The sequence below is a fragment of the Spirosoma daeguense genome, assembly GCF_054776875.1.
The window spans coordinates 1-54,788 of sequence record NZ_BAAHBF010000011.1; the positions used below are offsets into that span (position 1 = coordinate 1).

The following is a 54,788-nucleotide window of genomic DNA, read 5'->3' on the forward strand; positions in this document are numbered from 1 at the left end:
ATCGTACCAATCGTAAACCGACTAAGTAGCTTTGTGACGGCCACCATATTACCGATGGTACGGCGTTTAAACTTGTAGTATTTAGGGGTTTGCTCCATTAGTATGGTGTTGTTGGTTGTTTATCCATTGCCGCCCGTTCGACGTGATTGGGCGTTGGATCAATCCAGTTAATTAGATTCGCCAACCCTCTGCCCGTATCGGTAAGGCTGCCAGATGCTTTGTTTTTGCCTAATACTCGACTAATTGTTTCGCTGTACCGTCCAAAGCTGTGCCGCTTCGGGCCTTTAATCAGTAGCCAGTTGAATAGATCGCTTCCAACCACATTGCCTAATAAATCAACCACTAGTGTAAGCTGTAAGGCATTATCGGAATGATAGGCTAGAAAGTCTTTAATGTTTCGAAAGCGCAGACTATACAGCACCTTTAGCAATAGTGCAAAGGGTAGCAGCACGACCAATAACGCCAATCCAGTCGGCAGAAGCAGGAAGTTGATTAGTCTCATAGCAGCCCGACTCGATGTAATATTTGCTGCATACCCAGCATCGTGAACTTGTAAACAAGCTGTAATGGCCGCGTTTCACTTCCTGCGCCTGCTACCCCCATAGCGGCCAGATCGCTACGTGTCATCTGCTGATAAGTGAGCAGTTCAGGCACATAGGTATGTCCCGGCAGTGGATCGCCAACGAGTACCTTTTTTGTAGCCACATCGACCAGACTCCCCCGCGTTGATTTTGGCCCTACAATGAAGCTGGCAAAACGACGCTTCATAAACTCTTTCCCCTCCACCGAAAGAGTAGAATCAGCTTCAATGGCGGTTGACATCAGCACACCGTCGGGCGTATAGTAGTTAATCTGCTGGGTAATCAGGATGTGTAAATCATTTTCAAACGTCATACTCACCAATTGCGATCTGCGAAGGTGAGGCACGTTGATGGTCGAGTCAGGCGCAATTGGTATTTCGATAGCTACCTGTAAGCCCGATGGCTCAGCAACCAGACCCGACGTATTGGTTTGGGCTAGTGCCAGTGTTGAGGAAATCAGTAAGAGGATGATCGTTTTCATAGTCCTTCCGTTTTGCAGTTTAAGGTTAGTCCAGAGGGTGGCGTAGTTAGTGGAGCAATAGCCAGATTGACCAGTCCGAGAAGCGAAACCGTTGTGGGGTTATTCTTAAACCCCTTGTGCACGGTCACTTTCTTGTCGGCCGACACCGATTTTGGGTAAAACGTAACGACTTCGGAGGTAGAGGTAACCCCTGTTGTCATCACACATGAGTTGGTGTAGATCGTTGTAAATAGAGCCGTTCCGGTCGACGTGTTGTCGGTAGTCAGGTTAATGGTTGCTTCGCCGTTTGAATCCGTTACGCGGGTCGTGAAATACTCTTTTTTGCCCCCATTCGTGAACAGCATTCCGCCCGGAAGTGACTGGGTTTTTACGTTCAGTCTTCGCCAGCATCCCGCGCTGGTTACTGAACTTTTAATGGCGTTCAGGTTCACCATATCCTCAGCGTCCGTACACAACGAATCGTAGGTGTAGATTGCACCGAATCCATCCGTGATCGAAGACTTCCCTAATACGAACACAGGCGTATTTGGGCTGATTGGTTTTTCTTTCAGTCCCGACATGGTCGTGACAACCTGCAAATGCATGTTATCGACAAAGTAGTTTTTTCCCGCAACCAGTAGAGCGACACAAAAACCAAATCCGATAAAGAGTAGCTTTTTCATACGTTTATAAAGAGGTAGTTGTGAGTACGCCTGCATTGGAAACGGTTACCCGCCAGCGTGTACCGTTAGGGCTTTTCAGGATTATACCCTTTGTGGCGTCGGTAACTTCTACGTCGCCTGAGTCTGTATAGCCCCCGTAGTTTTTTATCAACAGTGGTGTAGCGGATTTGCCGAAAACGGCTGTATTGCTTAGGTTACTTTCGCCATTCCCCGCATCGTAACCAATCAGTACCACATTGTTCATCGTGGTGCCGCTAATGTTCATACCTGCACCAAAACCGATAAATGTATTGTTTGTGGAGGTTGTCGTGAAGCCGGTTTTAAACCCTGCATCTTTGCCCACGAAGGTATTGCCTGACGAAGTGGTCAGGTTGAAGCCTGCATTCGTACCAATCAATGTGTTGTCATTGCCCCCTGTTACGCCAATACCTGAATTCGTACCCGCAAACGTATTGCGCTGGCCAGAGGTGAGGGCTGTTCCTGCTGACTCCCCTAATGCCGAATTGAACTGTCCGGTTGTGGTTGTATTGCCTGCGCTGCGCCCCACAAAAACCGATTGTGTGCCCGTTGCGTGAAGCATTCGCGTACCGCCGAAATCAATACGCGGATTTGATGCGCTAATATTTAAACCAGCCGAGCTCACTGTAGCGACACCTGTACCACCAATACTAAATACGTGCGATAATCCCGGACCAATGACATAGTTAAACTGTCCAACGCTGACTCCAAAACCAGACTTTGCCGTTCCGTCATCATACACAACAAACTTTAAACCAGACGTCGGGGATGTCGAATACGTACCCCCCATATTCAGTGACCAGGGCGCGGTTGTCGACGTAGGTGTAGTATTGCCCACGACAATATTACCCGATACTACAGAGAGATTGCCCGACATCGTTACGTTACTCATGCTCGTTGTAGCGGTCGTGGTCAGACTATTAGCGTTTTGCAAAGCCAGATCACCCAAACCCATTACCCCCCGCGCCTGACTTGCTGACAAGTCCTCTACATTACCCGCTCCTGCTGTGGTTCTGCCTTTAATCGTGGCCGTTGCTACTGTGGCGAGCTTCGCATTGCTCACTACGTTGTTTCCAATCGTAAGCGTTGGCGCCAGCGATGTAGCACCCGACGCACTGCCCGTTACGTCACCCGTTGGCGCAAACGAAATACTTTGATTGCCTGTCAGGTACGCAATGTTACTACCGCCTGTAGCCAGCCCTTTGGCATTGATAGTAATGTTATTGAACGTGCCAACGTTACTATTTACCGTAGCTAGTGTGGTCGCAAAACTACCTGTACCGCTACCCGTTACATCGCCCGTTAGGGTTATGGTCTGATCGCCTGTATTAGTGCCGACAAGGTTTAAATCATTCTTCACCTGCGTAAGAGTTCGGAATGTCCATGCACCTGCCTTGCGTTGTAAAAAGTCGTCATTGCTCGGTGCTAATCCACCGATTGTGGTCAGGTTGCTGTTAAGTGGCTGCTTACCGTCAATGGCAGATGCTGCGGTAGTTGTATAGGAGTTGTATACGCTGGTTTCCACTTTACTACTGAGCGCTGATGCTATCGACGTAGTGTATGAATTATACGTACTACTCGTTACCCGGTCAGCAATCAACGAAGCCGTAGCAGATGAGTAGCTGTTGAAGGTTGACACGTCCAGCTTGTTGCCCAGATTGGTGGCATTGGCAGCCGTGAAGCTGGTAAACGTACTGTTGTCGAGTTTGCTGGATAATACGCCTGCTGTAGTGACTGTATAGCTGGAAAATAAAGACGTCTCTAACTTGTTACCCAGATACGTAGCGTTCGTGGAACTATAGCTAACAAAGTCAGAAGTAGCCAGTTTTGCGCCAATCGCACTAGCTGTTGCGGTTGTATAACTGTTAAAATTGCTCACATCCACCTTACTAGCTAAAGCAGATGTATTGGCAACGGTGAAACTATTGAAGTCCGTAGTGTTCACCTTACCATTTAATCCCGTAGCGGACGTAGAGGTATAGGAATTGAATACGGACGTGTCTAACTTCCCGGCAATGGCAGAGGTATTGGCTGCAATAGCGGTCGCATTATTACTAGCCGACAACGTCGCACTATTCGCGGTCGATAGGGCCGTGTTTGCTGTATTTTGCGCTGTAGTGGTAGCGGCCTGATCGGTTGATCGGTTACTACTATACGTTGATAGTGAAACAGCCCCTACCTCACTAGCTGACGCAGGAATAGTAGGCTTGTCTATTACGTCCAACGTATAAGAAATTGGAGTAGATAATTGACGATACCGAGCATCTCCTAATTGTTGTACGTCCGATTGTGTTTGATATCCGCTCGGATTTGTGCTATTGTAAGGTGTATAGCCTAATGCATCCTGTTTAGCATTCCAGTTTGCCGTTTGACTATCCGTAACGAAGCGATGCGTAGCATCTTCGGTTATTGTTATTGCTGGTTGTAAGCCGGTGTGATTAGCCCGACCCAAAAGAAACGCATCGGTACTATTGGCGGTTGCGCCTGCCGAAATTCCAGCAAGTTTAGATCTCTCAATGGATGTGAATGCCTTATTCGTTACCCCATCTGGCACTACATCCTGATTGAGACTTTGCCAGCTTTTATCGCCACGCCAGTACTGACTAGTTAATCCCGCGCCAATAGTTGGCTCTTTCCCATTAATTACTCCTGCTACGTTTGCCGTATACGTAGTGTATGTTGCAATATCCAACTTGTTCGATAAACCAGACGCAACAGACGATGTGTAGGAATTGAATGAACTAGTCGTTAATCGATCCGCTATTAGAGCTGACGTAGCGGCTGAATAGCTGGCAAAATCAGATGTGTTCAGCTTACTTGCTAAGGTAGTATTAGCAACAGCAGTAAAGTTGTTGAATATTGTATTATCCACCTTACCTGTCAATACATTTCCAGTTGCTGATGTGTAGGAAGCGAATTCGGACAAATTAAGTTTACCAAGTAGCGCTGACATATTCGTCGTAGTGAAACTAACAAAGTCAGTTATAGCCAGTCTTGATGCGATTACATCTGCAGTCACAGATGTATAGTTAATAAAACTGCTTGTAGCCAACTTGCTGGAGATATTTGCCGCATTAGCCGTTGTGAAGCTATTTAAATCAGATACGTTCACTTTTGAGCCTAGCGTGCTGGCTACATTTCCCGTGTAGGAGTTGAATGTGCTGACTTCGAGTCTACTCGCAATAGCTGTAGCACTGTTAAATGCCGAAGTGGTTGCGCTGTTAGCGACACTCAAAGCAGTGTTTGCTGTAGCCTGAGCGGACGACGTGGCGGACTGGTCGTTGGTACGGTTGGTATTATACGTTTCTATCGAAACAGCTCCTACCTGATTAGCTTGCGTCGGAATAGTCGGCCGATCTGTCAGTGCTGTATACGACGTAACCCCGCCGTTCACCCCTGTAAGCGAACTCACCGTTGCCGATAGGCTCGCCACTCGGTTGGCAAGGGTGGTATGACTAGCCGACAGGCTGGACATTTTGGTAGTCAGTACTCCCGATTGCGTTGAAAGCGAGTTTAACAGCGATCCATCCGCACCAGCAATCACGATGCCCGTTTTTGTTACGCGTACCTCACCGTAAAAGCGAACTGTACCGTCAATACGCAGTTCGTACCAGAACGGATCAACAGGCAGGCTAACCGAACTGTCAAAGCGTACCACTACGTTCAGTCCAGTCCGGACTAGTCTCGGCTGTATCGCTACCGTTTGCGAAGAGGGTGGCGAAGTAAACGTAGCTTTGACTGACATAGCTTTCGAAGTATCCGAAGCCAACAAAGAAATTGGCTTGGATTCAACCGCATTGCCCCGGTAACCATTTGGTATATCGACACGTATTGGCACCAGTTGCGCTAATGCGGAGGTAGCTGTAAGTAGAAATAGAATTAATGTTTGTTTCACGATTTATCTTGATTGAAATCGTTGATTGTGTTATCTTTAAGTGTACATTTTAGGTTGTTTAAAGAGAGGGTCGCCACTGTGAAGAGTGGCGATTCTTTTTTTTAGCGTGTCGAACTCTGTGGAGTTGTAGCAGTTGAACTAGGTGACTGCGTAATGGCTGTTCCATTGTTAGGTACGCTTGCGGTTGTGCCGCTGGATGGCCCACTTACCACCGTACTACTATTAACCGTCGAAGAGGTTGGCCCGCTGGTTGAAATACCAATGTCTGTTACCGTTGTTCCATCTGGCACATTCAGTTTTATTGTAATCGTTGTCATGGCCAGAATAGCAATGAACAGGAGCTTTGCCGCGTAATCGACTCGAAAGGATTGAGTTACTGTTTTCATGGGTATTGATTTAAAATGTGAAGATTAAATACTTTTACAGCTTTCGAAATCGATATAGCCGGTATGCTGTGTAACGCCCCCGTTTACACCTTGTAAGCCGAATGTTGAAATGATACCCGCATCGGCTGACCATGGCACGTCGAAATCATAGTCCTGCATCGTGCCGTTACCTGATACGTTGACAATGACACGATGCTCGTGCGATGGCGGAATACCCGGCGTGTCCCATCGGAAATACAATTGCGTAACACCCGATATAGCCATGCGATAACGTAGCTTTCGAATCTGCGACGCGGGATAACAGCGAACCGGAGCCGTGAAAGAGCCCATTGTCGAGGTGCTACCGTTGGCCTGATCGGTATGTACGTAGCCGAACTGAACACGCCATTTTCCGTCGACCAGATAGGCGGGTAGATCGCTATTGCCCCACTTGTGGTTTACGTCAGAGAATTTAAAATCAACTATCGTATTAGCCGCTGGCAGATTTGGTAGTGCCGCCTGTAGCTGAGAATACGTACCGACGTGAAGGAGAAAGTAGTTTGTATAGACACCCGGTGAATCATAATTCACGAAAGGGGCTGCGTTGATATAAGAGCTTGCTCCGTCTGACCAGACACCTTCGTACGAAAGCTTCTGCATGTTGTTAAAAGCCGCATTGTCTGGTGTAATGAGCGTGATACCTACACCACTACCGTTGTTTTTATGCGCCCCCAACCAGTGAACATCTGTGTACCAGATTGGCCCCATAACGCCGTTAGCGGATGGAGTCCGTAAATCCTTTAACTCGCCAGCTACTCGCGTCAGGTGGGTGGATAAAGGAGCGATTACATAGCAACACGGGCTTTCCTGTGCCAATGCTCGATACCATGGGGCTGTCCAGTTTGAGCCACGTGGTTCAACGGTTGTTCTGACTTTGCAAAGAATCGTATCATTATTAAAAAATGAGACTTCTTGATCAACCAGTACGTTCCCTTGTCGGTTATTTAGCCCCCAGATTAGCGGACGAATGCGAGCGCAGAATACCTGCCCTCGCGAATCATTAATAATAGCCGACTGTATAACCGGACTGCCATTCAGGAAATAATCTCCGCCTTGAACGGGATTGAGCTTGGTATTTTTTGCGCCAGTACCCGGATCGTCTTGCGCTGTACTTTCTGAACCAATAGCGAAATTTGAGTTATTGGGTTCACTAGAGAGGTATAAACTAGCTGGCTGAATCTGAACGCCTTTGTCTGGCATTGGAACGCCATTATGAACGACCTGTTGATCGTTGGCCAGATTCTCCCCGTCTTTTATAACAGAACAAATTACTGCACCAACCGACTGACGAAAGCCAACGGTTAGGTTGCCATTGGTTATGTATTTCTGATCTTCTCCGCCCCAGGGTACTGGTGTGTATTCGGTCATACCATCACCTCCTGTACCGGGATTAGTTCCACCGCCTGTCGTGGTCGGAATCTTCTCAACGATACGTTGGGCAATGACAGCCATAGCCGCATCGTTGGGATGACCTTCATAGCCATCTCGCGCACCAGCAATGCCAGCCATATCAACGTAGATGTAATTTCGTTCGCTTGCTACGCTTTGAAGTTTAGCCGTAACAGAGGCTTGATTGCCATCTGCGTACCACGTTGAGCCGGTAATGATTACAGTTGCAGATGGATTCTGCGAGGTCACTTTATCAATCAGCATTTTGACTGCCTCGGCAAATCCTTTCGTATCATCTTTTACGTTCTCGGCCAGCCGCCAAATAATAAGATCGGCACCCCATGCTGCCACATTATCTAAATAGCCATAACCTCCCGGCCACGCGATCTCATAATAGTGTTCCTCCCAATATGGCCCATCGGCAGTTGTCAGATTGCCTGATGCCCACGTAAAATCAGCTAATTCGCGTGCCTGAAGATTAGCGTTTCGTGCTTTAAGGAAATCGGTAACGATGTGCTTATAATCTTTAGCCGCTTCGCTGGCATCCATACCCCAATTGGCCATTCCACCGCGCCATCCGGGATGTTCAGGAGAAATAGTACCGGGAGGTATAGGCGCATGGTGTGTAATGGAATTGCCTAAAAACAAAGCCTTATTGAACGTCAACGGCGTTGGATCAGGCCCCGGCCCCGGATTACCCGAACAGTCCAGTGTTTCAAAATGCGTTCCGGCTGGCTTGGTCGAGGCTGGTTGTAGCTGATTAGCCGCATAAGCCGCCTGCATAGCTGCTGTAGTGGGCTTAGCTGTGCTACAATCAGCCCCCGATGCGGCTTCGTAATACACCACCGTGCCGTTCGACAGCGTGACGGGAAAATATCGTTTGTTCTTCTCCATTAGTTTGCTGTGCTTTTGAATTCCCCAATATTCCCCACACTCACTACTTTAGGTGCATCTTCACTGGTAGCGGTAAGCTGAAGCGTTTGTTCCGGCGCGCCTGATATATCCAACTGAGCCGTATACGTTACCCCGTCCAGTTTAGCGGATATGCTAGTCGACTTACCTTGTTGAAACCGACTGTACCAGTTGAGCACCTGACCGAGCATTTTTTCAGGGCCCACCTTAACCGAAATATCCTGACTACCTACAGTTAACGATGGCGTAGTATTCGAATTAGGAAGGCGTAACACGAACCAGCCGCCCGGCTGTCGCTGTAAAACCGCCGTAATCGGCTGTCTATTCACAGGCTCCACTGGCTTAGTTGGTGGTTTTTCGTCGGGTCTGGGCACTTCCGGCACCGGCCCGGCAGGTTTTACCTCCAGCAGTTTTATTACTTCCCGTACCAGCGCTTCCCGCTCAGCAGGTACGACGTAGGTGGTATTATGTAGGGTTAGTTCCATAGCATTAAGAGATAACGTGTCTTATATCGATATCAGCAATCCGGGCTTTACTGTCCTGTGAGCCATCCACCAGTACCCGCACGACTTGCGCCGTTGCGATTTCAAAAGTTAGCTCGACCTGACAGTGATTATTGCCTGTCACGGTGGCAATGGTAACCCAGCCTCCGCCATCATCAGGCACCTGAATCCGGAAAGCAGTCAATAGAAATCCGGTTGATATTTCAAGGGGAGTCACAGGCTCGGTACGCGTGGCGAAGTTGTCAGGCACCATCGTAATGATCGCCCGGTTAAAGTCCCGATCCTGCCCTAAATCGACCTGTAGCCACGAACCGACTGCATCAGTGCCGTCGTTGTTTTGCCAGAACGTTCGCCCGACTTTGTTACCCTGCACTGCTTTACTGGCAGGTAGGGCTGAATAGGAAGAACTAGCCGTAGCAATGACCCCTTCGAAAATTCGGGCATTCGCTACGTTAGGCTGCGTGTAGGTCTGGTTACTGCGCTCGATGATTTCCCCGCACTGGTTGGTACGAATCAGGGTATAACTACCACTGAGGGATGAGCCAGTAGGTTTGATGTGATTGTACCCCCAATAGCCACCCTCTGCTGGTTTACGATACTGGGAATTTGTTAGCAAATAAGCGAGTCGATTACCGTTGTATAGCTTATCCGATACTGATCCCGTACCTGACCATTTCATTAAATCGAAGCCACTAAACCACGAATCGCCCGATAGTCCCGATTTTAGTTCCTCTGCTGAAGCAAACGAGCGCACGGTGTAATCTCTGCCACCCCCCATCGATACGTAGGGGTTGTTGTATTCGAACATATACCGATCTGGTAAGGCGTCGTAAGCAGACTGAGAGAGTTCTGCCCATCCTTCACAAGGCGGTGGGGTCGCATCGATCACGGCAATCTGTTTCGTGGCTGCCAGACTGTTATAGGTCGCCTTGATTTCGATGTTGCGGTTATCGTTATACGTCGCGTTCGTGGCTGCACTCAGTGCACCCGCATTACCCCACGTCGCCCCGCTATCTGCCGTGGTAATGGTTTTTGTCGCAGAGGCTGTTACGTTCTGCGTCGAACCATCCGAGAAATGAGCCGTCACCAGAGCGGTAGTGCCCGTGTCGCCTTCTACGATGTAATCTACTGTCGCATCAATGGTAATACTGGCCAGTGTAGCCGCATCATCCGACCATGAACCAATAGCCCCCACACTCGTAACGGTTAGTCCGACAGGTGGCGCGATGACGCCGGGCAGTCCACGTCGATTTACCTCTTCGACACGCTCAAAGGTTCGTTCGAATGAAATTAACTCTCTGTCTTTTGTGACGGTGTCTTTTGCGCCCGCCAGCCACATATCAGTGCTGTGCTTGATTATAATGCCGTCCTGATTAAAAATAAAGCGACGGGTAACGCCAAATGGCAATAAAATCCTTTCTACTTTCCCCACTTTAGTGGTAGGATTAACCAGAATGGTTTTTCCTCTTGGTGGGTAACTGGCATCCAGTTGCAGACCTAATGCGGTATTATTGGGATCGATGTATTCGAGGTCTAAATAGGATAAACTATCGGCCGGATCTCTGGGCGTATTATCGCCTACATGATTGAAGGGCGAATCGACTTCCCATGCGTGATCGACCGCCGTGCCGATGCCGACGTTGTTATAGATTTGATTGTTATTACAGGTGTGTCCCTGTAGCCAGATGGCAGGTGTTGCGGTTGGACCTCCCCCCATGTAGATGTAGTTATCATGAATCATATTGCCTACCACCGTCTGCGTGGGGTCATTATGATTCATCAAAATGCCGTAGATGGTTTGCTTTGCCGAACCATCCCCATTTATCGCGTGAGGGCCACGCAATACGTACATCTTATTGTTTGCTACTGTACCATCGCTGCACCGTACGATGTTGGCCATCGAACACAGATCGGACGGATGCGTCCCGCCGAAATTGTAGATGTAGCAGTTGGTAATGTAGTACTGTACCAACCCATAGAGCTGAATATTCTTGTTATTGGCCGTGAGGTGGCATTTGTCTAAAACAAATCCGGGCATGGCGTAATTATCGGCCCGCCAGATCACAGCATCGGTCGTGCCGATGAAATAGCAGTCGGTGAAATGAAAGCCTTCCAGTCCGGGAAATCCGGTTGATACCCCTTTTAAGCCCGTTCCCGCTACGTACACGCGGATGTCTCTTGCACGGTTATCGACACCCGCCCGATCCGAATATACCTCCACGCCATAGGTGTCCGCCCCGACATCCTGCAATCCCGACCACGTTTGTACGTAGCAGGAAGTGAACTGCATGTTGTTTGGATTACGAAACACGATGTTGTGCCGCCAGCCGCAACGGGGCGAAAGCTCCAGCGCATCTGTACCCACGCAATCCACGCCCGTCACTTCCGCACTTTGTCGGGCCCGTCGGTTATCGTATTCCGCTGTTTGTCCCGACCAGTCTATTTGCAGAGCTGTGGCGTTGGTGTACTGCCCCATCGCTTCGATGACGAAGTTGGCCAGTCGTAGCTGATAGTCTGGTGAGGTGGTGGAGAACTTTAGGAAATCGCCTACCTGCTCTTCTTCGACGGGATTATCATTTTCGTCTACATTACGTTTGAAGAACTGAAACCGAGTAAAGAAGCGTACCCCTTCCAGATCAACGTTGACATCCTGTATATCGATCAACGTACTGTCAAACTGATATCCGCCTTCAGGTGCCCATAATGGACGTCCACATTGCAGAGCCTTCAGAAAAGCTGCACTGTTGGCGATCCGTTGCGCCTGTGACACTTCGCCTAGCTTGATCCCGAATCGTTTTACGATATTGACGCGTCGGTCAACATCGAGCAATAGTCTGCCCGAACCTTTTGCTGTATTGGCGGCAAAAATGTCGTCTGGTGTTGCGTTGCTATCTGGGTCATACCGCCATACATCCCCGTTTTGCAGGAAAAACACGTTCCGGCTGCCGGTGAATGTTTTTAATGTTGATAGTTTGTCGAAAATACGACCACGCAGCAAACCAAGCTCACGTTCGATGTTAGCGAAGATTAACCGTGCTGTCTGTAGTGAAAAGAATGGCATTACAGTTCCAGATAGCTAAGTGGTGTATAATCAATTGACGGTATCCGGATCGGCACACTACTGCCTTCGCCTGTCGTGCCCGAAGCTCGGACGAACAGCCGTCCCGATGCGTTGACAGACGGGAATACTAATCGATACGTATTAGGTTGCCCCTCGACAGGCTGCGCGGTTTGCCATCCTGTTAAGGATGTACCCAACCCTTCCAGTTTTAGGTCAGGTTGCACCAGACATACCACTGTAATGGTCATATCGAGCGTGAGTACGTCGTAATCGTCGTCTGCTTCGAAACGCAGGTTGGAACCAGCACTAGGGATGTTAACGATTGCTGTAGTACCCGTGCCGCCCACTTGCCGAAAGCCACCAGCCGCATCGAAAACGATGGTAATCATCTCCTGAGAGGGCATATACTGCGGATGGTAGGCCGTGAAGTAATACGGCGTATCTGCTTCGAACTCGTTGTTGTTGTAATCGCGGGTGAACTTAGGGTTCGTTTGTGTTCGGATCGGCGTCGTGTTGTCCGCATTAGGAGCACCCGCCAGCACACCGAACGTAAATCCGTCGGTAGGGTACGGATCCGTTTCGCCAATAAAAGCTGCGTTCGGTAAGCTCATAGTCCGGGAATAAGTTTTTTAAGATTAGCAATGACTTTCCCCACCACCACCCCGTTTACCTCCACACGTCCTTTGAATTTGGCCGGGCCTTGAACGGGGTTGAAATTGGGTACACTGGGACGACCGGTGAAGGTGGGACGCACCCCTGATTTGTAAAGATTTTTAAAGAAATCACCCAGCGGTGTAGATGGTAATGTGTTATTGGGCGGCTCGACAACCTCCCCGTCTTTCCCTTCGTTCATGGGCAAAATACCCTCTGGCGATTGCCATTCTTTGAGCGTGTCAGGTAAAGAAGGGTTGTCTGGCATGAGCCGAATAAGTGTAACCCGGTGCATCATTAACCGCTCGTCGCTATCACACTGAGCAATAATGAGCGGATAGGGCCGGAAGTTGTTACCGACCCGAACACCGATGTCGTTGATATACACTACCGTGAATAATCCGTAGGGTAACCGCCCTACTAATGTCCCCTCGAATACCATCGCGGGATACATGGTTTGATTGGCATGGGTGCGGGTTATCCAGCTCAGCAGGGTTCGACCAATGTCTTTGCCGGTGGGATTCGGCGCAAGGATGTTGGCATCAGGCCGGTAGCGTAATCCTGACGTAACGGGCGTACCGGATACGTGGCGATGCAATAGTGTACCAATTCGGTCGTAGGGAGAGGCTGCGTCGGGGATGTCGCCCAGATAGACAGTGGCGGTAGCGTTTTTTATTTCCTGCTTATCCTTCGCAATGGTTTGCTGTGTACCATCCAGCACCAGACCGCTCTTTTTAGAAACAAGTTGTAAGTTTCGATATTCGACCCAAGGGCGATTGCCGGGCGTTCCGGGATAGGGCCCTCCGCCGGGTGCATCTAACGATTCGCCAGCGCAGAGATAAAATTCAATTCTACTTACGCGGTCAAGCGTGCCGAGATCGAACGTGTACGAGTTCCATCCAGGCTTTGAACGCATAATGTTAGAGGTGTCGAAATACGGCTCGCCGAATCTCCTCGCAACCAACTCGTCATAACTTATCTTATCCGCTCTTATAAGCCCCTCCACAACCTGAAAGTAATCACCATCATCTCGGAAGACTTTGGCGTAAACTTTCGCAGCTCGCACATCATGTAGCTGGGATTCAAAGCGTAACTCTCGCGTATTGAACTTGGTATAATCAACACTGTTGGTGTTAAAATCAATAGCAAAAGCTACCCAGGGTTGTTCACCAAAGCCATTGACGAAGTAATCGCCATAGGCTATTTTTTCATTCGTATAACCAACAAGCCGAATAGCGTAGGGACTTTCGTTGGTGCCGTTACCGGTTCGGAAACGATCCCCGTTGGCCATACTGCTGACCCAGCCCACGGGTAGCTGCGTATTATCAACCTGCGCTAAATCTCCGTTAGGAATTTTTGATTTATAGCCACCGAACTTTTGTTCGATCTTTACGCCGGGCGCAATAGCAGGCAACCACTGGCTGCCCCCCTCGCGCACCCGGGTATCAAAGCCAGGCGTGATGATTAAATCTAACCGACGGGACGCGTTACCCGATGGCGGTGCCGATAAATCTGAGTCGTGATATTGCCGGGTACGGATGGTAGGCCCGAGGATGTTATTGGCATCCCAGCCACCTGCCATTTCCGTAGTGCGTATCAGCCACCACTCCCCGTCCTGCTGCGCTAACCGAACGCCGGGCAGCGCCCCAAGTATCCGGGTCAATACGTCATAGCAGGAGTAAACAGCGTTGTTTTCGTTTAGAAACCACTCCCCGTCAACCATTGCCTGATAGAGCGGACAAAGAGCCGGGTTTGCCTTGCCGTTTACCAGATTCGCAAACGATAAATCCTGCGCTGAATACAGGTTGTAGCCCACAACAAGGGACAACCCCGGTTCGGCGTATCCGGGAAGAAACAACCCTGTGTAGGAAAGCGCTAATCGAATAGCATGAGATAAGCTTATCTGACCTTTTATACGCTGCCCGTTTTCATCCAGAAAGGGGCGACTCGTAAGTGATTTTAGTCCATCACGAGCCGTTATTTGGACTAGATACGGCTTTGGTCCATAGGGTTCTTTTATATCCGCCGACACCACCCATCCTACGAAATACGTATCAAACGCATTTGTGTTCTGGACGCGTTTTTCAATAAGTACCAGAATATCCCGGTCGCCCTGTACCGAGAAGTCCATTGCTTCCCAGTAATTCTGGCACGCCAGCGAAAACGTACGCATCAGGGGTGCGAGGGGCTGCAAAAAGGTGTCTGATCCCTCAAGTGTTTTATTCTTTATTGGGGAGCCGCCAGCAAGTAGGGTAATGATGTCGCCCTGATAATCAGGAAATAAAAAGCTTACCCGGAAATAGTTCGAGGTATAACTCAGACTTTCTCCGTAGGCTTCCTGATATTCGAACCTGTATTTGGTAGCAAAGGCCAATTGAGCGCATGTTACCGGGGCGTTATGGGTAACAGGCGAAGTTCGCTATGGAGTAAAAGCGGCAAAAGTGCCGTTTGGCAGGGGTATAGACGAAAAAAGCCAGCTTTTTAGGGCTGGCTGGTAGTTATTGGTCGGAGGAGGGTGGGGGTTAAGGCTTTGCTACTTTACTTTTTTGCTTTCTTCTTATATAGTAATACACGAATCCAATCAAGACTAATCCAACAAATAAGCCGCCAATAGAGTCATCTTTATTCGACTTTGTATCGGTAGGGGCTATGGTTAGTGCTTTTACAGTAGGCTGGATTCGCTTTAGCTTACCGCCATACTTGCGATATTCACTATCCATAAGCGGGTCAAACTCTAAATCGCTTGATTGGTAGCCAGAATAAACAGCAGCAACATCCTCACAAACTATTTTCCAGTTTTTGCGATTCCATTTGGCGTTCGCTGTTTTCCACCTTTCGGCATCACCATCAAACTGATTAATATTCAGTTTATCGCGTTTGTACATCCATAAATCAAACCCTTCCCGATTTCGATAGAAATAAAGTTGATTACACGTTTTGTTGGCGCAGTATTTACTTACGAGTTGCGATACAACAACTTCTATCTGCTTTGCATCCCGAGGTAAACCCTGAACGAGGAAGTGGTAATTTGAAAAATTACCGGGACTCTCTTCTTTTAATATTTCGTGTTTAATCTCATTTTGAGAGAACCCCAAAACCGGCAATAAAATCAATAGTAAGAGGCTGGCGAACTTCATGGTGTTAATATTTCCCAAGTAAAGTATACCAAGCATAAAAATTACTGATAATTGATATAGCCAAACGGAATAAAAACATGATAAACGGTTTGGAGAATCCATAGCAACCGCCTACTTTTGAAGTGCGAAGTATCAGTAGGGGGCAGCGATGCCCTAACGTCCGGTTTGGGCTTTTTTGTTTTTTGGATTTGCATAGCTACGTGTTATATACGAAGACGCGGCTTTGCTACACCCCGTGATTTTGGCTGTAATGGCCTTTATCAGTCCCCTAGTGGTACTTCGCAGCGGGTTAGAGTGGCAAAGCCGCGTCTTTTTTTTTATGCCTGAAGGCCACAATAGGGCAAAAACGCGAAGTACCCAAATGTCAAATTCATCACAATTCCGGCGCACAACCGCCGAAGAGGTAGCAAAAGCGGATTCCGCTCAAGCCAAGAAGAACGCACAGAACCTTCTTGATGATTATTTCTCACAACCTTATCGGTTAAATAACTTACGGCGAAACCTGCGCGTATGGTTTATTAACAACGTCCTCCAATGGGAGGAGAATTTTGGCGGCACATTAAAGGAGCAGATTCTCGATTATGAAATGCTCGATGAGTTGCTAACTGAATTAATTATAGCAAACCTTAGTCCAGAAAAAGAATCATGAACGCACTGATTCGTATTACAACTAATGAGCAAGGCTCTGAAGTTGTTTCAGCAAAGGAGCTTCACGAAAAACTCGAAGTTCCAACCAAATTTGCTGATTGGATAAAACGAATGCTTGATTATGGCTTTATTGAAGGCCTACCATTTAAGGGGTTTTTCTCAAAAATGAGAAAAACCCCTTAAATGGTAGGCCTTCAATAGATTACGCGCTGACCTTGGATTGCGCTAAAGAAATTGGAATGCTTCAACGTAGCGATAAGGGCAAAGAAATTCGCCAATACTTTATCGACTACGAAAAGCAGAATAGACAAACTCCTGCCCTTTCTCAACTGGACATACTTGTTCAATCAGTTCAGATACTGCAACAACAAGCCAGAGAGTTGGCGGAGGTAAGGGCGGTTCAATCTGAACAGGCAGAATCCATTCGACAACTTGAAGCCAAAACCACTACCATACCCGATTATTTCACTGTGGCAGGGTACGCGAACTTAAACCGGATCAATATCGGGCTGAAAATTGCGTCAAGTGTGGGCCAAAAAGCCAGTCGAATCTGCAAAGAACGCGGCATACCGACGGAAACGACACCCGATCCGCGATTTGGTCAGGTGAACATGTATCCGAGTACGGTATTGCGTGAAGTATTTGCAATGCCGATAGTGTAGATATAAAAAAGGGACATTATTTACATCTAACAACTTGATGCTCACTTGCGAAACAGGTAAATTGTAGGGCAATTTAAATTAAATAACATGATAAGAGAACCAAGACCTGTGCCTCCGCAGGTGCCACAGCGACCACGCCCAACGACAGGTCCAATTAAAAACTAGTTTAACAAAACGCCAGTCTCATTACGGGGCTGGCGTTTATATTTACAGCATGGCAACCCTCTTTGACCCACCCGCACCACTACCGAAACACGACCACCTGACCCGTCCGATTCTGTTCGATATGGGTTGGCGGTTTGTCTCGAAAGAAAACCACCAGATGGTGTATAAATCACTACTGGCTGGCTTCAATGAGCGCACCAGAACGCTGGTAATCGAAGGGTTTAGTCTGGGTATTACGTTGAAGAAAGATGTGCTGTTTATAATGGGATTGGTGGATGCGACTGAATAGAAACTAGTCTTCTTCCCGCGCTTTGGCTATTGCTGCTAATATCAGAAACAATACAGCAAGCCCAAGAATACCACTACCGCTAGAATACGCAAATAGCCCCAAAAACACAATTAGTGGCAGAAGCACCAAAACAGCACACCATCCACCGCCATTATTGTTAGGCGGTGGCGTAAAATTAGGGTCAGGTAACGGATTGCCGTATCTATCTTAATAGTCCATATTATTATTCCTCAATCAATCCCTGACTTTTCAACATTGGTATGTACGCCTGACGTTGCAATTCATGCAGTGGCGTCCATTTATCATACTCCACACTTTCAGCTTCTTCCTTGGTGATTACCTGCCACCCTTTGCCGATGATTCGCTTGTAGTGAATTCCCTAATAGCGGAGGTAGATGTGTTTCGCGGAGTTAAAGAAAAGGTCTTCCATAGGGTCAAAAATAATTGAAAATATCGCGAAAAATAATTGCCCTTTCTCTTGTGTGGTTATCACACAAGGCGTATCTTTGTAGAGTAATTAATCAGAACAACATGACACGAAAAGAAATTGACAACATGATCCTTCTCAGCGAGAGCCAGATCAAAAAACTAGGGCATACGCTGGAAGAGATGGACAGAAAAGGCGAACCGCTGGCCACCCTTTATTATAGGCTTTGGTTTCAGCTAATTGGCCACCGGGACTTAATCCAATGGCTAAGCCAACTCAAAGCTGACGATGAATAAAAAAGGGGAGATTATCTCCCCCTTTCCCTATATGCGTTAATCAACTAAACATCCCCCGATATGACAACCGACCAGACCAACCAAACCATTAGCCCGGAAGAAAGGGCCATTCAGGAAGCTGAAGCACAACTTGCTGCCAGTATTGCTTTTATTCAGTCAAAAGGACATACCCTGCCTGACCATATACTGGACACGACGGCGTGGCTGACCATCAAACGATACGCCGAGAAATATAGCCTAACCATCAACACCGTTACAAACTGGATTGCCAGAGGTATTATTCCCGCCGAAGCTGTGCGGGTGGTGCCTGAGTTAAACGATATTCGGCTGGTCAGAGACCGGGCCTACAAATAAACAGTGTAGTGTCACTGTTGTTCTGATAATGCAGAAACGCTCTGGCTACTGGCCGGGGCGTTTTTTTTGTGTAAATAGATTACATAAATTTAACTATGGAAACAACAAAGAAGCCAGAAGGAATGACTATTACTCAGGCTGTCGAGTGGGCAGAGCAAAATTTACTGTCAGCAATGAAAACTCAATTAGTGCGGCCTAGTCGAGACAATCAGGCGGAGGTTGTATACTGGCAAAATATGCGGCAAACTATGGTTGATAAATATAAAGAAGGGATAGGTCATGTACCACCTGAGCAATAACCTCACCCCTCTGCCAACTCCTTTTTTATCTTGAACGTCTGGCGGTAGAATGAGCGAAAGTCAGAGTACATACGCTTGCCTCGTTTGTTGATCTGCTGGTGTAGTTTCTCGACGTGGTCATACGCTTTTTCGTGCGTAACGCCCGTTACAATCGTCTCCAGCCAGATTTCGTAAAAGCCGATCCGGGTTAATACCTGCGCTTCGTCAATCGATACGTATACTGCCATATTAGACACTTGCATTACGAGCCGCCCGTTCAATGGCTAGCCTCAACTTATCACCTTCCAACTCAAACGAGCCACCTACATTAATCATTACCGTCATATCACGCCGTTGCGATTGTGTCATAGCTGCACCGCTGGCCATATTGCCAAAAACGCCCATACGCCCCAACTCTTTAGCGACAAGACTAGCCCCTACGTCGACGGGCGTTACCCATTCGGGGTTTGATTTTGTTGTACCGCGACCCTCACCAATCATGGAATAGGTCGGCCCGGCAACTGTACCGCCATCCGCAAAGGCGGTAGTTTTTTTATTTGCCAGTGAGCGCGACAACCCCGCTACCGCAAACAGTCCGGTTGCTCCAGCAAATTGTGCTAAAGCCTGACCTTGAAGTCCAGGCACAAACAACATAAATGCGGCAGATGCAGCCATCGCGGTTGCCAGTGATTGAAGCATGTCCGCGAACACACCAAGAATGACTTTAGGTAATTCATCGATTCCGGCCGCGCCGGTCAATAACCCCGCAATAAAGCCCCCCATTGCTTCGCTGGCGCCAGCCGCGCCCTGCGTGAGTACCTCCTGAATGGCCATTGCCATATCTTTGGCACTCTTAATGATACGGTCTTTATTAGACTCTAGTCGTTTTAACGCTACTCCCCCCCACGAATCGCCAATACCACCAATACTCGACCAACTTGTAGAGCCAGAAAAGCTTTGTATCTCTTTTACTATTGACTCCTGTGCTTTTTTAAACTGCTCTACAGCACGTTTTTGAAACTCAGCTAGTCCCGGCAATTGCGGCCCATTTGCGCTATTCATAGCCTGTATGAACCGATTCTGCGGCAACTGGATTGGTTTAGCGTTATCACCTAAGTCAATTATGCCCCGAGTTGCCAATTCTGCTTTTTCAAGCTCAGACGTGAAATTAGCCCAATCCCTACGCAGTGTGTCGGGGACTTTCTGGCCTAACGCTTCGAGGTTCTGGATCTCTTTGGCAAGAGCAGACACCCGTTCACGCAGGTAATCGACAAAGAAATAATCGTCTGCTTTGCCTTTTTTTCCATCCAGTGAACCAGGGCGATTTTTTCCCATTGCACCCTGCTGTCCACCAAAGTTGAAGCCTTCGAATAAATTGAACGATGGAGCGGCAATATCGAACTTTCGGCTTTCGATAGTCTTTTTTACCTCATCCATTCGCCCCTCGATAGCTTTAGACCAATCGTCTGCCCCAATGAGCGAAAACGCTTTAGCGACAAGTCCACCAATAGCCAGAACACCACCACCTAATATGCTAATCAGGGCGTTCCATGCGTATTTCGCTATGTTGGTAATATGCTCCCACATCGCCCCCCAATCACCCTGAAAGAGATTAGCAAAAACACCAAACAGGGAGGTAACTACACCTAGCCCCGATTTTACGAGTGATTTCAACTGATCCCATACCCCGCTACTAGTAAGTGCGTTCTTTACTTTATCCCAGTTGGCAATAATTAGCACAGCGGCTATCGCAATGGCGGCAGCGGCCCATCCAATTGGCCCACTAAACGCAACCATTGCAACGCGTGTAGCAGCTAGTCCGGCCCGAAACGCAGGTAAAACACTGGTTGTGAAGAAACCAATACCAGCAATAAGTGGAGGCAACGCAATGGCCATTACGCCAAACGCAGCAACAACGGTTTGGGTTGTGGCGGGGAGGTTGGTGAAGCTGTCGACTAGTTTTGTAATGGCACTACCAACAGCGGATAATAGCCCATCAATATGAAGTGCTTTAAACAGACTTTCGCCTAGCTTATCAAGCGCACGTGTAGCACCGTCGCCAAAGTTTTCAAACGCATTCTTAGCCCCACCACTCGCTTTTGGTAGGCCCTCTAAGCCGTTAAGTATAACCTCCATCAACTGCTGCGAGGAGACTTTCAGCTTTTTAAAGTCTTCCGAGCGGGATGTACCAAAAGCCGCATTCAACAAGGGCGTTACCTGCGGAATCGCGTCTTTAATGATGTTAAGATCTTCGCCGAGCGGAAACGGCGTATTCGCTAATTGCTGAATACCGTACAGTGCTCTGTCGAATTCACTTTTCCCTTTACCTACTAACGCCACAGCATTTCCGTACGCCTGTAACGTACGTTGCGACATCGCAGCGGCCTTATCAATCCCGTAGATGGAATTCAGGACAGTTCTTAGACGTATATCGCCCTGAATCGTTTCTTTCATCCCAAGACCTGGTAGCTCCGCTATTTTGTTAAGCATCTGAAGCCGGGCCGTAAGAGCAGTAGAATCTTTTTCTAAGGTAGCTAGTCCACGGCGTAATGAATCTAACTCGCCATACGTTTCGATAGCACGTTTAGCGAATGCGCCGAGGGGGAGTGATAGGCCGATACTAATCGCCTGCCCTGCACTTTGCGCCTGAGAAGCGAAATTACCGATTGCCTGCGCGCCCGACGCAAAGGTTTGGGTATTAAAGGCACGTCCTAGCGAAGCGGTGGCACCGGATGCAAACGACTGAATCTGAGATAATCCACGACTAAGTGCCTGCTGTAATCCAGCAATATTGGCTCCTATATCGACGGTTAATCCCTGATTCATAATTCACTTGGTTCGGAAGTTATTTCTGCACCCATTGCGGTGGCTAGTATCATAAAAGCTTCCCTTGGATCGGTGCCAGTATTTTGGGACTCTTCATTATCACCCGGTAGTGGCATATATTCCCGCTCAGATTTTGGGTCTTTAGCCAATATGTTATAAATCTGAGTGGCAATGATGCGCGTATTGCGCAGGGTATCAACTCGACGGTTTGTTACGCCTTCTAGTAGATACGCTGTCTCTGGTGGCGTTAAATCGTAATACGCTTCAGGCGAAATATTGAGCGCGGATAAGCAAAGCTGCTTTTGCCGAGCAATCGTTATTGACTCGCCCGTACCTGAGCCTTTCCCTGCTTTTTTTTAGGATCTTCTGGAGCCTTTTCGATGATGGCAAAAATCTTCTCAATGCCGATTTCATCAATCCATTCCTGCACTTGCCATTCGTTGAAATTATCCGACTTACCTTGCGCCAGTGCTGCATAACGAATTGCCGCCAGAACGAACAGTCGAAAGTTTTTCAGGAATGCAAACGTGAGGTTCGGCACAATTGCGCCATCAACTTCTTTTGTTGGCACCTGAATACTTTTTTCCAATCCCTCAACCTCATCAACACCAATTAATTCAGCAAACAGCGCATAGGTGCCGTTACTGAATTTCATTTCTACTTCTGTTCCATCATCAAGCCGGAACAGTTTATATCCAGAAAGTTTATTCATAAAAAAGAGCCCCCGTCAGTTTACAGGGGCTTCATGTTATGGATTAGGTACGTAGGCTTCAGTTGGCGCGCCAGATCGTTTCATCGTGACTGAAACAGTGATTTTGTCTTCCAGTGGAGCGGAGGTGTCAAATTTGGTAATCAGCGCATTGAACGTAATAGAGAGTGCGCCTAGTCCGTCGTCAAGTTTAGCCTTGAATGTAGCCACCGTACGAGCCGCTTCCAGTGCTGAAAGTTTTAGGTAGTTGGCTTTAGCCGCATCTGCTAACGCGACACTTAAATCGACGATAAAATCAAAGCTAACTTCGCCGGATTTGAGTCCGCCAATAAATTCTTCGTAGCCGTTATTGTCTTTACTGGTTACGTCAATTGTGTTGGTCGACCGCGAATTTGTCATAGAAAGCTGTTCCGTGATTAGCTTATCGACGGGAACACTAGAGACAATTTCAGTCAGAAGTATTTTAAATCGGGACGAGTTGACCTTATTTGCCATGACTTAGTATGTGGTTAGTACGTGGTCTATAGTGAGTGTTTTTTGCTGATCCTCCGCTTTTTCAGTGTGAGGGCCATCTTTTGTTTCTAGCGCGCTGGAGTGAATCAGGATGCCATCTAAAGGGCCCAGTGCGGCAGGAACACTAACCGACGCCTGAAGCTTTTCTAGCAGCGAATCAATCAGGCTTTTTTTGCCCGATAACGATACTTTAACTAAGCCGTTTTCATCCACAACATGAGACACTTTTACGGCTTTATCTTTGCCGGGTACAATTGCTTCATAAGCCTGATGCACCACTTTGGCCGCCTGTTTTATGCTTGCCATAATGAATGTTCAACCGTTATAAGTTTTCGGACAACGGTGTCCGTATTGGTTCGCTGTGTATCATCCTGTGCGCCAACAATGCGCGTATTCCAGGACTGAAAGCCGGGTACGTTCAGTACTTCGGCGGTAGTGTCAGGCTTCAGCAGACGGGTAAGCAGGTTGGCAATCTCTGTCACCGCTCGTCGGCTCTGCTGATTGCCCGGCAATCGGTTCACGACATCCAGCACAATCTGCCCTGTTTGCCCGAACCCACACTTGGTATTATCACTCGTCGCCACCCAAGGCCCCATGATGATGTACGGTGCTTTCGCGTTGTTGTCTGCGATCTGATCGTACACCTTCACTACCTGCCCGTTATAGCTAAAACCAGCCATCAGCTCGGCGTAGGCAACAGAAAGGGCGTAGGCTGCGTCGTTCATCGAAATAATCTGTCTAGCGCGTCCTGCACGTCTTTGTAATACTTTTCCCGATGCACGATAAACGCAGGTATCAGGAAGGGTCGGGCTGGCAGGTTGATTGTCCGCTCACCTTTACCCCGTAATCCACTCGCGAATTCATCGAAACCTTCGGGTATCTCTACTGCTCCACCGGTACCAAACTCGTGATACCACATATAGGGCTCGTTCACCGATACTGATGCGCCTAAACCGCCTTTTGTTGGTTCGTAGCGGATACTCTGCCGACCTTTACCGGTATCGACCGGCGCGCGCCGTTTCGCATCAGCTTCAATGTTACGCCCCGTCGTTTCGGTAATGACCTTGATTTCACGTTTCAGGCTAGGCGCCAGATTCAGCAAGAATCGCTGAAGCCCCGACATACCTTTGATCGCGACGCTGCTAGCCATTGCCTTCCAGTGCAATCAATTCGTAACGCCTGCGGGTCTCGTCCGTGTAGCGAAACTCCTGAACCGTTAGCTTCTCATCCCGAAACCGGATAATACTGCCTGTTTGCGGCTCATACCGTTTATCGACCCAAAACGTAAACACGTAGCCTTGTCGAAGTGAGGTCTGATTTGCCTCCAGCATTCGGGAGCCTTTTAGGGGCTTCCAGTTCGCTAGTGTCGACCATTTCTCAACTGGCTCACCTACATTACCAACTCCACCATCGGACACCTCTTCTATTTCATCGAAATAGATTCGTTCGGTTCGCTGCGGTGTCATGACGCCCACGTATATTGACGATAGAGCACGGCTCCCTCTTTCCAGTTGCGGCTACCATTATCGAATAGGTTAGCCGCCAGATTCAAAACCGACTCGACTAAATCATCCGGCATTGGATTCTCTTCGCCATATCCTGCGCTGTAGCTGATTTGTACACCCTTTGGGTAGTTGCCCGTCAGCGTGGGAAATGAGCCACTTAGTCCATCAACGGTGAGTACCGTATCCGACAAATCCTTCGCGATAATTGCCCCGTTAATTGGACCAAACGGCACCCGCTCAAAATCGTAGAGCTGGCTCCATCGAATTGTCACCGTAGCTTTATCGAGCAGTAGCCCCGTTACCTTTTCGATGCGTTGCTTGGCAGACAGAATACACTGACCAAGCCGGGTATCGTGATCGTCAAAATCTATCGACAGCAACGCCTTTAGTTTGCCTAGTTGCGGGTCGGCCGCTCTGGACTGCCGGTCAATAGTTACTATGGGCGTTGCTGTCTGATACATGCTATTTTGTTTGACGACCGATAGCGGTTTTATCTTCTTTGGTCTGAGGCACTATTTTTTCCTGCTTTACCCGCTTGGGTGTTTTTACAGGCTTGGTCGTACTCATGACTTTTTTTTCTTGTCCGTTTTCGTGGCAGCTTCGTCACCATCGCTAACCGGCACATCACCTAAATCAGCCGTTTCACCCGCTTCAATCCGGGCGGATGCTTCGGCTTCAGCTAATGGTCCAGTTTCGTGAAGTTTACGGCCATCCGTATTTAAGATTTCACGGGGAGTGCCATCGGTATGAATAGGCTCCTGTTTTAAGCCAGAAACATTATGTTCGCTGACCTCTTCGGCGGTGGCGGTATCGTTTGGCTTAGAGGTTTCCTCGAAGGTGCCAATCTCAATTAGCTCCTGACCCAAAAAATCACTCACCTCAATCGTGTCGCCTTTGTTGACAGTGCCGTACACGCCCGTTTGCCGTTCTTTTGCTTTTAAAAACATGGTCGTTGAGTGGTTAATACCCGTTTGCTTTTAAATACGTAAGCTTCTGTGCTGAGGTCTGAGACACTGGATTGCCGCCAGCCAAAGGCACATAAATACCCGTTAGGAGTCCGGTATAAATCAACTTACCGGTATGCTTTAACCAGATCGATACACGCGCCGTCGTGGCGGCACCTGCCACTTTTACAAGCGCGTCACCCCGCCGAATCGGCAAATACTCTTGATTTGTTGTGGTGTCTTCCAATACAATTACACCAGTCAGGGAAGTAGCGGGAGTAATTTTAGTAACCTTGGTTATATTCTGCGCCTGAACGGATAATGCAATGCAGAACGTAAAACCGGCTAATAACAATAGTTTTTTCATGATATAAAGGCCCGTTTGGGTACAGCATAGCCATACCCAAACGAAGCAGTTTAGACGGTTTTGATGAGATTTTTTACGTCAGCAAATGTGCCTTTGATAAAGGCTTTCTGATCCGGGCCTTTCACGCGGAAAATAGCGCGCAACGAACCAGTGATGGTACGAAGATCATACAGTGCGTCGTCTTCATTTTGATCGAAGAATTTAAGCGTAAGCTGGCGTTTCATGAACAGCTTGGCGCGTTTCATGTCACCCACCAGAAACTGCCCCTCCGCTATCCGGTTGTTGGAAGCAATGCGAACACCTGAGATAACCATGCCGTTTTGACCCACAAAAGGAGGCATTACGTAGTTGCCGTTGGCATCCTTGGTTAGCTCCATGTTGACCAAATCCGACGGATTCACCAGCATGTAGTCAGGCATGAAGTTATTTTTTACCACATGCAGAATACCTGCTTTAGCCGCATCGTAATTGGTTGGCGTTTCCAGCGTTTCAAAACCGGTAGGCACGGCGAACGGTGTTGCATACGTAAAGATCCCTTTGTGGTTTTCTCCGGTGCCATCCCCGGTAAGCAGTTGGTTTTCCACCAGCACCCGAATTGAATTCGGCCCGCTTACAATTTCGTCCTGAACCTCCGAAACGATGTAATCCACATCCTCCACCATTTCTTCAGTGATTTTGGCGTAGGCTGCGGTTTTCTTCGCGTTGGCTGATTTCTTTTCGTATTTAGCCGATACCTGACTGAATTTAGCCGCTTCCGCTACCTGCGAAGCACCTCCCTCAACCAATACACGTTCCGTCCAGTAGATCGTTGCCGAATCCGTTGTGCCGGTTGAAATCAAATCCGTGATAAATAGCGGGGCCGTTGGGTCTTTCGCTACACCGGGTTCAGTTTCAAACGCACGCATAATGTTCGTATTGGCACCTGTGAGCGCATACGAACCTGAAATATTACTGACCGCCTTGAGGTCAATTGAAATTTCTTTACCGTGAGCCGGCGAGTTTTCAAACAGTTGTTTGAGGCTGATAATGCCGGTTTTATTCTCGGAAAGTTTACTTTTTAAGCCGGTAATACCTTCCTCTACCAGCGTTAGCAGTGATTTACTGCCGCCCTGCTTTTCCTGATTTTCGTGAAGCCGGTTAGATTTTACCTGTAAATCGTCCGCTAAATCCTGAACCTGCTTGATTTTACCATCCAGGTCTTCTTTTAGCTTATCAACCTCATCTTTGCTGGCTTTTTTATCCGATGCATCCTTGATGCCATCGACAATGTTTTTAATCTCTCCTTTGTACTTCTCGAAGCCTTCCTTGAATTCTTTTTGAAGCTCTTCGGCGTCTTTATCGAACCAGAGTTGAGCACGTTCGTACAGGACAGAGAACCAGTTGCGTGCTGGATTATGTAGGGATGCGTACGAAAGGGATAGGGAATTTCCGAATCCGGTATGGTTCGTCAGGGCCGCAACAGCCAATAGAACCAGAGAGAGTAACAGCAGTTGCTCTTTCATTTTTAGTTAGTTAGAAAATAAGTCAGTGAAAAATCCTTTTGGAATGCCGATGCTTTCTGCTTTTTGCTTGGTCTGGTCCGGCTGAGTGTCATCCGACGGCTCAGTGGATTTTCTTGACGTTAGTGCAGCGCCGATAGCGTCGTATTGTTTTTGTAAGAATTCGTAGGTTTCGTCGGTAAGAGTACCACTGCGCAATTGCTTTTCGAGAATTGCCAGTGTGTGTTCAATATCGGCTTGGGATTTAATACCCGTTAATGGTGTATCTGGATTAGCTCCGTAGAATTGAAGGCTAGAGCCTTCGTATAGCTTCAGTTCCAATAATTCGTAAGCATCCTGATTTTTATCCCAGTTGCCTTTTATGACACTATAGCCAATCGAATGCTCGGTAATTAGACCAGATTCGGCCATTTTGAGGAAATCTACACCAAGTCCATGTGTGCCAATCTGTGATTCGTAATACAGCCCTTTGGTGTCTTCTTTAAGCTCTAAAAGTTTACCAATAGATTGGTTGGTACGGTGATCAAGTAAGTGCTTGATACGAGGGCGGGTAGAGTTGGGTCCGTTTTCGGAGATTGTTTTGGCGAACGCACCAGACCGGATAATATCACCGTCGGAATCTTTATTGCCAAAGCAGGCAAAATAACCAGTCACGATGCCCTTTTTAGGGTCAGCATCTTTGATTAGTCCCGGCGTGTCGAAAAGCTTAAATTTCACAGCAAAACAGGTGGTGATATTCCTGTCGTGAAATTGGAGAGGTTAGCAGGGGTAAAACAGTGACATTGTCACGTATTTTGTGTATATTATAATATGAAAGAGACAAAAACACCCACCAAAATGCTTCGTAGTCAACATGACGAAGCCATTACTAATTTAACAATGAGCGAGAAGGGGACTGTAGCCCCAATCGTAATGGTTGCACCTTTACCAATTGGCGATTTTGTTATTTCCATGAACGATAAAACGTTGCCAGAAACTAATCAAACGACCAACGCTCGATTTATTCTTCAAAAGGGTAGGTATTGGGTCGATTCAGAAATAGAGCTAGTAGAGGATCGAGATATTGATGCACCTTTTTTTAGTCAAGAATTTGAGCCAGAACTTATAGGTGAAAATCTTTACCGGATTGGAATGCGCACTTTTTACAGTCAAGGAGTGCCACTCTTTTGTGAATTACATAGTGATAGAAGATATGGCATGTTGCGGTTGTACGCAATGAGCCGACCAGATAAATCTACTGGCACATACTTTGAAAATAGAGCTTCTATTTCGTTTGAAGCACTTAACAATACAACCTTTAGCGATACCGAATTAATAAAACTTACCGCTCAGGATTTTATCGATGATACTTTCGTAAAAATGGGCTACTCGGCTATTTTTTCTGGTCGTACCGTTTCTTCACCCGGTCAAACGAGCTAAATCCGCCCGGATAGCGAGGTTTCCCACAAATGGCGATATGCGACCGTTCTACTTCTTCATACGCCTGCTCTACCGTTAGAGTGGGCGTCAATTCTTTTACGTTCCGGTAGAATCCTGTTGGTGTCAGGATTTCTGATAGTTGGTTGTTCAGTAGTGCCATTTCGTGAGTGGGTTAGCTGTTGCTTGCTTCTCGAATAAATGCCTGTGCGCTGTTTATGTGCCTAATCATCTGCGCAAGGTTATTTTGAAGTTTTTCAAAAGGCGGTGTAGCGGTTGGCTTTTCGCAAACAGACAACCAGAATATATAAAATCCATCTTCCTCTTTCCAGTGCTTTTCACCTAAATAGGGTTCCGTTTCTGCAATAGTCCAAACCATATCATGCAACCAATCCTTTAAAAAGCCTAGGTGATAACGCACTTTACCTTCTCCCGAATCAGTCGTGTAAATACGAACAGGCCATTTCCCGCCAATAATAGTGGGGTGCTCGTGTATTAATTTGAGGTTAGTAAAGTGTTGCATCTCAGTCATAATTTACGTCAGCCGGCACGTACGCCACTGTACAACGGCAGTTACACACATTTTCAGCACCACCCGCTGGATCACCTGGATATTTCATTTCTTTGCCGCCAACCGTAAACTTACCATCACGTGGCACAGGTTTAGCCCCAAGCATAGCGCGGTGCAAATCCCGTGTCCGGCTATCATTCGTCGCAATCCAGACTTTATTGAGCACTAACAGCGTTGTTTGTGCCCCCGCTTCATGACCGGCATTGGCGGCACGTGTCGTTTCGGTTCGGGCAATTAGTCTCGCCCGTTTCTTGTCGACTAAAACCGTACGTATGCCCTTTACCAGCTTAGGTAAACTCCATCGCTGTGAAGCACTTTCGGCGAATACATCACGCACAAGTTGACGTGTCTTCTCGGTTATATCGCTAATACGTTGGGCGGTCTCGCTGCTTCGCGCTAACGCTACCATCGTTTGCCGCCACTTCTCGGAATTGAAGTTTAGTTGTATAAGGCTACTTGGCTTCGAGCTTTGCCCACTCCCCGGCTTGTCTCTATCTTTCAGCTTAACTGCTTCCTGATTCGCTTTAGCAGGGGGCATTATTCGATTATACTCCCGTTCGGCGGCAGCAACGCCCACCTGAATATAGATTGCCTGTAAAAGACTTTCGTGAGCAGATAAGGAAACGTACAGGTTCAATAGAGCCAGAGTACCATCGGGATTCGACTTGCTTAGTGCTAATATTAATCCGTCTGCCATTTTTCCCATTCTAGCTCGCACCAAACGTACCATAGAACGCTCCTGCTGGGTGTTCCAGCGGAGGTATTGAGTGTGGTAGGTCTGTTGCTGCGCCGAGGTCATTTAAAAAAGCTTTCCCAAGTCTCTCGATAAAGATTCGATTCTCTTTAAAACGTCATCCGAGGTATGACCATCCCATTTTGGCGCTTGTAAAAGTGTTTCAGCAAAGGAACATTCATCCCATTTAGACATTGGTAGATGATAGGTCATCTGTTGACCTTTCATTTTCTCAAATCCTAGAATGAACCACCCATCCCAAACGCTGCCATCTGAGTGAGCTTTGCTGCGCCACACATCGCTAAATGCTCCGTTAGACCCTGCAATACATCTCAAAAGAAGAATCCACAGTGCTATACGGTGCTCATACAATTCACCAAACGTATGATATCCGTCTGATACTTGATTGCTGTCGACGGTTTTGATTAGTTCGTTTATTTCCTCTACAGTTGTCATAGTTTTTTAGATTGGCAGTTCAGTTTTTTTTACCGTGCCGTCTTTTTGCATTTCAAATAGAGTGCGACATAATATCTTTCCTTCATCCTTTAGTCCTGCAATCCATTCGTCATGAGGAATTAGCTTAACGCTTTCCTCCACAACCACCTCCGCATTCCCGGATTCTTTACCGCAAATAATTGGCACAGGGTTCTTGATAATAGCACCAGTCGCAAACAGGCTACTTAAGAAATTACGTCGTTTCATGGTTATATAGAATATCCGTTTTCGTGAGCTTCGACGGCTTTCAAGTGGTCTTTACAATGCTGCGTATTTTCTATGCCAGCACTTACAGGTTCGCGTCCAAAGCTTTTTACAACCTCAAAGCGCGTTACAACTTCGTCTACATTAAAACTTATTAGGTAAGCAAGATTATTACGCCAATACACAAACTTGTGAGGAATGTGAAAGTTGTTGTCTCGAGCGAATTGCTTTTGGTAGCTATCTACATTTACTCTGGCTTCACTGATTTGAGATTGAATCTTTGACAGTTCTCCTTCTAAACGACTAATCGTTTTTTCCTCATCAATGAGCTTATCTAAAAACATTTCATTTAGGGTCATACTATATCTGGGTCAATTGTTTTTAGGGCTGCTATAACTAATTTTTTGAGCAAGTTCTTTCAGTTGATTTAGCTCAGGTAAAGTGCCATTAAATTCATTCCCGCTATCGTCTATAAAGTTTACTGTGACACTGGGATGATTTACTTTTATGCGCTCTAACAATTCCGTAACCTCCTCTTCACTATAACCCGTGATACGCTCTATAGTGATTGTAGTTAACTTATGACGATATCCTATTTTCATACCCTTGCGTTTACTGGTTTTAACATCACTTTCAGAATACGTTGCTGAGCACGTAACTCAACCTCCATCGCCTGACCTTTCTTTGTTTCAAGCTCCTTGTCGATTCGCACAATTTCCCGCTCTATTCGTTCTCTTAGTTCCATAGCGTTATCGGTTACTCGTTCTTGTAGTTACAAATACGTTCCGCCTGCTCTTTCGTTAAGCTTTTGCCAATCTGTTCAATTGGATTAAGTTTTAATTCAGAAAGATATTCCGGCAATTCATCCGGCACATTCTCACAATTCCAGAACCACCATTGGCTTGCCACGCTCTGCGGTGTTGCGTGTTGGTATGTGATGCCCAAATCACGCATTACGTGCTGTGCATGTTTTAACGGTGCTCCATCTAAACTATATCGCAAATGCATAGCGTTACTCCTTCCTTTGTGATGTTAAATAAAATCCTTTACAAGCCGGACAGTAATAACTACGCTGCGGACGTTTCTTTCTGGCACGTCGCCAAATCGCGTGGAGTTGCGTCTGAGCTTCGCGTTTTGAGTCGTAGGTACGTTTCTCGCACATAGCCTTATCGGTTTGTACCACAATAGGCCAGCGCTCGAACTGCCGCCCGGACTGGGTTGATTGTTTTCTTTATCACACGAACCGACTTCTTGCCCATTAACAAAGGTTTAGTAATACAATGCAGGTCAACTAACCCCTGCGGTATAATCTCGTTACGAGACTGATTAGGCTTATAGTTACTTTCCATAGCTTCCGTCGTTTTCTACCTCATCCTGCGACTCATCGGGCTGGATAAGGAAGTCCGACACCGCCATGAGGTTGTTTTTAATTAGTTCTACCTGCATTTCCGGCTTACCGGTTTCACCCCACTTAAAAAGAGCCCGGCGTTCGTCACCAGTTAAGGGGATAGAATCCACATATTCGGCGATTTCCTTGCCATCCAGCCGCATTTCGGGATATACGTCCGTATCAAAGTCAATAAACAAGTCATCGCCATAAGCTGGACATAGCCAACTGGTAAGCTTCTCAGCTTTTAGGCGAAGGTCAGGCAATACCCCCGCGCGGATGCTATGTTTATTAGCTTCCTCTTCCTGATTACCACCCATTGAACTCCCATCACTAATAGGGAAGACGCTACGCGGGTGGAGGTGCCACAAATGACATAGCTCTTCTTTACTAACTTTATTGGATTCAAGTATATCTAAATCAACGGGCGACAAACCGAGCGTTATTGATCCTAATTCAACGCTATTTCCCGCAATACCGCCACTGCCTGCTTGTTTTAGTTTTTTACGTATATCCTCCGTTGCCTTGGCTCCATCAAAGCCAATCGTGGCCATATCGGCATAGCTCACACCTTTCGGGAAGATGATGGTTCGAGCTGATCGGTTCTGAAACATCTCTGCTTCTGCTTCGATAGCCTGATTTGCCTTTGTGAGTAGCCGCCGGGCTGGGTATAATTTTGACATGCCCCACAAGCCGCCACCTATCCCCAGCGGATCAGGATTAAATCGGCGGAGGTGTAACACATCGGTACCGGGTATACGTATGCTCGAATCGGTGCTATGCACATAGTTGAGGTACCCTGCGGTGGTGGGTGTTTCGCCTACATAGAGCGTATTGGGCAAAACATAGATTTCCCGAACCTGTCCTTTGTTCATACCGGCGGTTAAACGAACACCATACAGTAATGAGTTACCAAAATCCCAATAGACGTTTAGTGCGTAATCAAGCTCCCGCCACGTCTGGGCCGGGTTAGGATTGCGAAGTACCTTCAGTAATGGGTGCTCATCAATTTCCTCCAGTGCTTTGATACGAGCAACAAGTGCCTGCACCTCCATACCTTTCTTACCAAAAAGCTGCCGGTATTGCTGGAGATGTTTTTTACTCTTGACGCGGTAAAGGAGCGGGGGGGCTTCAGCGGAACGGGAGGCTTTCCAGTCCGCTACAGTGAACACGTAATGGTTCTCCATGTAGCCATAGCGAAGCAAGGCAGGATTTTGCGCCGGATAAATCTCCAGAGCATTAAATCCGACTAGTCCGCTCCGATTAATCCCTGTCACGACAGCCGTATTACTGGCGGATGTAGCAGAGGTACGTGCGGGGAGTATGCCGGTAGCCGCTTTATTAAGTGTATCAAGAATGCCCATAGGGGTAGATTGCGAATAAGGTGAGTCCAGCAATTAGATTGAAGCCAAAAGCTCCAGCGAATACCCATTGCCCTTTTTGAGTACTTACATCTTTCTCTTGAAGAGCACGGATAGCGAAGTAGGCTGCAAAAAATGCGTTAAGGGATACGGCGATTATCAGGATAAAAAAGAACATATTACCAGACTTGTTGGGCAATGGGTTTAGGTTTGAGTTCAAAAAATTCGCGAAACATCGCACAGTCCGAATTGTCCGGGCTTCGACCAATCAACTCTTTTACATCTTCTTTAGGGATCACCCGCTTTTTACCATCCTTATCCATATCTTTTTGTTTTACCTGCTCTAACTCTTCAATTAAAGCCTGCTTATCTTCAATAGACATAGCATCCGGGGCAATAAACCACCCGCCCTGATTAGTTCTGTTGGCGAGCCGAAACGAGCATTGTGATTTCAGGTTGTCATAATTCGGCTTTATCCAACCTTCGGGAGAGATTTCTTCTAATGGCGATGAGTTGTTGATAAACCCTTTTACGTGCATCGATTTCGTTTCACGCAAAATATCGATACAGCCCCCACCTACACCGTCTTCATCAATGACAATATTTGATGCTGGCACCGACCAATATTTAGCAAGTCGCTCTATTTCGTTGGCCAGCATTACCATACTCGACTTGGGAAATGAGTATGCTTTTAATAGATGCCAACCCTCCCAAATGAATATCTTGGCATTATCCCCGCCAAAACGAGCAGCATCAACCGTTATAAACCGTTGCCCTTTGGGTGCATGTTTATTACTCCACAAATCAATAATCTTATCGTATTGAATTAGCGCAGACGGATCGTCATCATACTCCCAGTTACCATACAATAGCCGTTGTTTTTCATTAGGCGATAGGGTACGATGTAAATTTTCCAGATAGCCCGGCGGTAGTTTTTTGTTGTCCTGCGGTAAAGCCTGAACAAAGCGTCTCCAGGGTTCAAGTTTGGTTTCTTTATTTTTCCGGTAGTACTCTTTGTATAGGTAGTTTTTGGCCGGATTACAGGTCTGTAAAAGCTTTGGCGCTAAGCTATATACGTCATTCTTCCACCGCCCAATCGATGCAGATAAGTTATTTTTGGCGCTCTCTTTAAACTCCCCCGCTTCTTCAATCCAGCCACGCGTCATCTGCATGGAGCCAAACCGGGCATAAAGCGGATCGGAGGGTAAAAATTTCGCATCCAACAAATACACACGGCTTTTATTGTAAAGTGTGTAATAGTTGTCTTGTCCGTTATAAACGTAATACTCAGACCCTAAATCCCAGTGATTAAATACTTCATGAATCGAGGGGATAGTGAATTTACGAATATTGGTTAGTGAGTCTCTGGCAATAAAATAAAACGTCTCAGGATAGGTCAACGCATCACCAAATATGAGACTACACCCCAAATAGGATTTACCAGAACCTTTACTGCCGCCGTACACAATATCAGTAACCGATGAGTCTTGCCAGTGTTGGCAGACCTCCAGTTGTTTACTATTGCCGTATACGTCGAACTGAAGTTCCATTCGCTATTGGGGTTTGTCACTTGATACAACCCTCATCCCAGTGATCTGCTCAATGGATAACTTGCCGGAATGCTCTTTTTTGTCTGCCAATCCCAGATCACGAGCGATAAGATTAGGGTTAAATGCACCCACAGCTGCCCCTTCGAATTTCTGCGTGTAGATAACCTCTTCTATGCGTATTATGACCGCTAAAAAATCTTCAGATGCGCTAGAAGCCTTAAATGTGCGCCAGAACTGTTCACTTGCGTCACAGTACAAACACAGTCCTTTTAAAGTATATGGCCTAGCAGTCGGCAATTCGGCAATAACATGCATCTTAACAAAATTGCCATCCTTGTCATATTCAGCAGAAGGTTTCTTTAGCTGCTCAACTTTAATCCAAGGGTTATCGTCACACCATTGAAAGTATTCACAAGCAGCCTCCCAAAGCTTTTCCGGAGTTTCGAAAAGCTTATCTCGACCATGCTCGGACCTGAGTTTCCAAAATTGATTTCCTGCTGGTGCTGCCACTTACTTTGTATAGCAAAGTTATTTCAATAACAAAGTAAAGCTATCGAAAAAATCCCCACGTGTCAAGTAGGGGTGCTTATTGTACCGTTACAATTACTCGTTGTACCTCATCATCTACCGCTTCTGTTCGATATGTGTAAGGCACATTCACACTGTCTAGTTCGGATAGAAATTCATCCATCCGATCCAAAGGCACGGAATAGAACACAATTTGCGGGTTGTCGTGATGGCCAAGTTTAAAGCCTGTGTTTGGATCAGGATTGTTATCGTACTCTTCATGCAAATCGAGAGCTTTACCAAGGAGCGTTTCGAATGGACTCATGGCTGTATCGTTACAAACTCCTCATCAATACTGCCCGGAACGTAGACGCCGATGGATTGGAGGTAGGGAATGATTGTCCCGGCTTCTATTGCGGCAGACTGATCCCCATAATCACAGGACGCCCATACATTAAAACCACTATAATGTGGCCCGGCTTCAATACGAACGCTTAAATCATTTCTCGATAACCAATATATACCAGCTATTGTATCTCGTTCAACTCTAAGGCATTCATGCCCAGAAAATAAATGTCCAAATACCTGATGCCATTCCTCATTCGTCAAGCTACTGATCGGGCGGAGGTGAAGTTTGAGGTTGCGTATGAACCCCTCGACTTGCAGATTGTGAAGCATGGTGGCACCAATAAAACCTAGCTTATTTAAATAGGCCAGCGTGTGTTGCCCGGTATCTTCGCGCTCATAACTACACTTAGCTCCCCAATAAGCCGCAATATCCCGAATCTGTTTATCTGTCATAGCTTATTGCTTGTAGGTCTGAGAATAACTTAACATATCGCCTAATTCAATAACAGGCTCGTTTAACTCAAACAGCAGCTTTTCATCTGGCGTACCATGATCTAAGCAGTACCGCTGCGGATACCGTTTCCCTTGCTCTTGTACAATTGAAAGTCGGTGAGCATAGTTGGCAGCATTCGCCCGATTAAACTCTGGGATGTGTTTCTGAACAGAAGTAAGTATCAGTTCGTCTAACTGAACGGATAGGTTGTCGGTCATTTGGTTTGCAACATCTTCCACCCCAAACACCTCGTTAAACTCCCTTATCTGCGTCTCCAACTCGTCCTGCGTGGGCTGTGTTCGTGTCTTCATTCACCTTTACTTTAGCTATAATAGTCGAGGGATACCCGGACTCTTCAATAATTTCGGTAACTGTATAACCTAATGCTTCAAACGCATCACGCCAGTCTAGCGATATAATCGAATCCTGTAGCTTATAGCTTCCATAGCGACGAACAACACGGGCATACACCTCAAATTCGTGATCAATTTCTTGCTGTCGCCAATCTGGTATCTCTCGATCTTCATTTAGGCGGTCACGAACCATTAATAATACAGACTTCGGTAAAGTCATAGGTAGTTTTTTTTTAAGTAATACGCTTTTGCAATTATCAAAATATATGTGGGCATGGGTTAGGTGAGTAACAAATGAATTATTGCGCAATGTTCATATAGCTCTCTAGCTTCGTAATAAGCTAAAAGGCGCTTCTTTTGCGACTCATCCATATCAGCGCAAAATTCAATCAGGCTGTCGGGTGATAAGGAAGTTAAAAGCCAGCTCATCGTTTTGCCTGTTGTTTCAAGCAGGTTAGAAACTTCAGCAACACCTCTACTTAGCTCGTGCAGAGCTTTTCTAGTACGTTCATCGTTTTTCATAGCTGCAAGATAGCTCATCCCTCAATTAGTTCTTTCTCAATCGCTGCCAGTTCTGCGTATTCAGCAGGCGTTACATCACATTCACGAATAAAGGTAACGCCCTCTACATTCGACACACCATCCATGTACTTTTTAAGCAGGTCACGGTGGTTGATGGGTGGTGATTTCTTTGCTTTATAGATCACTGAAAGGCATACGCCTATAATTGTCGCTATTGATGCCATCATCAACACATAAGCTACGATTAGATGTGTTTCACTTTTCATCCCGCCACCTCCTTTTCAACCGCCCACCCGCGTTGGAGCCAGCCGTTCACATCGATACCGATTTTGTGGAGGTAGTTGTAGAGGGCAAGCGCGTAAATATCAACAGCATAGGCAGGGCCTATCTCGTCTTCGTCACATTCCGCGCCAATCTTGCCATCTATCGTAATATCAAGCGTATAACCATTTGCGCTTAATTCAAGGTAGGTTGAATAGCTTTTGCTCTTCACGGGATACCCCTGCTCCCACCCAAACGCTACCATCATCAGCGCGTACTTTTCCTCCTCCGTCAGACTCTCCAAAGGCCGAAGAATTGGGCGAATATTGCGGGTCGATATACCTAATCTACCTAATGTTGTAATAGTTAAGTCTGCTGTGCGCTCGTGCCAATCGCCATCAAGCGCAAACTCGTACCGTACCGGCTTACCGATAAATCGGCCTAAATCGGCAATCGTGGGTGTGGTTGGGGTCATTTTGCCTTTAGTTCATTTAAGATATCCAGAAGCAAATTAGCGATGTAGCCCAAAAACAAACACAATACGAACATAGATATTGTAACGTACTTAGGCGCATCATGAAGAGCCGTAAGCGATGCTATCGTAATGGCTGGAATTATAGATATGAGTAAATTAAACATCGTTGTCTCGTTCCCCGGTGCGGGGGTGTTAGTTTATCAGTGCAAGCAAATCACTTTCTGAAATCAACACAGAACCTTCTACGAATTCAGAATGTGCCCGTATGTCCTCCCAATACTTAAACAGCTTAAGGCTGGGATAGATATACAGAGCTTTTCCCTGCAATCGTTTTGTAAAGACGTAGCTATTTTCAGGATCAATCTCCCATCCTTCACTTTTCAGCACGCTCTCGATGCGTTCGTACCACTCTTCCATCATCTTCGTTCCTCGTCGTTACCACCCGTTAGGGGCTATTGCTCCTTTATTTGCAAAACAGCTATCTTATCGGAATGCCCAATATCGGCCAACTCTTCAATATCAAACTGACGAAAGGTAATACCCCATTCGCTTTTGGTTTCTTCTGAAAACTTAGCAATCAACCTAAACTCTTCGAGTTGATGCTGCTTGATTAAATCAATAAGTTGCTGACCTGTCATCGTTTAAGCTTTTTTTACTTATTTGGTTGACCTTCGCCTATCCAAATTAAACCATTTATAAACGTGATTTCTGTTACCTCTTCCCCGTCAATGCCTACCACCACTCGCGCATTATCTGGCAAGTTATCGGCTTCTAATAGCGTGATTAATTCACCTTTAGTCATAAAAAAAGAGTGTTTAGTTTAACTTTTTAGGCGTTTCGGACCGATTAATCCAAATCGTCAATCGCTTCCCGATTTGACTAGTTTGTGGACAATCAATAATGATAGTTTCATACGCCCATTTGTCTGGCACTTCAACACAATTCGCCAGCTGTATTTGAACTATGCCCGGCATAGTAGCCCCAGAAGGAGTGTATTCAATCTGGTCCCCTGTTTTTAGGGGCGAATAGGACTTACTATAAAGCGTTAATAAATCTTTCAACCTCGCTCTAAGTCCTTCTGTATGACTCACATACAAAATTTCCTCAGCTTCTAAGTTTTGTTCGTAAAAAATTGCGAAGGATCGGCTCCCATCCAAAAACAGACGGTGGCAAATGTCTCGATATCTGGCAAGTTTCCTCGCTGAAGTCGAGAGAGCGTAGCACTACTCACACATGCATCAACTGCTATTTCCCGCAGGGGCTTTTCACCTATGGCATTTTTTAGCGCTAAGGAAAAAGCAGGGGAGTCAAAGTGACTTGGGGTAGTTAATAATTGTCGTTTTACGTCCGAAAGCCCTTTTGATATTGTTCGAATTTCGCTACCTATATAAGCTGGCAGCCCACCGCGATTTTCCTCAATCCTGGCGTGATAGTCTGCCAATTTTTCTATTACATCAATTACGGACAACAACTGTGCTCTCATAATCGCTTTTTCCTGTTCTATCCGCAGCCTGAACCGGTGCGGAGATGGTTAAAATGTGTCTCCCTTTCGCGCTATCTAACTTATCAGGTAGGAGACATGAAAGGCATCATCCGAAACGGCATAGCCCTAACCTCAGATTCATGGCCCAGCAAGAGGCCCAACCTGTCTGCATCTGTTCTCATTGCCAACAATGCAGAAGTATCTAGTTGTCGCAGCCCCTCGAACAGGGAGGGGGTTAGTTTTGGTAATCTTTATTCTCCATATTTCGAATATCAGACCGTTCGTGAAGCGTCCAGTCATAATTGAACAGGTAGTTATGGCTGTTACCCTGTAGGTTATATCTGTGCTTTGATACAGATATTTTCACGAATGTTCGAACACCTGACGTAGTAATAACGGGCGTTCTATGCATCGTTAGGCTATCAATTCGAATTAATGATTTCTCTGGGAAAGAATATTCATTCTCCGCTTTTGCCTGTGCTTCCATATCCAGCAAGGCCAATGTATCATCCATTCGAACGTCGAAAGTGCCTGAATTGAAAATGGTCGGATGTTTGTCGTACCATAGGTAGTTTACATCATCTGTGCCGAATCCATCACAGTGGTAGCCTGGTCTGTTGCCGATATTGTCAGGCGTCACAAACAATGTTTTGGCAGTCAGGTACAAATAACGTTCACCTATATCATAGGGATAGTTTGAGTAGTGATCGTAAAGCACCTTCTGAACTAACGGATAGTAGAGTTGAAGCCGTTTAGGTATCTCAATTAATCCGCTATCAATCATTTTGATAGGCAAATAGAGATAAAACAACATCTCTTTAGGCTCAATATCGAATATGCCCAGCGATACTGCAGGGCTTGACGTAAAAACCATTTGACTAATCTGCTCATCTTTCATACCACTAATGTATAACGATAGTTAGACTTTTCCTAATATAAATACAACTATTGTTAGACTATTTTTGCATCTTTACCACATGGACGTAAAGGAGTTTTTGCTTACTAATAAAAAGATTAATCAGGCGGAAATTGCCCGTTTGATGTGGCCCAAAAATTCGGGAGCTAAAAGCTATTTGGCGTCTAAGCTTCACAATTCGAACGGGCGAAGCTTTACTAAAAAAGACGCAATACGAGCAAAGGAAGTATTAGATGGGTTAGGTGTCGATTTGTCTGCCATAACCGTTGCTGACTCCTACGAATAACCCTCCACACGAGAAGGCCACACGATCCGGTGCGGCCTTGTTGGTGTTTGCGTAGGATCGCTAGGGAATTATTTTAATATCTAGCTCTTTCAGTACAATCCCATTCTTTTTTGCGCAGTAAGCGACATTCCCTGTGTATTGCCTTACCCCTCGCTCAATGATATCACGTATGGATTCACGAAAGTCAGGGTCGTTCTCATGACTTTTCGCGTAGGTGATATCGTAAGTACGGCCCACTGTGTTGGTGATCTGAGCAACGAAGCTGACGAAATAGTTATCAGCTTCCACGACCTCATCAAGCTCTACGCTTACGTTTTCACATTCTATCTTCATGTTCTTAGTTGTTTTTCCGCCTGGCTAGGAACTGGTAGTGGGTGGCGGAGTGGTGCCCACTACCAGTATTACTGTGGGCTATGTTCTGGATGTTCGATCTATTTCCCTATCTGCAAATCGTCCGGTAATCTTTACGTAATAACGCTCTGTGATGGCAACACTGGAATGCCCCATAAATTTACTAACCGCTTCGAGTCGAAAACCACGTCTTAGAAAAATAGCCCCTGCCGTTTTACGAGCAATTTTAATAGTAAGTCGTTCAGGGAAATTCAGTAATCCCTCGACAGCGAGCATCATATTATTTACCGTATCAGGGTGAGGGGGTTTACCTGTAGGTATATGTTGCAATAGTGCTTTTAGCTCTGGCAACATCGGAATATGACATTCAACTTTTGGCGGCTTACTACGCCGAATAACAACCTTTGGATTGCCTTCTGGCGTAAATCGTTCGTAAGCGGTTCTGTTGAATACGTAGCGTTTAGCATCTGGATAATCAAGTCCTGTTAACATCATTATACCCATCCACCAGCAACTCTCATGCAGGGAAGAGCCAGGTGCGATATCTAACTGAAAGAATCGGTTTACCTCCTCTTCTTCCAGAAAATAAACTTCTTTGTCCTTGTCTCGCGGGAGTTTCAGCCCCGATAATGGATTTTCACTAATTAGCTTAAAATCGATACAGGTTTCCAGGACGTCATCGATTCGGGCTACGTAGCGCGTGGCGGAATCGGCTGCCATGCCCTGTTTCATTAACCAAGTGTGATACATTTTCGCCCAACCTCTCGATAACTGATTCGCCATAAACGTAGGTTCTGAGTCGCCCAGATACTTGATCAGATAATTCAGGCCGTACTCCCATTTTTTGATTGTGTCGGGGGCTAAGGCTTCCGATGTGCCATTCTTGACAGTAAGTGTAATTAAATGCGCTCGGTACGCATCCGCCAGTGTTGGGACTGGATTATGGGGAGCCGTTGGCGCGAACGGATTAAACGTAACAACAGGCACAACGCCAGTCTGAAATTGCCGCTTTATCGTATCACAGGTAGGCTGTGGGCCTTTATTCGTTCGGAATCGATCAACCTGCTGTTTACGGATTTGTAGAATCCGGCTTTCAATATCAGACAGCAACTCTTTGGCTTCGTCAATTTCTTCGCCACGCCCAACGACTTCCTGATTTTTCTGATCCCAGTACGCAACACCCGGTTTTCGTTTCTCTGAACCAGTGGGTAGAGGAGTTAGCCATAGATAGTCGCCATGTTCGGTTACAACTCCCCAAGGTGACCCTTCAGTGCCATCTACCCGGATGTAAACCTGAACAAGGCGAAGTGATCCCTTTGCGCGATCCGTGCGAAGCCGAAACTTGACGCTAATTGACATTTTTTACGTAAAAGCATATTCGTTTATCGTTTTTGCGAACGAAATCATTAATTATTCCTCTTTAATGTTCTTTTAATGCAAGATTTCGTTAACGGTATTCAAACGAGTAAACGGTAGTTTTTTTTGGGACTGAGGGTGGTACCGGATTGTAGGGAGTTGATTTGCAGGTGACTACTGGCCGATAGGGCTTAAAACAAGAAAACCCGCCTTTTCAGGACGGGTTTATACTTGGTAAGTGGCAATCTTGCTCCCGAAGCTGGGCTCGAACCAGCGACCCTCTGATTAACAGTCAGATGCTCTAACCGACTGAGCTATTCGGGAGTGTGTCGATTATTGTGGTGCAAAAGTAATGTAAAACTAAACAACGCGCAAGAGATATTGTAAAAAAATCGTCTGCTAACGAGTTGGGCCTCCAAATGCATCCTGGCCATAATGGGGAACATTCTGAAGAATGAGCTCTTTTATACGACGGGCGTCGCTTTTAGTGAAATTGTTGAGAACAATCTGTGGTCGTGCTCGAGGAATGACACGTATTGTGGCAAAAAATAACCCATTGTCAATCTCTACGCCTGAGATGTCAGAATAAAACACAAAATTATCGGTGCCGCCGATTAATTTTTTCTCCCGAAAGGTAACACCCTTATCATTAAATTCGACTTCGTCACGTCTGATAGGGTCTTTAAAACTACTGCTGCGAAATGTTTCTGCCATGGTTTCTGAACCGGGATTTAGCATTTTAGCCTATAAATCTGCTAAATCCCTGTTATTTTTTAGGTATATAAATTACTTTTTTTGTTTCAAAAAATGCTTCTTCAAAATAGTCGGAAAGTTCGTAAACCCGGTAACGGTCAGAGACTTCGGCTAGTTCTTCCGCCAGATCTCCACCTTTTAGATACAAAACGCCATTGGGGCGGTCGTTGTTACCCGATTTATGTATTTTGTAGCGTACCCAACCCAAAAAAGGTTTTAGGCGGGTAACTGCCCGACTTATCACAAAATCGTAGGTTGTTTTTAACTGCTCAACCCTGATCTGCTCGGCCTTTACATTGGTCAACCCTAGTGCATTGGCAATCTCATTCACTACTTTAATTTTCTTTCCAATACTATCTACCAGATGAAAATCAACTAATGGAAACAAAATGGCTAGCGGAATCCCTGGAAACCCTCCCCCTGTACCTACATCCAGAATTTCGGTACCTGGCTTAAAGGTTACAATCTTGGCAATCCCCAGCGAATGAAGAACATGCTTTTCGTATAGCGCATCAATATCCTGCCGGGATATAACGTTAATTTTAGCATTCCAATCACTATAAAGGCCTTCCAGAGCCGCAAAACGCTCTTTCTGAATATCTGTTAAATCAGGAAAGTATTTTATAATAAGGTCGATATTCATAAAGCCGAGAAATAGACGTAAAGCTGATATTGCTAACAATTAGCGCCAGTATATCCTTTTTTTGGGTCGTGAAAAAAGCGTTCTTAGAGACGCTAGTCCATAATACATAGCTAATAGGAAGTCGATGAATGGCATACTGATCCAATGGATGGTATGGGCCAGACGATAACCAATACGTCCAACAATTCCCCAAAAAAACAGTAATCGTAATATAAAGGTACCAGCACTGATCTGCAAAAATAACCATTCATTCAGGGAGAAAGAAATCGCCCGTAGTTCGTGATATAAAACAACTCCTCCAACGCCTAGCGCGATGAGCCATGTCAGTACGTGTGAGCTAATTAATAACCCTAACCGGAATTTATGGCCAGATTGATAATATCGGCCAACATGCAGGTGACGACGTTTTTGGCGACGCCATTCCGACCAGCTTGTTTTAGGCTCCGACCACATAAAGGTATCTGGATGTAAGCAAATCGCAGTATTTCGACCTGTCGCTACTTCATTGATAAATAAATCGTCGTCGCCACCTACTACGTTCATGTGCGTATAGAACCCTTTGTTCTCAAAAAACAAGTTTGTTCTATAGCTTAAATTTCGACCGACACCCATGTAAGGACGCCTTGCCAATGCCAGCGAAAAGTACTGGACGGCCGTAAATAAGGTTTCGGAACGAATCAATAAATTCAAAAAACCAGAGCGATACGTATAGGGCGAGAAGCCTAACGTAATGGCTTTCGTACCTTCGGCTAATGGAGAAACCATTCCCGAAATCCAGTCGGTTGAAGCTGGACGGCAATCGGCATCAGTCAATAAAACAAGGGGGTAAGCCGCTTTTTTGAGAGCAATCGTCAGTGCGTATTTTTTGGGAGTTATATGTTCATGCTCCTTGTCGATACGTATGTATCGAACATGACGAAGGGGCTGAATTGCCTGTTCAAGAAAAAACTGGGTGCCGTCCGAAGAACGATCGTCCATCACGATTACTTCAAACACCGGGTAATTCTGAGCATCTAATAACGGAAGTAGTTCGATTAGATTCTGAAGCTCGTTACGAGCGCAAACAACAACTGTAACGCCCAACGTATTTTCCTGAACCAACGTAGCATCAGCAACATTGATGTCGGGTTGCCGGTAAAAGGCCGTTCGGGAGTAAATAAATAAAATATAGACAAGCTGAATACTGACTACGATTAGCCAGATTATCAGTAACGTAGTGATCACGGATCGGAAAGGTTTACTCGCTAATGCGCTGATTTTGGTTGAAAAAGCAAAGATAGCTAAGAAAGGAGCAACCGACGAAGAAACAACAACTACGTAGCAGCACAGATCGACACTTTTTTCTCGCTCCTCTCATTCCTGCCTATCTTTGTAGTATGACATTTTCGATCACTGCTCACGATGCGCAGTCGAAGGCCCGTACGGGCGTCCTGACAACTGACCATGGGCCAATTCAAACGCCAATTTTTATGCCCGTCGGTACGGCAGGAACGGTGAAAGCAGTTCACCAGCGCGAACTCGAAACCGATATCAATGCCGAAATTATTCTCGGCAATACGTATCACCTGTATCTACGCCCCGGACTCGATATACTACGTCAGGCGGGCGGATTGCATGGATTCAATGGCTGGCGCAGGCCAATTCTAACCGATTCGGGCGGATATCAGGTGTATTCGCTGTCGGATACGCGAAAGATTAAAGAAGAAGGTGTTACGTTCAAATCACATATCGACGGGTCAAAACACATCTTTACGCCGGAAGGTGTGATGGATATTCAGCGGGTGATTGGTGCCGATATTATTATGGCCTTCGATGAATGCACGCCCTATCCGTGTGAGTATGGATACGCACGTCGATCAATGGAAATGACCCACCGCTGGCTCGACCGCTGCCTTACCCGATTTGATGAAACCGAAGGGCACTACGGTTATAAGCAAACTTTATTTCCAATTGTGCAGGGGAGTACATACGCCGATTTACGTCGACAGTCAGCCGAATACATTGCCAGCAAAGAACGTGAGGGCAATGCAATTGGTGGATTGGCTGTTGGCGAACCGGCCGAAGAGATGTATACAACCATTGAACTTGTTAATGGAATTCTGCCCGCCGATAAACCGCGTTATTTGATGGGGGTTGGTACGCCCGCTAACATTCTGGAAGCCATTGCTCTAGGTGTTGATATGTTCGACTGTGTGATGCCAACACGAAATGCACGTCACGGTATTTTGTTCACGACAGAGGGGGTTATCAATATAAAAAACGAAAAATGGAGCCGCGATTTTAGTCCCATAGATACTAATCTGGGCGGATATGCCAGTACGTTCTATTCAAAAGCATATCTCCGGCATTTATTTAAGGCAGAAGAAATTTTGGGAGGCCAGGTGGCAAGTGTTCATAATCTCACATTTTATCTATGGCTCGTTCGGCAGGCGAGGGCTCATATTGAAGCTGGTGATTTTGTTTCCTGGAAAAATGAGATGGTTGTCAGATTGATGCAACGATTATAGCAATAGTACAAAAACTACTGCTAAGAAGCGCCAAAAGTCTCCTAAATATACAATAAGGAGACTTTTGGCGCTTCTTTTCGTCTTAGGTAAGTCAGATGTATATAGAAGTGACATATTATAGTCGACAGCCAAATGTAACTTACTAAAGAGGAAGTGTCTTTATACACAAAAAAAACTTGTTTATCCCCAAAAATCAGACTTCTGATTTTGGCACTCACTGGATTGGCCAACGTAGCAGTATGGGCGCAAAACACCCAGAATTTGACTGATGAGCAGGTACAACAATTTGTGCAACAAACCAAGGCGAGTGGAATGACAGAAGCGCAAATTGAATCACTTGCTAAAACACGTGGATTCACTACGTCTGACATTAATCGTATGCGACAACGTATTAGCCATTTATTGGAAAAAACGAACTCGCCAACCGCGCAAGTTAGTGAGCTGAACGTAGCACGGTCGCAACCAGTCACACCAACAGCTCCTGTGGTGAATAAGGCAGTTACTACTACGTCGGAATTGCCCGTATTTGGTGCTACGTTATTTAGCAACAGCAATTTATCATTTGAGCCTAATCTACGTATCCCTACTCCGCGCCACTACGTTGTCGGGCCTGATGATGAATTGATTGTGGATATTTATGGGAATGCTCAGCAAACATATCGCCCAAAAGTTAGCCCAGAAGGTAGCGTACGGATTGAAAATCTAGGTCCTGTTTATGTAAATGGATTAACGATAGAACAAGCAGAACAACGTATCGTTAGCCGATTAAGGCTGCTTTTTCAAGGGCTGAACACACCGAAAAGTGGCATTTACGCACAACTTACACTCGGTAGTGTGCGCAGTATACAGGTTAATTTGTTGGGGCGGGTTGTTCGGCCGGGAACTTACACGATGTCATCACTGGCTACTGTTTTCAATGCCTTATATGCTGCTGGTGGGCCTGATCCTGAAAAAGGCTCATTCCGCACTATTCGTCTGTATCGAAATAATAGACTGATTCGGACTATCGATTGCTACGATTTTCTGCTTCGGGCCGATCAAAAAGACAATGTGCGCCTATTCGATCAGGATATAATTTTCGTAGATCATTATCAAACCCATGTTGAGCTGATAGGAGAGGTAAAGCAACCGGGTATTTATGAAGTACGTTCGGGCGAAACGCTACGTAACGTGCTGAATTTTGCCGGAGGTACTACCGATCAGGCATATACCGCTTCGATTCCTATACAGCGAAACACGTCAACGGATCATAAAATTATTACGTTGTCTGAAAATGAGGTTGTTACGTTTATACCCCAATCAGGTGATAAAGTTCGGATTGGGTCTATTCTGGGACGATTTACGAACAAAGTTTCAATTAAAGGGGCCGTTTTTCGTCCGGGAGACTATGCATTAGAGAAAAATTCCAGCCTAAAGCAACTTATCAAAAGTGCCGAAGGACTTCGCGAAGATGCTTTTCTTAATCGGGCACTCATTCAACGATTACGGCCAAACCTAGATCCGGAAGTAAGCTCAATTGATATTGGTAAACTGCTACGTAGTGAAATTCCAGACGTTCTGCTTCAGCGCGAAGACGTAGTACAGATTTTAGCTGTCGGTGAATTACGAGAAGAACGAAAAATTTCGATTCTAGGAGCTGTCAACAGACCCGGTACGTTCGATTTTGCTGACAGCATGACTGTTGCCGAGCTGGTAATTCGGGCGGGTGGGTTTTCGGAAGGAGCTACGGCGTTACGAATGGAAATTGCCCGGCGTGTTGCGAATGATACATCCGATTTATCGGAAGGGCAAAACCTCCGGTTATTCACGTTCGATATTGATAAAAATTTGCGATTGAATCCGGCCGATGCTCGCTTGATACTCAATCCGTTCGATCAGGTATTTGTGCGTACATCTCCGCGTTACGAAAAGCAGAAAAGCGCGGTCTTGTTTGGTGAAGTAAAATATCCCGGTACGTATGCCATCAGCACATCGACGGACCGTATTACGGATTTGATCAGCCGGGCAGGTGGTTTGAAATCAGATGCTTATCTGCCGGCAGCTCATTTTTCTCGGCAGAATGAACGGATATCGATCAAGTTGGATAGACTCCTGACAGATCCGCAGATTTCAGGTAATTTATTGCTCGAAGATGGGGATACATTGGTGATACCGCGTCGGCCAGATGTTGTTCGGATTCGTGGTGAGGTATTGAATCCCGCTACGGTCGATTTTGAGGCTAACAAGTCATTTCGTACATATATCGATGAAGCGGGCGGGTTTACACGGAAAGCCATTCGGCGACAAGCGTATGCCATTGCTGCTAACGGAAAAATTCAGCCAACTAAATCGTTTTTATTTTTTCGGCGATTTCCTGTCATAAGTCGTGGTGCTGAACTAATTGTGCCTGCCCGACCAACTTCTGAATCAACCAAATCATCACCTACCGAGCGAGTGGCACTATTGACGGTGATTGGCTCAGGTGTGGCCGTTATTCTGACTGCGTTGCGCATTTTTATAAACTGATACGGAGCAAATCTTCTTATATGAACTAATTTTTCTCAGCATAATATGATACAGCAATCGACTCGTTCTTCAGGCACATCAGCAAAATTCTGGCTGGATTTATCCTTGCCAAATTTGCTACGTATAAGCTGGGAGGGTCGTTCTGGATTGCTAAAAATTACCGGTTTAGCAACTATGCTGGGTGTAGCTGCCGCATTATTAACCCAACCTGAGTTTGTGTCGGAAGCCAGAATTATGCCCGAAATGAACAGTGGTTCAAGCGACGTAGTGAAACGGCTGGCATCGGTTGCGGGGTTTGCCGGAATGGATTTTTCAGATTCTGAAGGAATGGATGCTGTCCGTCCTGACTTGTATCCGAACGTAATCCAAAGCACACCATTCGGGCTTTATTTACTGGAACAACCTATTACTACGTCTGACAGTATCGTAACCACAATTGCCAATCTATTGATGACTTCCGATGGCTTATCAATTCGGCGTTGGTTTCGGAACGGAATTGATAAACGTGAAAAATTGACCAAACCCGTTACCGGGAAGCCAGTTCGACTGACCCGTCGTCAGCAGGATTTGCTGGAAGAGGTTGGGCGACGAGTGAGTGCAAAACTCGATACGCGGTCGGGCATTATTAGCATCACTGCCCAGATGCCCGATGCCAATGCGGCTGCATCAGTGGCTCAGTTGGCCATGAATTATCTGACTCAATACGTAACAGATTATCGGACAGAGAAAGCTCGGCAGGATTTACAGTTTTATACCCAACGGCTACAGGAAGCCCGACAACGGTATCAATCGGCTCAATACGCTGCGTTTCACTATAACGATCAGCATAAATACTACGTAGTGCAGGCGGCTACCATGGAAAAACAACGTACTGAATCAGAACTTGCAATTGCACAAACGGTTTACACCGAACTATCGCGGCAGTTTGAGCAGGCAAAGCTGAAAGTGCAGGAGCGAACGCCCGTTTTTAAGATTCTCGAACCCGCTAAAATTCCTGTTCAACGATCGTCGCCGAAACGCACGTTAATGGTACTGGTTTTTACTACTGTGGGCTTTATGGTGGGACTGATTTGGTTACTACTGCAACAGATTGACCTAACTGCAAAATGGCGTGCTACGTTACAGGCTTCTCATGGCGCAACAGAAATACATACTTCCTAAACCGGCTATCCCTTTGTTCAACGCACTTAAATCTAAAGAAAAACAGATTGCCGTTATCGGGCTTGGCTATGTTGGGCTACCGATTGCACTCGAATTTGCCCGTCAGTTTCGGGTGATTGGTTATGATATTAACGCTGAACGGATTGCGATGATGCAGCGGGGAGAAGATCCATCGCGCGAGATGACTAGCGACAATTTTGCTCAGGCTGATATTCTGTTTACGACGGATGTAAATGTTCTTAAATCGGCGCATTTTTTTGTAGTAGCCGTTCCTACACCGGTCGATGAATATAAAGTGCCTGATCTAAAACCGCTTCAACGGGCTTCTGAAACAATCGGACAGGTATTGAAGCCCGGCGATTATGTCGTTTATGAATCAACTGTATACCCAGGTTGTACGGAAGATGATTGCCTGCCTATTCTTGAGCAAAACTCCGGCCTGATGCTCGGACGAGATTTTAAGATTGGTTATTCGCCCGAACGTATAAACCCCGGCGATAAACTCAGGAAACTTCCTGATATTCTAAAAGTTGTTTCGGGTAGCGATGCCGAAGCACTTCAGGAAATCGCCGAGGTTTATCGGGCCATCATTCGGGCAGGTGTTTATGAAGCGCCTACAATTAAGGTGGCCGAAGCTGCCAAAGTTATTGAGAACGTTCAGCGCGATCTGAACATCTCGCTCATGAATGAACTGGCTATTATTTTCGATAAAATGGGCGTCGATACGCATGAAGTGCTGAAGGCTGCCCGAACAAAATGGAATTTCCTGCCGTTTACGCCCGGCCTCGTTGGTGGGCACTGCATCGGTATCGACCCATATTATCTGCTTTACAAATCCCGCCAGCTAGGTTACGATCCGCAAGTCATCAATTCTGGACGACGTATTAATGACGGCGTACCGGCCTATATCGTGGCGAAACTGCTGCAAATGCTGATCAGGCAGGGGAAAAACCCGCGACAGACAAAAGTGCTGGTGATGGGATTAACATTTAAAGAGAACGTATCGGATATCCGCAATTCAAAAGTCGTGGAGTTAGTACGCGAGTTGATGAAATACGCGATCAATGTTCACTTGGTCGATCCACACGCGTCACCAAACGAGGTTGCACACGAATACCGTATGACGCTGATGGATACACCTTCCGCCAATTACGATGCCGTTATCGTTGCTGTTGGCCATGACCAGTATCGGGCGTTAGACATACCGTACCTCAAGTTACTAATGACACAAAAGCCTATTCTGTTGGATATTAAAGGATTATATACTGTGTCGGCCGAAGATGGTATAGATTATTGGCGGATGTAAATACGTAACTTGTATGAAAATAGGAGTAATTGGAAGTAAAGGATTCGACACACTGGAATACAACATTTGCGACTCTTTACGTGTATTGGGTCACGAAATATACCAGCTCGATGTGACAGACATAACGTGGCTTCCGACTAAAATTAACTACTGGACTTCGCGATTCGTCGAACCGTATGACCGAATGATTGGTCTGTCACTGGCCCAAAAAATGGTCATCTTCCGACCTGAATTGGTTATTGTTGTCTACCGGAATATGCATCCAATTTTGGTCGATGAACTAAAAAAGCAACTCTCCGATGCCACTGTAATTCAAATCAATCCAGATGCGCTCTCAAATCTGGAAAAGCAGCAGATTCTTGCCAGTGATTTCGACTATTACTTCTCGAAAGAGACTTACATAGTTGATTTTATGAAAAATATAGCGGGCTTAAACGCATACTACCTCCCCGAAGGGTTTAACCCACGTATTCATAAAAAACCGCTCCTGGAAAAAGCTGAAGCTGAGCGTAATACTAACCTCGATGTACTGGTTTTTGGGAGCTTATATGCGTACCGGGCCCGGATGGTTGAACAGCTTATACGTGCCGGATTGAACGTAGCTGTTTTTGGAACAAAAGGACCTTACTTGGGTCAGCCCGTAAAAGCCCGATTTCGGCAACAGTATTTATCTGGTGAAACAAAAAATCAATTGTTGTTTGGTGCCCGAATCGTGATAAATACGTTGCATTATGCCGAAATAACATCTGTTAATCAGAAATATTTCGAGATAAATGGTATTGGTGGTTTTCAATTATGCGATTATAAACCGACGCTGGAAGAATACGCCCATGTTCCGGCAGAGGCAGTAAGTTATCAAACCACGAAAGAAGCTATCGATAAAATTCAGTACTATCTGGCTCGGCCTTCTGAACGGTATGAATTGGCTGAAAAACAATATACTCATTTTCAACAACATCATACGTTCGATACGCGCATGCGGCAAATGCTGGGTATTATTCACCTTGCTTCGTTCGTCAAAACGGCGAACGTATCACTGCTGAATAACCGATGAATAATACGGTCGCTTTATTGAAATCGCGCAATTATTCATTTGCTTTTCTGGTAAGTGGGCAAGCTGTAGCGGCACTGGCAAACGTAGGGTTCGGAAAATTAGCCGCGCTTTATATTTCACCTACCGAATGGGGTAACTATAGTTTACTGGCTGCGTTTATGATGTTGCTGCATGGATTGCTGGTAACGCCTACAATTCAATCCTTTAAAGCGTCTCTATTGGCTGGTAAATCAGTTGCGATTATCAATTTTTACAGCCATTTACTTGGCATAGTTTATAGCCTTCTACTTCCGGTTTTTATTATTCTCACTCTCAAACACGGCGCCCACGTAGTCTGGCTTTTCGTTTGGTTGACGGTTGTAGGGCAGGGCATATATACTTTTAGTAATGATTATCTGAACCTGAACGCTCAACATAAGACGTATTCGCGGCTGATGGTGTTCTATGCGTGTGGTAATCTGGTCTTTTTCGGGCTTATTGTTCTGGTCGGGAACGAACCCACTGCGCTGGGGCTCTGGAAAATGCTGGCGTTGCACAACGGCCTTTTTGCTCTACTGTCAATTTGTAAATCAAAGCGGTTTAACCCTGATTTTCAGTTTCGAATACAGTCAATTACTAACTGGTTTTCACCGAAATTACTACGTAGCTATCGGCACTACGTTTGGCCCTTAATGTCTTTGGCCGGTGTAAACTGGCTTATTCAATACGCTGATCGTTATCTCATTAAGCTCTATCTGACCGATGCTGACGTGGGGCAATACGCTGTCGGCTACAGTCTTGGTTCGAAAGTACTTCTTATGGTGGCTCCGCTAATCGCCTTTCTATCGCCCACCGTTTTTCAGCTCAAGGCAAATGGCCGACCGGCGCAGGAAGCAATTGATTTTCTGCTAATATATCTAAAACGATACGCTCTCGTGGGCGTCGGTTTATGTGCCTGCTTTTTCTGTGTGTATCAATGGGTTGGGCAACTGTTTTTGTCTGCTACGTATGAATCATCGTTTATCGTTGCGCCCATTGTGGCAACCGGATATCTATTTCTGACCTGCATACAGTTGCTGGAAATAAAATGGTATGCCTACGGACAAACGCATTTTATGCTCTGGCACAACGTAGTAGGCGCCATTTCGAACATACTGCTCAACCTCATACTCATACCCAGGATGGGAATTTTGGGGGCAGCACTGGCTTCATTACTGGGCTTTGGGTTACAGTTTCTGGTCGTATTCGGTATATTTTTTCGAAAGCACTAACCAGATATGAAGCGAATTCTCAGTTGCGGTATTATTTTTTTGTTTCTGTTTCTAAACGAGGAACTTAACATCTGGATAGCGCTATCTGTAACCCTTTCGGCTTATACATTTCTGAACTTCCTTTATCAAATCGGACTCCGTTTTGCCTTACTCGAATGTATAGTCTTCATTGCGGCATTAGAAATCCTGCTCATTCCGGCCACTACGTATTGGTTATTGCCCGATTCAATGCCTGTTGATTCCCAAACCTATTTCGGTTATGCGTTTCCTGCTTATGTAGCGTTTGTTCTGGGAATCAATAGGTTTACGCAACAGAGAGATACGAGAAATCACCGAGATTACATACAGGCTATAACAACTTATTTGGAAGACAAAAAGCAGATTGGCGTATGGTTATTTTGTATTGGGTTGGGGGGCTTTATTCTGAAAATGGCCTTTCCGGCAGCGCCAACAATCATAGGTTTACTGCCGTCTTATTGCCTGTTTGTTAGCGTGCTATATGCCTACTATTCGCGGAGTTCGTCGTTTCCTCTGATTGCCGGAGCTGTAATGCTGGTATTGGTTACATATACCATCCGACAGGGTATGTTTGGCGATCTGTTTTTCTGGGCTATGTTGCTGGGGCTTATGTTTACAACTGGTCTAGAACGATCCATTACGGTTGGTCAGAAAGTTGTGTTCATTGGGCTGGCGTTTGCTGCACTATTGCTTATTCAATCGGTTAAAGTCGAGTATCGTCTGAATACCTGGGGAAGCCAACGTAGCGAACGTAGCAGCGATGCGGGTTTAATGGCCGAACTCCTTTCCGATCGGTTGGCAAACCCAGAGAAGGTTCTCAATATTCGACATTTATTTAGCGCATTCGTTCGGTTCAATCAGGGAATGATGATTGGCAGTGCGATGGAAAAAGTGCCTATGCATGAGCCGTTTGCCAATGGCGAAGTGCTTTTATCGTTTATTTATCCGTTTGTGCCGCGTTTGCTCTGGCCCGGAAAACCTCAAACGGGTGGCTATGAAAACATAAGACGTTTTACGAGCCTCCCACAGCACGAGAACACGAGCATGAACCTATCGCCACTGGGCGAAGGATACGTGAATTTTGGGTACGCAGGTATTCTTTTCGCATTAGCTTACGGAACTCTACTCGGCTGGATTTTTCAGTTTCTATTACGTCTGTCGGAGCAAATACCATCGGTTTTTCTCTGGATACCGGCTTTGTTTTTTGGCTGCCTGACCATGGAGACCGACCTCCTCTCGACCTGGGGTAGCTTACTCAATTGCGGCATTTTTGTATGGCTTCTCTATTGGTCGTTTCCACGGTTTTCTATTCATCTATAAATGACG

General features: G+C 46.2%; 71 protein-coding genes and 1 tRNA gene (1 of these 72 running past the window's edge). 17 read left to right on the forward strand and 55 right to left on the reverse strand.

Annotation, left to right across the window (positions count from 1 at the left end; genetic code table 11):
- Positions 1–97 precede the first annotated feature (97 nt).
- The 11 genes from ACYVD4_RS29100 to ACYVD4_RS29150 form a co-directional block, all read right to left on the reverse strand.
- Positions 98–502 carry a hypothetical protein gene (locus ACYVD4_RS29100; RefSeq protein WP_460951634.1) on the reverse strand — a complete coding sequence of 135 codons (405 nt, stop codon included), beginning with the start codon at positions 500–502 and terminating at the stop codon, positions 98–100.
- Positions 499–1,062, reverse strand: a complete 564-nt coding sequence (locus ACYVD4_RS29105; RefSeq protein WP_460951635.1) for a hypothetical protein — start codon at positions 1,060–1,062, stop codon at positions 499–501. Before ACYVD4_RS29105 ends, ACYVD4_RS29100 begins: the two co-directional genes overlap by 4 nt.
- On the reverse strand, positions 1,059–1,724 hold the full coding sequence (locus ACYVD4_RS29110) for a hypothetical protein (RefSeq protein ID WP_460951637.1): 666 nt from the start codon (positions 1,722–1,724) through the stop codon (positions 1,059–1,061). Before ACYVD4_RS29110 ends, ACYVD4_RS29105 begins: the two co-directional genes overlap by 4 nt.
- A gap of 4 nt (positions 1,725–1,728) precedes the next feature.
- On the reverse strand, positions 1,729–5,637 hold the full coding sequence (locus ACYVD4_RS29115) for a beta strand repeat-containing protein (RefSeq protein ID WP_460951639.1): 3,909 nt from the start codon (positions 5,635–5,637) through the stop codon (positions 1,729–1,731).
- Between the two features lie 101 nt (positions 5,638–5,738).
- Positions 5,739–6,023 (reverse strand): hypothetical protein, encoded by a 285-nt coding sequence (locus ACYVD4_RS29120; RefSeq protein WP_460951640.1) that lies wholly within the window; start codon positions 6,021–6,023, stop codon positions 5,739–5,741.
- Between the two features lie 24 nt (positions 6,024–6,047).
- Complete coding sequence (locus tag ACYVD4_RS29125; RefSeq protein WP_460951641.1) at positions 6,048–8,345, reverse strand: SGNH/GDSL hydrolase family protein; 2,298 nt, start codon at positions 8,343–8,345, stop codon at positions 6,048–6,050.
- On the reverse strand, positions 8,345–8,848 hold the full coding sequence (locus ACYVD4_RS29130; protein ID WP_460951643.1) for a hypothetical protein: 504 nt from the start codon (positions 8,846–8,848) through the stop codon (positions 8,345–8,347). The genes ACYVD4_RS29125 and ACYVD4_RS29130 overlap by 1 nt, the downstream gene beginning before the upstream one ends.
- A 4-nt stretch (positions 8,849–8,852) precedes the next feature.
- Positions 8,853–11,927, reverse strand: a complete 3,075-nt coding sequence (locus ACYVD4_RS29135) for a discoidin domain-containing protein (protein ID WP_460951644.1) — start codon at positions 11,925–11,927, stop codon at positions 8,853–8,855.
- Entirely contained in the window at positions 11,927–12,538 is a 612-nt protein-coding gene (locus ACYVD4_RS29140) for a hypothetical protein (RefSeq protein WP_460951646.1), read from the reverse strand. Before ACYVD4_RS29140 ends, ACYVD4_RS29135 begins: the two co-directional genes overlap by 1 nt.
- Entirely contained in the window at positions 12,535–14,952 is a 2,418-nt protein-coding gene (locus tag ACYVD4_RS29145) for a hypothetical protein (protein WP_460951648.1), read from the reverse strand. The genes ACYVD4_RS29140 and ACYVD4_RS29145 overlap by 4 nt, the downstream gene beginning before the upstream one ends.
- A 148-nt stretch (positions 14,953–15,100) precedes the next feature.
- Positions 15,101–15,751: a hypothetical protein gene (locus ACYVD4_RS29150; RefSeq protein ID WP_460951649.1), complete on the reverse strand. Its 651-nt coding sequence runs from the start codon at positions 15,749–15,751 to the stop codon at positions 15,101–15,103.
- Between the two features lie 325 nt (positions 15,752–16,076).
- Between ACYVD4_RS29150 and ACYVD4_RS29155 the strand changes: the two genes are divergently transcribed.
- The 7 genes from ACYVD4_RS29155 (at position 16,077) to ACYVD4_RS29185 (ending at position 18,855) form a co-directional block, all read left to right on the forward strand.
- The gene (locus ACYVD4_RS29155) at positions 16,077–16,364 is read left to right on the forward strand and encodes a hypothetical protein (protein ID WP_460951651.1); all 288 of its coding nucleotides are present in this window, start codon (positions 16,077–16,079) and stop codon (positions 16,362–16,364) included.
- On the forward strand, positions 16,361–16,546 hold the full coding sequence (locus ACYVD4_RS29160; protein ID WP_460951652.1) for an antA/AntB antirepressor family protein: 186 nt from the start codon (positions 16,361–16,363) through the stop codon (positions 16,544–16,546). The genes ACYVD4_RS29155 and ACYVD4_RS29160 overlap by 4 nt, the downstream gene beginning before the upstream one ends.
- Before the next feature lie 56 nt (positions 16,547–16,602).
- Positions 16,603–17,025, forward strand: coding sequence for a hypothetical protein (locus ACYVD4_RS29165; RefSeq protein ID WP_460951654.1), 423 nt, complete (start codon positions 16,603–16,605; stop codon positions 17,023–17,025).
- Positions 17,026–17,239: 214 nt separating this feature from the next.
- Positions 17,240–17,479 carry a hypothetical protein gene (locus ACYVD4_RS29170; protein WP_460951656.1) on the forward strand — a complete coding sequence of 80 codons (240 nt, stop codon included), beginning with the start codon at positions 17,240–17,242 and terminating at the stop codon, positions 17,477–17,479.
- Between the two features lie 531 nt (positions 17,480–18,010).
- The gene (locus tag ACYVD4_RS29175) at positions 18,011–18,202 is read left to right on the forward strand and encodes a hypothetical protein (RefSeq protein ID WP_460951657.1); all 192 of its coding nucleotides are present in this window, start codon (positions 18,011–18,013) and stop codon (positions 18,200–18,202) included.
- A 60-nt stretch (positions 18,203–18,262) separates the two neighbouring features.
- Complete coding sequence (locus ACYVD4_RS29180; protein WP_460951658.1) at positions 18,263–18,556, forward strand: hypothetical protein; 294 nt, start codon at positions 18,263–18,265, stop codon at positions 18,554–18,556.
- A gap of 95 nt (positions 18,557–18,651) precedes the next feature.
- Positions 18,652–18,855 carry a hypothetical protein gene (locus ACYVD4_RS29185; protein WP_460951659.1) on the forward strand — a complete coding sequence of 68 codons (204 nt, stop codon included), beginning with the start codon at positions 18,652–18,654 and terminating at the stop codon, positions 18,853–18,855.
- A 2-nt stretch (positions 18,856–18,857) separates the two neighbouring features.
- On the opposite strand, the gene ACYVD4_RS29190 is transcribed toward ACYVD4_RS29185, so the two are convergent.
- The 13 genes from ACYVD4_RS29190 to ACYVD4_RS29250 all read right to left on the reverse strand — a co-directional run bounded on the left by ACYVD4_RS29190 (position 18,858) and on the right by ACYVD4_RS29250 (position 27,914).
- Positions 18,858–19,082 (reverse strand): hypothetical protein, encoded by a 225-nt coding sequence (locus ACYVD4_RS29190; RefSeq protein WP_460951661.1) that lies wholly within the window; start codon positions 19,080–19,082, stop codon positions 18,858–18,860.
- Position 19,083: 1 nt separating this feature from the next.
- Positions 19,084–21,660: a tape measure protein gene (locus ACYVD4_RS29195; RefSeq protein ID WP_460951663.1), complete on the reverse strand. Its 2,577-nt coding sequence runs from the start codon at positions 21,658–21,660 to the stop codon at positions 19,084–19,086.
- A 316-nt stretch (positions 21,661–21,976) separates the two neighbouring features.
- Entirely contained in the window at positions 21,977–22,372 is a 396-nt protein-coding gene (locus ACYVD4_RS29200) for a hypothetical protein (protein WP_460951665.1), read from the reverse strand.
- A 36-nt stretch (positions 22,373–22,408) separates the two neighbouring features.
- Complete coding sequence (locus tag ACYVD4_RS29205) at positions 22,409–22,864, reverse strand: phage tail tube protein (RefSeq protein WP_460951667.1); 456 nt, start codon at positions 22,862–22,864, stop codon at positions 22,409–22,411.
- A gap of 3 nt (positions 22,865–22,867) precedes the next feature.
- On the reverse strand, positions 22,868–23,188 hold the full coding sequence (locus ACYVD4_RS29210) for a hypothetical protein (protein ID WP_460951668.1): 321 nt from the start codon (positions 23,186–23,188) through the stop codon (positions 22,868–22,870).
- Complete coding sequence (gene gp17 / locus ACYVD4_RS29215; protein WP_460951670.1) at positions 23,176–23,607, reverse strand: tail completion protein gp17; 432 nt, start codon at positions 23,605–23,607, stop codon at positions 23,176–23,178. Before gp17 ends, ACYVD4_RS29210 begins: the two co-directional genes overlap by 13 nt.
- On the reverse strand, positions 23,604–24,032 hold the full coding sequence (locus tag ACYVD4_RS29220) for an HK97-gp10 family putative phage morphogenesis protein (RefSeq protein WP_460951671.1): 429 nt from the start codon (positions 24,030–24,032) through the stop codon (positions 23,604–23,606). Before ACYVD4_RS29220 ends, gp17 begins: the two co-directional genes overlap by 4 nt.
- Positions 24,025–24,348 (reverse strand): head-tail adaptor protein, encoded by a 324-nt coding sequence (locus ACYVD4_RS29225; protein WP_460951673.1) that lies wholly within the window; start codon positions 24,346–24,348, stop codon positions 24,025–24,027. The genes ACYVD4_RS29220 and ACYVD4_RS29225 overlap by 8 nt, the downstream gene beginning before the upstream one ends.
- Positions 24,345–24,848 (reverse strand): head-tail connector protein, encoded by a 504-nt coding sequence (locus ACYVD4_RS29230; RefSeq protein WP_460951675.1) that lies wholly within the window; start codon positions 24,846–24,848, stop codon positions 24,345–24,347. The genes ACYVD4_RS29225 and ACYVD4_RS29230 overlap by 4 nt, the downstream gene beginning before the upstream one ends.
- 102 nt (positions 24,849–24,950) lie before the next feature.
- Entirely contained in the window at positions 24,951–25,334 is a 384-nt protein-coding gene (locus ACYVD4_RS29235) for a hypothetical protein (protein WP_460951677.1), read from the reverse strand.
- 13 nt (positions 25,335–25,347) lie between these two features.
- Complete coding sequence (locus ACYVD4_RS29240) at positions 25,348–25,698, reverse strand: hypothetical protein (protein WP_460951678.1); 351 nt, start codon at positions 25,696–25,698, stop codon at positions 25,348–25,350.
- A 50-nt stretch (positions 25,699–25,748) separates the two neighbouring features.
- On the reverse strand, positions 25,749–27,200 hold the full coding sequence (locus ACYVD4_RS29245) for a phage major capsid protein (RefSeq protein ID WP_460951680.1): 1,452 nt from the start codon (positions 27,198–27,200) through the stop codon (positions 25,749–25,751).
- Positions 27,201–27,206: 6 nt separating this feature from the next.
- Positions 27,207–27,914: an HK97 family phage prohead protease gene (locus tag ACYVD4_RS29250; RefSeq protein WP_460951682.1), complete on the reverse strand. Its 708-nt coding sequence runs from the start codon at positions 27,912–27,914 to the stop codon at positions 27,207–27,209.
- A gap of 93 nt (positions 27,915–28,007) precedes the next feature.
- Here ACYVD4_RS29250 and ACYVD4_RS29255 point away from each other — a divergent pair, with 93 nt between their 5' ends.
- Complete coding sequence (locus ACYVD4_RS29255) at positions 28,008–28,616, forward strand: hypothetical protein (RefSeq protein ID WP_460951683.1); 609 nt, start codon at positions 28,008–28,010, stop codon at positions 28,614–28,616.
- On the opposite strand, the gene ACYVD4_RS29260 is transcribed toward ACYVD4_RS29255, so the two are convergent.
- From ACYVD4_RS29260 to ACYVD4_RS29380, 25 genes are all read right to left on the reverse strand, one after another.
- Positions 28,570–28,776, reverse strand: a complete 207-nt coding sequence (locus ACYVD4_RS29260; RefSeq protein ID WP_460951685.1) for a hypothetical protein — start codon at positions 28,774–28,776, stop codon at positions 28,570–28,572. The genes ACYVD4_RS29255 and ACYVD4_RS29260 overlap by 47 nt on opposite strands.
- A gap of 12 nt (positions 28,777–28,788) precedes the next feature.
- Positions 28,789–29,145 carry a hypothetical protein gene (locus ACYVD4_RS29265; protein WP_460951686.1) on the reverse strand — a complete coding sequence of 119 codons (357 nt, stop codon included), beginning with the start codon at positions 29,143–29,145 and terminating at the stop codon, positions 28,789–28,791.
- Positions 29,138–29,983 carry a phage minor head protein gene (locus tag ACYVD4_RS29270; RefSeq protein WP_460951688.1) on the reverse strand — a complete coding sequence of 282 codons (846 nt, stop codon included), beginning with the start codon at positions 29,981–29,983 and terminating at the stop codon, positions 29,138–29,140. The genes ACYVD4_RS29265 and ACYVD4_RS29270 overlap by 8 nt, the downstream gene beginning before the upstream one ends.
- A complete protein-coding gene (locus ACYVD4_RS29275; protein WP_460951690.1) occupies positions 29,984–30,373 on the reverse strand; it encodes a WDGH domain-containing protein in 390 nt (129 codons plus the stop codon).
- A 6-nt stretch (positions 30,374–30,379) separates the two neighbouring features.
- The gene (locus tag ACYVD4_RS29280; RefSeq protein ID WP_460951692.1) at positions 30,380–30,619 is read right to left on the reverse strand and encodes a hypothetical protein; all 240 of its coding nucleotides are present in this window, start codon (positions 30,617–30,619) and stop codon (positions 30,380–30,382) included.
- Between the two features lie 2 nt (positions 30,620–30,621).
- Positions 30,622–30,975, reverse strand: a complete 354-nt coding sequence (locus ACYVD4_RS29285) for a hypothetical protein (RefSeq protein WP_460951694.1) — start codon at positions 30,973–30,975, stop codon at positions 30,622–30,624.
- 12 nt (positions 30,976–30,987) lie between these two features.
- Positions 30,988–31,218 carry a hypothetical protein gene (locus ACYVD4_RS29290; protein ID WP_460951695.1) on the reverse strand — a complete coding sequence of 77 codons (231 nt, stop codon included), beginning with the start codon at positions 31,216–31,218 and terminating at the stop codon, positions 30,988–30,990.
- A complete protein-coding gene (locus ACYVD4_RS29295) occupies positions 31,215–31,361 on the reverse strand; it encodes a hypothetical protein (protein ID WP_460951696.1) in 147 nt (48 codons plus the stop codon). Before ACYVD4_RS29295 ends, ACYVD4_RS29290 begins: the two co-directional genes overlap by 4 nt.
- An 11-nt stretch (positions 31,362–31,372) precedes the next feature.
- The gene (locus ACYVD4_RS29300) at positions 31,373–31,624 is read right to left on the reverse strand and encodes a hypothetical protein (RefSeq protein WP_460951697.1); all 252 of its coding nucleotides are present in this window, start codon (positions 31,622–31,624) and stop codon (positions 31,373–31,375) included.
- Positions 31,625–31,782: 158 nt separating this feature from the next.
- Positions 31,783–31,965 (reverse strand): hypothetical protein, encoded by a 183-nt coding sequence (locus tag ACYVD4_RS29305; protein WP_460951699.1) that lies wholly within the window; start codon positions 31,963–31,965, stop codon positions 31,783–31,785.
- Positions 31,955–33,367 carry a phage portal protein gene (locus ACYVD4_RS29310; RefSeq protein WP_460951701.1) on the reverse strand — a complete coding sequence of 471 codons (1,413 nt, stop codon included), beginning with the start codon at positions 33,365–33,367 and terminating at the stop codon, positions 31,955–31,957. Before ACYVD4_RS29310 ends, ACYVD4_RS29305 begins: the two co-directional genes overlap by 11 nt.
- 176 nt (positions 33,368–33,543) lie before the next feature.
- Positions 33,544–34,914 carry a terminase large subunit domain-containing protein gene (locus ACYVD4_RS29315; RefSeq protein ID WP_460951703.1) on the reverse strand — a complete coding sequence of 457 codons (1,371 nt, stop codon included), beginning with the start codon at positions 34,912–34,914 and terminating at the stop codon, positions 33,544–33,546.
- A gap of 3 nt (positions 34,915–34,917) precedes the next feature.
- A complete protein-coding gene (locus tag ACYVD4_RS29320; protein ID WP_460951704.1) occupies positions 34,918–35,424 on the reverse strand; it encodes a DNA-packaging protein in 507 nt (168 codons plus the stop codon).
- Between the two features lie 76 nt (positions 35,425–35,500).
- Positions 35,501–35,746 carry a hypothetical protein gene (locus tag ACYVD4_RS29325; RefSeq protein WP_460951705.1) on the reverse strand — a complete coding sequence of 82 codons (246 nt, stop codon included), beginning with the start codon at positions 35,744–35,746 and terminating at the stop codon, positions 35,501–35,503.
- A complete protein-coding gene (locus ACYVD4_RS29330) occupies positions 35,743–36,222 on the reverse strand; it encodes a hypothetical protein (RefSeq protein ID WP_460951707.1) in 480 nt (159 codons plus the stop codon). Before ACYVD4_RS29330 ends, ACYVD4_RS29325 begins: the two co-directional genes overlap by 4 nt.
- 3 nt (positions 36,223–36,225) lie before the next feature.
- Positions 36,226–36,573, reverse strand: a complete 348-nt coding sequence (locus tag ACYVD4_RS29335) for a hypothetical protein (RefSeq protein WP_460951709.1) — start codon at positions 36,571–36,573, stop codon at positions 36,226–36,228.
- A complete protein-coding gene (locus ACYVD4_RS29340) occupies positions 36,515–36,835 on the reverse strand; it encodes a hypothetical protein (RefSeq protein ID WP_460951711.1) in 321 nt (106 codons plus the stop codon). The genes ACYVD4_RS29335 and ACYVD4_RS29340 overlap by 59 nt, the downstream gene beginning before the upstream one ends.
- Before the next feature lie 59 nt (positions 36,836–36,894).
- Positions 36,895–37,137, reverse strand: a complete 243-nt coding sequence (locus ACYVD4_RS29345; RefSeq protein ID WP_460951712.1) for a hypothetical protein — start codon at positions 37,135–37,137, stop codon at positions 36,895–36,897.
- Between the two features lie 14 nt (positions 37,138–37,151).
- Positions 37,152–37,403 (reverse strand): hypothetical protein, encoded by a 252-nt coding sequence (locus tag ACYVD4_RS29350; protein ID WP_460951714.1) that lies wholly within the window; start codon positions 37,401–37,403, stop codon positions 37,152–37,154.
- Positions 37,400–37,873, reverse strand: a complete 474-nt coding sequence (locus tag ACYVD4_RS29355; RefSeq protein ID WP_460951716.1) for a hypothetical protein — start codon at positions 37,871–37,873, stop codon at positions 37,400–37,402. The genes ACYVD4_RS29350 and ACYVD4_RS29355 overlap by 4 nt, the downstream gene beginning before the upstream one ends.
- Before the next feature lie 192 nt (positions 37,874–38,065).
- A complete protein-coding gene (locus ACYVD4_RS29360) occupies positions 38,066–38,293 on the reverse strand; it encodes a hypothetical protein (RefSeq protein ID WP_460951717.1) in 228 nt (75 codons plus the stop codon).
- Positions 38,294–38,325: 32 nt separating this feature from the next.
- A complete protein-coding gene (locus tag ACYVD4_RS29365) occupies positions 38,326–38,511 on the reverse strand; it encodes a hypothetical protein (protein ID WP_460951719.1) in 186 nt (61 codons plus the stop codon).
- A 14-nt stretch (positions 38,512–38,525) separates the two neighbouring features.
- Entirely contained in the window at positions 38,526–38,675 is a 150-nt protein-coding gene (locus ACYVD4_RS29370; RefSeq protein WP_460951720.1) for a hypothetical protein, read from the reverse strand.
- Positions 38,676–38,984: 309 nt separating this feature from the next.
- Complete coding sequence (locus ACYVD4_RS29375; RefSeq protein WP_460951722.1) at positions 38,985–39,356, reverse strand: hypothetical protein; 372 nt, start codon at positions 39,354–39,356, stop codon at positions 38,985–38,987.
- 235 nt (positions 39,357–39,591) lie between these two features.
- Positions 39,592–40,254 (reverse strand): hypothetical protein, encoded by a 663-nt coding sequence (locus tag ACYVD4_RS29380; protein ID WP_460951724.1) that lies wholly within the window; start codon positions 40,252–40,254, stop codon positions 39,592–39,594.
- Between the two features lie 79 nt (positions 40,255–40,333).
- On the opposite strand from ACYVD4_RS29380, the gene ACYVD4_RS29385 reads away from it, so the two are divergent.
- Positions 40,334–40,558, forward strand: a complete 225-nt coding sequence (locus ACYVD4_RS29385) for a hypothetical protein (protein ID WP_460951726.1) — start codon at positions 40,334–40,336, stop codon at positions 40,556–40,558.
- 60 nt (positions 40,559–40,618) lie between these two features.
- On the opposite strand, the gene ACYVD4_RS29390 is transcribed toward ACYVD4_RS29385, so the two are convergent.
- The 6 genes from ACYVD4_RS29390 to ACYVD4_RS29415 form a co-directional block, all read right to left on the reverse strand.
- Positions 40,619–40,891 (reverse strand): hypothetical protein, encoded by a 273-nt coding sequence (locus ACYVD4_RS29390; RefSeq protein ID WP_460951727.1) that lies wholly within the window; start codon positions 40,889–40,891, stop codon positions 40,619–40,621.
- Between the two features lie 78 nt (positions 40,892–40,969).
- The gene (locus ACYVD4_RS29395) at positions 40,970–42,268 is read right to left on the reverse strand and encodes a tyrosine-type recombinase/integrase (protein WP_460951728.1); all 1,299 of its coding nucleotides are present in this window, start codon (positions 42,266–42,268) and stop codon (positions 40,970–40,972) included.
- 247 nt (positions 42,269–42,515) lie between these two features.
- A tRNA-Asn gene (locus ACYVD4_RS29400) sits at positions 42,516–42,589 on the reverse strand.
- A gap of 75 nt (positions 42,590–42,664) precedes the next feature.
- Positions 42,665–42,979, reverse strand: coding sequence for a hypothetical protein (locus ACYVD4_RS29405; RefSeq protein ID WP_460951729.1), 315 nt, complete (start codon positions 42,977–42,979; stop codon positions 42,665–42,667).
- A 52-nt stretch (positions 42,980–43,031) separates the two neighbouring features.
- Positions 43,032–43,661 carry a 16S rRNA (guanine(527)-N(7))-methyltransferase RsmG gene (rsmG, locus tag ACYVD4_RS29410; RefSeq protein ID WP_460951731.1) on the reverse strand — a complete coding sequence of 210 codons (630 nt, stop codon included), beginning with the start codon at positions 43,659–43,661 and terminating at the stop codon, positions 43,032–43,034.
- Between the two features lie 39 nt (positions 43,662–43,700).
- Positions 43,701–44,885: a glycosyltransferase gene (locus ACYVD4_RS29415; RefSeq protein ID WP_460951733.1), complete on the reverse strand. Its 1,185-nt coding sequence runs from the start codon at positions 44,883–44,885 to the stop codon at positions 43,701–43,703.
- A 152-nt stretch (positions 44,886–45,037) separates the two neighbouring features.
- On the opposite strand from ACYVD4_RS29415, the gene tgt reads away from it, so the two are divergent.
- The 8 genes from tgt to ACYVD4_RS29455 all read left to right on the forward strand — a co-directional run.
- Complete coding sequence (gene tgt / locus ACYVD4_RS29420; protein ID WP_460951735.1) at positions 45,038–46,168, forward strand: tRNA guanosine(34) transglycosylase Tgt; 1,131 nt, start codon at positions 45,038–45,040, stop codon at positions 46,166–46,168.
- 207 nt (positions 46,169–46,375) lie between these two features.
- Entirely contained in the window at positions 46,376–48,673 is a 2,298-nt protein-coding gene (locus ACYVD4_RS29425; RefSeq protein WP_460951736.1) for an SLBB domain-containing protein, read from the forward strand.
- A gap of 45 nt (positions 48,674–48,718) precedes the next feature.
- On the forward strand, positions 48,719–49,834 hold the full coding sequence (locus ACYVD4_RS29430) for a GNVR domain-containing protein (RefSeq protein ID WP_460951738.1): 1,116 nt from the start codon (positions 48,719–48,721) through the stop codon (positions 49,832–49,834).
- A complete protein-coding gene (locus tag ACYVD4_RS29435; protein WP_460951740.1) occupies positions 49,806–51,140 on the forward strand; it encodes a nucleotide sugar dehydrogenase in 1,335 nt (444 codons plus the stop codon). Before ACYVD4_RS29430 ends, ACYVD4_RS29435 begins: the two co-directional genes overlap by 29 nt.
- Positions 51,141–51,153: 13 nt before the next feature.
- Positions 51,154–52,194 carry a CgeB family protein gene (locus ACYVD4_RS29440; protein ID WP_460951742.1) on the forward strand — a complete coding sequence of 347 codons (1,041 nt, stop codon included), beginning with the start codon at positions 51,154–51,156 and terminating at the stop codon, positions 52,192–52,194.
- Positions 52,191–53,444 carry a lipopolysaccharide biosynthesis protein gene (locus ACYVD4_RS29445; RefSeq protein ID WP_460951744.1) on the forward strand — a complete coding sequence of 418 codons (1,254 nt, stop codon included), beginning with the start codon at positions 52,191–52,193 and terminating at the stop codon, positions 53,442–53,444. Before ACYVD4_RS29440 ends, ACYVD4_RS29445 begins: the two co-directional genes overlap by 4 nt.
- Before the next feature lie 6 nt (positions 53,445–53,450).
- Positions 53,451–54,782 carry a hypothetical protein gene (locus tag ACYVD4_RS29450; protein ID WP_460951745.1) on the forward strand — a complete coding sequence of 444 codons (1,332 nt, stop codon included), beginning with the start codon at positions 53,451–53,453 and terminating at the stop codon, positions 54,780–54,782.
- On the forward strand, positions 54,783–54,788 hold the start of the coding sequence (locus tag ACYVD4_RS29455) for a glycosyltransferase family 4 protein (RefSeq protein WP_460951747.1). The gene runs 990 nt beyond the window's last position; 6 of the gene's 996 nt are visible here — the first part of the coding sequence; the start codon lies at positions 54,783–54,785; the stop codon falls past the right edge of the window.

Coding starts and splice junctions, on each gene's coding strand:
- ACYVD4_RS29100 (WP_460951634.1), bottom strand. CDS start 502: ATGAGACTAATCAACTTCCTGCTTCTGCCGACTGGATTGGCGTTATTG.
- ACYVD4_RS29105 (WP_460951635.1), bottom strand. CDS start 1,062: ATGAAAACGATCATCCTCTTACTGATTTCCTCAACACTGGCACTAGCC.
- ACYVD4_RS29110 (WP_460951637.1), bottom strand. CDS start 1,724: ATGAAAAAGCTACTCTTTATCGGATTTGGTTTTTGTGTCGCTCTACTG.
- ACYVD4_RS29120 (WP_460951640.1), bottom strand. CDS start 6,023: ATGAAAACAGTAACTCAATCCTTTCGAGTCGATTACGCGGCAAAGCTC.
- ACYVD4_RS29125 (WP_460951641.1), bottom strand. CDS start 8,345: ATGGAGAAGAACAAACGATATTTTCCCGTCACGCTGTCGAACGGCACG.
- ACYVD4_RS29130 (WP_460951643.1), bottom strand. CDS start 8,848: ATGGAACTAACCCTACATAATACCACCTACGTCGTACCTGCTGAGCGG.
- ACYVD4_RS29135 (WP_460951644.1), bottom strand. CDS start 11,927: ATGCCATTCTTTTCACTACAGACAGCACGGTTAATCTTCGCTAACATC.
- ACYVD4_RS29140 (WP_460951646.1), bottom strand. CDS start 12,538: ATGAGCTTACCGAACGCAGCTTTTATTGGCGAAACGGATCCGTACCCT.
- ACYVD4_RS29150 (WP_460951649.1), bottom strand. CDS start 15,751: ATGCTTGGTATACTTTACTTGGGAAATATTAACACCATGAAGTTCGCC.
- ACYVD4_RS29155 (WP_460951651.1), top strand. CDS start 16,077: ATGTCAAATTCATCACAATTCCGGCGCACAACCGCCGAAGAGGTAGCA.
- ACYVD4_RS29160 (WP_460951652.1), top strand. CDS start 16,361: ATGAACGCACTGATTCGTATTACAACTAATGAGCAAGGCTCTGAAGTT.
- ACYVD4_RS29165 (WP_460951654.1), top strand. CDS start 16,603: ATGCTTCAACGTAGCGATAAGGGCAAAGAAATTCGCCAATACTTTATC.
- ACYVD4_RS29170 (WP_460951656.1), top strand. CDS start 17,240: ATGGCAACCCTCTTTGACCCACCCGCACCACTACCGAAACACGACCAC.
- ACYVD4_RS29175 (WP_460951657.1), top strand. CDS start 18,011: ATGACACGAAAAGAAATTGACAACATGATCCTTCTCAGCGAGAGCCAG.
- ACYVD4_RS29180 (WP_460951658.1), top strand. CDS start 18,263: ATGACAACCGACCAGACCAACCAAACCATTAGCCCGGAAGAAAGGGCC.
- ACYVD4_RS29185 (WP_460951659.1), top strand. CDS start 18,652: ATGGAAACAACAAAGAAGCCAGAAGGAATGACTATTACTCAGGCTGTC.
- ACYVD4_RS29190 (WP_460951661.1), bottom strand. CDS start 19,082: ATGGCAGTATACGTATCGATTGACGAAGCGCAGGTATTAACCCGGATC.
- ACYVD4_RS29195 (WP_460951663.1), bottom strand. CDS start 21,660: ATGAATCAGGGATTAACCGTCGATATAGGAGCCAATATTGCTGGATTA.
- ACYVD4_RS29200 (WP_460951665.1), bottom strand. CDS start 22,372: ATGAATAAACTTTCTGGATATAAACTGTTCCGGCTTGATGATGGAACA.
- ACYVD4_RS29205 (WP_460951667.1), bottom strand. CDS start 22,864: ATGGCAAATAAGGTCAACTCGTCCCGATTTAAAATACTTCTGACTGAA.
- ACYVD4_RS29210 (WP_460951668.1), bottom strand. CDS start 23,188: ATGGCAAGCATAAAACAGGCGGCCAAAGTGGTGCATCAGGCTTATGAA.
- gp17 (WP_460951670.1), bottom strand. CDS start 23,607: ATGAACGACGCAGCCTACGCCCTTTCTGTTGCCTACGCCGAGCTGATG.
- ACYVD4_RS29220 (WP_460951671.1), bottom strand. CDS start 24,032: ATGGCTAGCAGCGTCGCGATCAAAGGTATGTCGGGGCTTCAGCGATTC.
- ACYVD4_RS29225 (WP_460951673.1), bottom strand. CDS start 24,348: ATGACACCGCAGCGAACCGAACGAATCTATTTCGATGAAATAGAAGAG.
- ACYVD4_RS29230 (WP_460951675.1), bottom strand. CDS start 24,848: ATGTATCAGACAGCAACGCCCATAGTAACTATTGACCGGCAGTCCAGA.
- ACYVD4_RS29235 (WP_460951677.1), bottom strand. CDS start 25,334: ATGTTTTTAAAAGCAAAAGAACGGCAAACGGGCGTGTACGGCACTGTC.
- ACYVD4_RS29240 (WP_460951678.1), bottom strand. CDS start 25,698: ATGAAAAAACTATTGTTATTAGCCGGTTTTACGTTCTGCATTGCATTA.
- ACYVD4_RS29245 (WP_460951680.1), bottom strand. CDS start 27,200: ATGAAAGAGCAACTGCTGTTACTCTCTCTGGTTCTATTGGCTGTTGCG.
- ACYVD4_RS29255 (WP_460951683.1), top strand. CDS start 28,008: ATGAAAGAGACAAAAACACCCACCAAAATGCTTCGTAGTCAACATGAC.
- ACYVD4_RS29260 (WP_460951685.1), bottom strand. CDS start 28,776: ATGGCACTACTGAACAACCAACTATCAGAAATCCTGACACCAACAGGA.
- ACYVD4_RS29265 (WP_460951686.1), bottom strand. CDS start 29,145: ATGACTGAGATGCAACACTTTACTAACCTCAAATTAATACACGAGCAC.
- ACYVD4_RS29270 (WP_460951688.1), bottom strand. CDS start 29,983: ATGACCTCGGCGCAGCAACAGACCTACCACACTCAATACCTCCGCTGG.
- ACYVD4_RS29275 (WP_460951690.1), bottom strand. CDS start 30,373: ATGACAACTGTAGAGGAAATAAACGAACTAATCAAAACCGTCGACAGC.
- ACYVD4_RS29280 (WP_460951692.1), bottom strand. CDS start 30,619: ATGAAACGACGTAATTTCTTAAGTAGCCTGTTTGCGACTGGTGCTATT.
- ACYVD4_RS29285 (WP_460951694.1), bottom strand. CDS start 30,975: ATGACCCTAAATGAAATGTTTTTAGATAAGCTCATTGATGAGGAAAAA.
- ACYVD4_RS29290 (WP_460951695.1), bottom strand. CDS start 31,218: ATGAAAATAGGATATCGTCATAAGTTAACTACAATCACTATAGAGCGT.
- ACYVD4_RS29295 (WP_460951696.1), bottom strand. CDS start 31,361: ATGGAACTAAGAGAACGAATAGAGCGGGAAATTGTGCGAATCGACAAG.
- ACYVD4_RS29300 (WP_460951697.1), bottom strand. CDS start 31,624: ATGCATTTGCGATATAGTTTAGATGGAGCACCGTTAAAACATGCACAG.
- ACYVD4_RS29305 (WP_460951699.1), bottom strand. CDS start 31,965: ATGGAAAGTAACTATAAGCCTAATCAGTCTCGTAACGAGATTATACCG.
- ACYVD4_RS29310 (WP_460951701.1), bottom strand. CDS start 33,367: ATGGGCATTCTTGATACACTTAATAAAGCGGCTACCGGCATACTCCCC.
- ACYVD4_RS29315 (WP_460951703.1), bottom strand. CDS start 34,914: ATGGAACTTCAGTTCGACGTATACGGCAATAGTAAACAACTGGAGGTC.
- ACYVD4_RS29325 (WP_460951705.1), bottom strand. CDS start 35,746: ATGAGTCCATTCGAAACGCTCCTTGGTAAAGCTCTCGATTTGCATGAA.
- ACYVD4_RS29330 (WP_460951707.1), bottom strand. CDS start 36,222: ATGACAGATAAACAGATTCGGGATATTGCGGCTTATTGGGGAGCTAAG.
- ACYVD4_RS29335 (WP_460951709.1), bottom strand. CDS start 36,573: ATGAAGACACGAACACAGCCCACGCAGGACGAGTTGGAGACGCAGATA.
- ACYVD4_RS29340 (WP_460951711.1), bottom strand. CDS start 36,835: ATGACTTTACCGAAGTCTGTATTATTAATGGTTCGTGACCGCCTAAAT.
- ACYVD4_RS29345 (WP_460951712.1), bottom strand. CDS start 37,137: ATGAAAAACGATGAACGTACTAGAAAAGCTCTGCACGAGCTAAGTAGA.
- ACYVD4_RS29350 (WP_460951714.1), bottom strand. CDS start 37,403: ATGAAAAGTGAAACACATCTAATCGTAGCTTATGTGTTGATGATGGCA.
- ACYVD4_RS29355 (WP_460951716.1), bottom strand. CDS start 37,873: ATGACCCCAACCACACCCACGATTGCCGATTTAGGCCGATTTATCGGT.
- ACYVD4_RS29360 (WP_460951717.1), bottom strand. CDS start 38,293: ATGATGGAAGAGTGGTACGAACGCATCGAGAGCGTGCTGAAAAGTGAA.
- ACYVD4_RS29365 (WP_460951719.1), bottom strand. CDS start 38,511: ATGACAGGTCAGCAACTTATTGATTTAATCAAGCAGCATCAACTCGAA.
- ACYVD4_RS29370 (WP_460951720.1), bottom strand. CDS start 38,675: ATGACTAAAGGTGAATTAATCACGCTATTAGAAGCCGATAACTTGCCA.
- ACYVD4_RS29375 (WP_460951722.1), bottom strand. CDS start 39,356: ATGAGAGCACAGTTGTTGTCCGTAATTGATGTAATAGAAAAATTGGCA.
- ACYVD4_RS29380 (WP_460951724.1), bottom strand. CDS start 40,254: ATGAAAGATGAGCAGATTAGTCAAATGGTTTTTACGTCAAGCCCTGCA.
- ACYVD4_RS29385 (WP_460951726.1), top strand. CDS start 40,334: ATGGACGTAAAGGAGTTTTTGCTTACTAATAAAAAGATTAATCAGGCG.
- ACYVD4_RS29390 (WP_460951727.1), bottom strand. CDS start 40,891: ATGAAGATAGAATGTGAAAACGTAAGCGTAGAGCTTGATGAGGTCGTG.
- ACYVD4_RS29395 (WP_460951728.1), bottom strand. CDS start 42,268: ATGTCAATTAGCGTCAAGTTTCGGCTTCGCACGGATCGCGCAAAGGGA.
- ACYVD4_RS29405 (WP_460951729.1), bottom strand. CDS start 42,979: ATGGCAGAAACATTTCGCAGCAGTAGTTTTAAAGACCCTATCAGACGT.
- rsmG (WP_460951731.1), bottom strand. CDS start 43,661: ATGAATATCGACCTTATTATAAAATACTTTCCTGATTTAACAGATATT.
- tgt (WP_460951735.1), top strand. CDS start 45,038: ATGACATTTTCGATCACTGCTCACGATGCGCAGTCGAAGGCCCGTACG.
- ACYVD4_RS29430 (WP_460951738.1), top strand. CDS start 48,719: ATGATACAGCAATCGACTCGTTCTTCAGGCACATCAGCAAAATTCTGG.
- ACYVD4_RS29435 (WP_460951740.1), top strand. CDS start 49,806: ATGGCGCAACAGAAATACATACTTCCTAAACCGGCTATCCCTTTGTTC.
- ACYVD4_RS29440 (WP_460951742.1), top strand. CDS start 51,154: ATGAAAATAGGAGTAATTGGAAGTAAAGGATTCGACACACTGGAATAC.
- ACYVD4_RS29445 (WP_460951744.1), top strand. CDS start 52,191: ATGAATAATACGGTCGCTTTATTGAAATCGCGCAATTATTCATTTGCT.
- ACYVD4_RS29450 (WP_460951745.1), top strand. CDS start 53,451: ATGAAGCGAATTCTCAGTTGCGGTATTATTTTTTTGTTTCTGTTTCTA.